Origin of the sequence: Filimonas zeae, assembly GCF_014641615.1 — a bacterium.
Taxonomy (GTDB): domain Bacteria; phylum Bacteroidota; class Bacteroidia; order Chitinophagales; family Chitinophagaceae; genus Filimonas; species Filimonas zeae.
In genome coordinates, this window is record NZ_BMIB01000008.1 from 57,672 (window position 1) to 115,342 (window position 57,671).

The following is a 57,671-nucleotide window of genomic DNA, read 5'->3' on the forward strand; positions in this document are numbered from 1 at the left end:
AACGAAACTTCCCAGCAACGTAAAGCAGACGCCCTGAAGCGTTTGAGCGTAGTGGAAAGTTTCCGTGACGCATCTACCCGCATCACCAACCGCCCTGAGTGGATGGTAATGCAGTATGTGCCTGTTATTCCTCCTGAACTGCGTCCGTTAGTTCCTTTGGATGGTGGCCGTTTTGCTTCTTCTGATCTGAACGACTTATACCGTCGTGTTATTATCCGTAACAACCGTCTGAAGCGTTTGTTAGAGATTAAAGCGCCTGAAGTAATCTTACGTAACGAAAAACGTATGTTACAGGAAGCGGTGGATTCTCTGTTCGATAACAGCCGTAAGAGCAACGCCGTTAAAGCAGAAGGTGGTCGCGCCCTGAAATCTTTAAGTGATGTACTGAAAGGTAAACAAGGTCGTTTCCGTCAGAACTTGTTAGGTAAGCGTGTGGATTACTCTGGTCGTTCTGTAATTGTGGTAGGCCCCGAGCTGAAAATGCACGAATGTGGTTTACCAAAAGATATGGCAGCCGAGCTGTTTAAGCCATTCGTTATCCGTAAACTGATTGAAAGAGGTATCGTGAAAACAGTGAAATCGGCCAAGAAGCTGGTTGACCGCAAGGAAGCTGTTATCTGGGATATCCTGGAAAATATATTAAAAGGCCACCCGGTAATGTTAAACCGTGCTCCTACGCTGCACCGTTTATCAATCCAGGCCTTCCAGCCCCGTCTGGTAGAAGGTAAAGCTATTCAACTGCACCCGTTAGTAACGGCGGCATTCAACGCCGACTTTGACGGTGACCAGATGGCGGTACACGTGCCTTTGAGCAGCGCCGCAATTCTGGAAGCACAGTTGCTGATGCTGTCTTCTCACAACATTCTGAACCCGCAAAACGGTACGCCTATCACCCTGCCTTCTCAGGACATGGTACTGGGCTTGTACTATATTACCAAGGGTAAGAAAACCACTGAAACCGAGATTGTAAAAGGCCAGGGTATGGCTTTCTACAGTATGGATGAAGTGATTATTGCTTATAACGAAAACCGTGTTGACCTGCACGCGAACATTAAGGTGAAAACCAATGTGCGTGAAGGTGGCCAGCTGGTGAAGAAACTGATTGATACTACTGTAGGCCGCGTACTGTTTAACCAGCACGTACCTGTGGAAGTAGGTTTCGTAAACGCCCTGCTGACCAAGAAAAGCTTACGGGAAATTATTGGTGACATTATCAAAATCACCAACGTTCCTAAAACGGCTAAGTTCCTGGACGATATCAAAACTTTAGGTTTCCGCATGGCCTTCCGTGGTGGCTTGTCATTTAACGTAAATGACCTGATTATCCCAACCATGAGAAACGAACTGCTGGAGCAGGCTAAAGTAGAGGTAGAAGAGGTTTGGGAAAACTACAACATGGGTCTGATTACCAATAACGAGCGTTATAACCAGGTAATTGATATCTGGAGCCGTGTGGATACCCGTATTACGGAAACACTGATCCGCGAAATGCAGAATGACAAACAGGGCTTTAACTCTGTATACATGATGCTGGATTCCGGAGCGCGTGGTAGTAAGCAACAGGTTAAACAGCTGGCGGGTATCAGAGGTCTGATGGCGAAACCAAGGAAGTCTGGTTCTTCCGGTTCCGAGATCATCGAAAACCCGATCCTTTCCAATTTTAAAGGTGGCTTGAACGTACTGGATTACTTCATCTCTACGCACGGTGCCCGTAAGGGTCTGGCGGATACGGCCCTGAAAACGGCGGATGCGGGTTACCTGACCCGTCGTCTGGTAGACGTATCTCAGGATGTGGTAATTTCTGAAGAAGATTGTGGTACTTTAAGAGGTATTGCTACTTCTGCACTGAAAGACAACGAAGATATTATTGAGCCACTGTTAGATCGTATCGTAGGCAGAAGCTCTCTGCACGATGTATTCCATCCGCAAACGGAAGAAGTACTGGTAAATGCAGGTGAAGAAATTACTACCGATATAGCAAAAGCTATTGAAGAAGCAGGTATTGAAACGGTTGAAATACGTTCTGTACTTACCTGCGAAAGCAAGCGTGGTGTGTGTGTGAAGTGTTACGGTAAAAACCTGGCAACCGGTTACGTGGCACAGAATGGTGATGCGGTAGGTATCATCGCTGCACAGTCCATCGGTGAGCCTGGTACACAGCTTACCCTGCGTACCTTCCACGTGGGTGGTATCGCCGGTTCTTCTTCTATTGAATCTTCACTGAACGCGAAGTTTGATGGTACCATCCAGTTCGATGGTCTGCGTACCGTAACTACCGAGAACAATGAAGGTGACAAAGTTCAGATCGTAATTGGCCGTACCGGTGAGGTGCGTATCATGGATGTGAAGAACGATCGTCTGTTAATCACCAACAACGTACCATACGGTGCAACCCTGAACGTAAAAGACGGTCAGCAGGTGAAGAAAGGCGAGCCAATCTGTACCTGGGATCCGTTCAACAACGTTATCGTTGCTGAAATTGCGGGTGAGATTAAGTTTGAGAACGTTATTGACGGTGTTACTTACCGTGAAGAAGCGGACGAACAAACCGGTCACCGCGATAAAGTGGTTATTGAAACCAAAGACAAAACCCGTATCCCATCTATCTCTGTAGAGGGTAAGGAAATTAAAAACTATAACTTACCTGTAGGCTCCCGTCTGGTAATGGAAGAGGGCGACAAAGTAAAAGCCGGTCAGGTAATAGTTAAGATACCAAGAACACTGCGTAAGTCTGGTGATATCACCGGGGGCTTACCTCGTGTAACTGAACTGTTTGAAGCAAGAAACCCAGGTAACCCTGCGGTGGTTTGTGAAATTGACGGTGTGGTAGGCTTTGGTAACGTTAAACGTGGTAACCGCGAAATTATCGTGGAAGCAAGAGACGGTATTGTGAAGAAATATCTGGTACCGTTGACCCGTCAGATCCTGGTTCAGGATGGTGACTTTGTGAAAGCAGGTACACCATTATCTGATGGTCAGATTGCTCCGGCCGATATCCTGGCTATCAAAGGTCCGTTTGCTGTACAGGAGTACGTGGTGAACGAGATTCAGGAAGTATATCGCTTACAGGGTGTAAAAATCAACGACAAACACATTGAAGTAATCGTTCGTCAGATGATGAAAAAAGTGGAGATTGTTGACGCTGGTGATACCCGCTTCCTGGAAGAAGATCTGGAAGACAGATTTGACTTTAACGACGAGAACGACCGCATTTTTGATAAGAAGGTAGTAACCGAACCAGGCGAAAGCACTAAGCTGAAAGCTGGTCAGATCGTTACCCTGCGTGAGCTGAGAGAAGAAAACTCAATCTTACGCCGTAACGATAAAAAACTGGTTGAAGTGCGTGATGCACAGCCTGCAACCGCTACACCGGTGTTATTGGGTATTACCAAGGCATCGCTGGGTGTTCAGAGCTGGATTTCAGCGGCATCGTTCCAGGAAACTACCAAGGTACTGAGTTCTGCGGCTATCCAGGGTAAAACGGATGATATGCTCGGCTTGAAAGAGAATATCGTAACAGGTCACCTGATTCCTGCCGGTACCGGTCAGAAAGCGTTTGAGAACATGATCGTGGGCAGTAAAGAAGAGTATGAACTGCTTTCTACTGCGCGCGAAGCCATGAACTTTGACGAAGAAGAATAGTTGAATTACAAGGTCTTTTATACAAAAGGCTGATAACTGTAACTGGTTATCAGCCTTTTCTTTATTGTATATTTTCTGTTAAAATAAAAGCAATTTCGTTTTGTGGCTGGGTAATCCTGGTTATCTTCATCACCCCAAAATAATTTGAATGAAGAATTTTTCAATTGCATTGAATATTGTATTGGTAGTAGCAGTGGCTGTGCTGTTTTATCTGGTATTATCTGACAAGCAGCCTAAAGCGCCGGTATATGGGCCGCAGGTAGCGGATTCAGCATCTCCTGCTTCTTTTAAGATAGCTTACTTTGAAAGTGACAGTCTGGAAAAGCAATACGAATATTATAAAGAGGCAAGAACTAAAATACGTGCTAAAGAAGAGGAGAACGGCCGTGTAATGACGGGTATGAGAAGCCGTTATACCAGCCGCCTGAAAGAGTTACAACAGCGCGCCAACACAATGAGCCAGAACGAGCAGCAGGCTGCCCAGCAGGAACTGGCGCAGATGGAGCAGGAGTTTGAAGCTACCGGCCAGCGTTTGCAACAGGACATGCAGGCAGAGAGCATGCGCCATTTACAGGAAGTAAAGAATAAAATTCAGGCCTTTCTGAAAGATTATGCGAGAGAGAAAGGATACATATTTGTATTTGGCAGTAACGAATACGATTATCTGTATTATAAAGATTCTACCCGCGATATTACTTCGGATGTGGTAAAGCTGCTGAACGAGCGGTATAAGGCAGAGAAGCCCGCTAAGAAATAGCGCTTACTACTATATTATAATTCATTATCTTGAAATCCCGTATTAACCACGGGATTTTTTTATGCACCAGAACGAGTTTAAACCAACGCTAAGTCTGCTTGATGGAACCATGATTGTAGCCGGTAGTATGATAGGCTCCGGAATTTTTATAGTAAGCGCCGATATGCTGCGCAACGTAGGCTCGTCCGGCTGGCTGATGATTGTATGGCTGATTACCGGTTTTATGACGGTAGCGGCGGCAGTGAGCTATGGCGAGCTGAGTTCTATGTTTCCCAAAGCAGGCGGGCAGTATGTATACCTGAAAGAATCGTACAATCCGCTGGTGGGCTTTTTATACGGCTGGAGTTTTTTTGCTGTAATACAAACCGGCACCATTGCCGCAGTAGGGGTAGCATTTTCTAAGTTTACCGCTTATCTGATACCGGGTGTGAGTGAAGACCGGGTGCTGCTGGAGATGGGCAGCTTTCATATATCGCCCGCGCAGGTGCTATCTATTGTAACCATTATAATACTTACGTGGATTAATACCCGTGGCGTTAAAAACGGGAAGATTATACAAACCACTTTCACCATTACCAAGCTGGTAAGCATATTCGGCTTGATTGCCTGTGGCTTGATAGCTACCAAAGGAGATGTATGGCAGGGTAACTGGGGCGCGGCCGATACCTGGAGCCTGCATAAATTGAATGTAGATGGATCGGTAGCCAGCTATACCACAGTGGCTGCATTGGGGGCTATTGCTGCTGCTATGGTGGGCAGTATTTTCAGCAGTGTGGCATGGGAGGGCGTTACATTTATAGCCGGAGAAATTAAGAACCCCAAACGCAATGTGGGGCTGAGTTTGTTTCTGGGCACCTTCATAGTATCTATTGTATACTTTCTGGCCAATATTATGTACACCGCTGTGTTGCCGTTACAGGAAATAGCTACGGCTGAAAAAGACCGTGTGGCAGTAGCTGCCTCGCACGCCATATTTGGTGATATAGGTACGTATGTAATAGCGGTGATGATTATGATTTCCACTTTTGGATGTAATAACGGATTAATACTGGCGGGTGCCCGTGTGTATTATACTATGGCTAAAGATGGTTTGTTCTTTCGCAAAACGGGCGAGCTGAACAATTATGCGGTACCGGAGTTTGGGTTGTGGATACAGTGTGTGGTGGCGTGTTTGCTTTGCCTGAGTGGTAAATACGGCGACCTGCTGGATATGGTATCGTTTGTGGTAGTAATATTTTACGTATTAACTATTCTGGGCATTTTTATTCTGAGAAAGAAACGGCCTGATGCGGAACGACCTTACAAAGCCTTTGGATATCCTGTTTTGCCTGCCTTGTTTATAGTAATGGGCCTGGCATTTTGCCTGCTGCTGATTGTGTACAAACCTAATTTTACCTGGCCGGGCCTGATTATTGTGCTGTCTGGTATTCCTATTTATTACCTTGCAGTTGCAAAACGTAAAACCGAATAAGTTTATGGACTTTAATGAGTTATTTCAGCAGCTGGAGAAAGTACGGGTAGCCGTGGTGGGAGACGTGATGCTGGATACTTATTGGTGGGGAAAGGTAGACAGGATATCGCCGGAAGCACCGGTGCCTGTAGTGGCGCTGAATAAAAAAGAGCACCGGATAGGTGGTGCGGGAAACGTAGCGCTTAACTGCGTGGCTATGGGCTGTGAAACCACTATTTTTTCTGTAATAGGAGATGATGTAGATGGTGAACTGCTGATGGGGCTGCTGCAGGAGCGTTATATAGATACCAAATACATTATCAAAAGCGGCGACCGCATTACCACTAATAAAATACGTGTAATGAGCCGGAGCCAGCAGATGATACGGATGGATGCCGAGGTTACCGATGATATTTTAACCGAGGACGAGCAGGCGTTGCTGTATAACTTTACCAGCTATGTTAAACGTTACCAGCCATCGGTAGTAATTTTTGAAGATTACAACAAAGGAGTGCTTACAGAAGGTTTGATTACCGCTATGATTGCTACCTGTAAAGAGCACGGTGTGGTTACCACAGTTGACCCCAAGCGTAAAAACTTTTTTGCCTATAAAGGGGTGGATATGTTTAAGCCCAACCTGAAAGAGGTAAAAGAGGCGCTGAACCTGTTACCCGAAACGGTGAATGAAACCTCGCTCCGGAATATTCATGCGGAGCTGCACCAGGTACTGCAGCATAAAATATCGCTGATTACCTTATCGGAAAAAGGGGTGTTTTTTCAGAAAGGCAGTTCATCCCGCATTATACCTACACACATAAGAAATATTGCCGATGTAAGTGGTGCCGGAGACACCGTAATTGCGGTAGCTTCAGTGGTGTATGCCACTACCAAAGATGTGCGGCTGGCGGCAGAAATGTCTAATATAGCCGGTGGGCTGGTATGTGAAGAAGTGGGTACGGCAGCGATAGGCCGCATTCGTTTATTACAGGAATGTAAGAAACTGCTGGTGGAGAGCCGTTAGAAAATTTCTAAGCACCCGCCACTTCTGCGGGGGCTTAATTGATATTATTTAACCAATCATCTTCTTTTTTGCTGAATATTCAAGTGGTGACACTGAATATTCAAAACTGTTCTTACCGGAATGCGTTAATTTCGGCGCGTTTAAAACCCCAACTTGAATTGAACGTATGAACAGGTATACTATAGTTATACATGGCGGAGCCGGAACTATTTTGAAAGAAGACATGACCCCTGAACTGGAAGAAGCCTACGAGAATGGTTTGGAAGAAGCGCTTACCGCCGGATATGGTGTACTGGAGCGTGGCGGCAGTGCGGTTAATGCCATTAAAGCGGCATTGGTACTGCTGGAAGACAATGTACTTTTCAATGCCGGCCGCGGATCGGTTTTTACCAAAAAAGGTGTGCAGGAAATGGATGCTGCTATTATGGATGGCAGCACACTGGCAGCAGGTGCAGTAGCTTCTATACGTAACGTACGTAACCCCATAGAACTGGCTACCGAAGTAATGCGTAACAGTAACCACGTTTTTCTGAGTGGCAAAGGCGCTAACGATTTTGCTATTAAGCAGGGCATAAAGCTGGAGCCGGATGAGTATTTCTTCTCTCAGTTCCGTTACGATCAGTGGAAAGCGATCCGCGATTCGGACAGCTACTCACTGGACCATACCCACCAACGACTGGAAGAGCTGATGAAAGATAAAAAGTTTGGTACCGTTGGTGCGGTGGCACTGGATGCGCAGGGCAATATTGCTGCTGCAACATCAACCGGAGGTATGACCAATAAAAAATACGGACGTATAGGTGACAGCCCTGTTATTGGTGCCGGCACTTATGCGAATAATAAAACCTGTGGCATTAGCTGTACCGGCCACGGGGAAATGTTTATAAGAAGTGTGGCTGCGTACGATGTAAGCTGCCTGATGGAATACAAGGGCCTTAGTTTACAGGAAGCCATGGAAGTAGTGGTAAACGACAAGCTGGTAAAAATGGGCGGTGAAGGTGGAATGATTGGGGTGGATAGTGCCGGTAATGCAGCTATGGTGCTGAATAGCGCCGGTATGTATCGCGGTTTAAAGAGCAGCGACGGCCAGCATGTAACGGCTATTTATAAATAATTTTCTGCCAGTTAAACTTATTGGCATGGAATTGGTCAATATAAATACATGAGCAGGCAATGCGTTAAAACATTGTTTTGTTACAAAATAAAAGCGTTTCCAACCGGGGGGTACGGAAACGCTTTTTTGTTTTATCCCTTTTCTTATCCCTGGTACCAGGGGTATTTTTACTCTTCGGTATAAGTGGCTTCCTGTTTTATCTCTTTCCAGATAAGTTCCAGATTTTCCCGTGGCGGATAGTTGGCAGCAGCCGGTAGTTGCCGGATGATTTTCTGAGCGGCTTTTAAACGCTCTTCTGTAAGCGGGTGTGTACTGAGGAAGCTGATAGGCTGTATCTTTTCTTCTGCTTTTAAATCTTCCATCAGCTTTACCATTCCAATTGGGTTTACATGGTTTTGGCATAACAGCTCAATACCTTGTTCATCTGCCTCTTCTTCCAGCGAGCGGGAGTAAGATAGCTGGTTTAAATACGCAGCTCCGTTAAGCAACTCAGATGCTCTGCCAAATATCATGGATATAGCAAAGGATACAGACATATCCTTTAATATAGAACGCAGGCTGTGCCTGTTGTTTACGTGTGTGGCCTCGTGGCTCAGCAGCGCCGCCAGTTCTTCGGGGCTGTGCAGGTGCTTAAGAATACCGGTGGTAACTATAATGGTACCGCCGGGTAACGCAAAAGCATTTACCTGCTTATCTTCTGTTACTACTATATGTAATTTGTATTTTCTGCTCAGCCGCAACTGATCTGCAAATTGTTGTACATACTGCGTTTGGGTAGTATCTATTTCCTCTGCTGCCATTAAGCTGGTGTATATACCATTACCCAGTTTTTTTTCTACCTCTACAGATATTACCCGCATACCAATGGCAGGTATAACCCAGGAGAACAGTACAAACACAAACAAGGCTGCACCTGCAATAATGCTTAGTATAAAAGGCAGTCTGCTGCGCGATGTTTTGGTGGTGGTATGGTACCGGCCAATTTCTTTTTCAATCAGTTTGGCTACGGTTTCCTCTGCTGGTATGGTAAGGAATATACTGGAATCCGGGGTAAGGTATACCCATACTTTTCCGCCGCTGTTTTGTACAGTACAGGTTTGGGTAGGAACAGACGATATTAATGTATCGTTGCTGTAGATATGGATTTGTTTATTGAATAAAAGAACCCGCACCTGTTCGGGGCGGGCACTTGTACCATCAAATAGTTCTGCCATTGATGTAGTTTATTTCAGTAAGCTTTTAATTTCATTCAGCTTCATCAGTGCTTCCACCGGCGTAAGGCGGTTGATATCTATATTATCCAGCCGCTTTCTTATTTCATCAAACGTTTCGCTGTGCGTATCAAATATAGACAACTGCATTTTTTGCTGTGTGCTCAGCTTTTCAATATTATCCTGCAGTTTGGCTACTTTAGGGCTGCTGCCATCCACGGGTTCATCATCCACATGCTTTTCTTCCAGCTGCTGCATAATATCTGTAGCCCGCGCAATAAGCGATGGGGGCATGCCCGCCATTTTTGCCACGTGAATACCAAAGCTGTGTGTGCTGCCACCGGGTGCCAGCTTACGCAGGAAGATGATTTTATTGGCAACCTCCTTATTGGTAACGTGGAAGTTTTTAATACGCGGCAGTTTGTTTTCCAGATCGTTCAGCTCGTGATAGTGTGTGGCAAACAACGTTTTAGGGGCACTGGGTGAGTTGTGCAGGTGTTCTACTATACTCCACGCAATGGAAATACCATCGTAGGTAGAAGTGCCGCGGCCAATCTCATCCAGTAATATTAAACTACGGTCAGAGATGTTGTTAATAATACTGGCCGTTTCATTCATCTCTACCATGAAGGTACTTTCGCCACCACTGAGGTTATCGCTGGCGCCTACACGGGTAAATATTTTATCAGTTACCGGAATATGCGCAGCATCTGCTGCTACAAAGCTACCCATATGAGCCATCAGCGTGTTTAAAGCTGTCTGCCGCAGAATAGCACTTTTACCACTCATGTTGGGGCCGGTAAGAATAATTACCTGCTGACCTGCCGGGTCCAGTGTAATATCATTAGAGATATACGATTCGCCTGCCGGCAGGTTGCGTTCAATAACGGGGTGGCGACAGGCTTTGAGCGATAAGTCGTACCCATCGTGCAATACCGGCTTTTTATAGTTGTAATGCAACGCATTTTCAGCAAAGCAGGTAAGGCAATCTAATATGGCCAGAATGCCACCGTTGAGTTGTATAGGTGCAATGAATTGCTGCAGATCGTTTAGCAGTTCATCGTACAGTCTTGTTTCAATGGCAGATATTTTATCTTCCGCACCGGTAATCTTCTCTTCGTATTCTTTCAGTTCCGGCGTAATATATCGCTCTGCATTGGCCAGGGTTTGTTTTCTGATCCATTCCGGCGGCACTTTGGATTTGTGCGAATTGGTTACTTCCAGATAATAGCCGAATACGTTGTTGAAGCTGATTTTGAGAGAGGAGATACCTGTTTTATCTGCTTCGCGCTGCTGAATGTTTACCAGATATTCTTTACCACCGCTGGCTATGCTACGCAGTTCATCCAGCTCAGCATTAATGCCCTCTTTAATAATGCTGCCTTTGTTTACTGCTACCGGTGGGTTTTCGGTAATAGTATTGGTAATTCTGTCTGCTATAGGCAGGCAGGCATTGAGTAAGCCGGATAAATGTGCCAGATAGGCATTACCGCTGTGGGCAGTCAGCTGCTTTATCTGATCGGTATAATACAGGCCTTTGGCCAGGTGCTGCATTTCGCGGGGATTAATCCGTTTAACGGGCACCTTGCTTACCAACCGCTCCACATCGCCACACTGTTTAATCAGATGCTGCATTTGTTTGCGGGCATCGGTTTCTTTTATAAAAAGTTCTACCAGATCCAGCCTTTCGTTAATACGTGCGGCATCCCGCAGGGGCAGTAACAACCAGCGCTTCATTAAGCGGGCACCCATAGGGCTTACCGTGTTATCCAGCACTTTCAGCAGGCTGTTGGTTTGCTCGCCGGAGTTGCTTAACAGTTCCAGGTTACGTATGGTAAACCGGTCCATCCACAAATAATCATCACGCTCCAGCCTTTGTATGGTGGTAATGTGTTGCAGGTTGGGATGTTCCGTGTCTTTCAGATAATGTAAAACCGCACCGGCGGCTACTATGCCCACCGGCATTTTTTCTACGCCAAAGCCTTTAAGACTGTGCGTTTGAAAATGTTTCAGCAGACTTTCGGTAGCAAAAGCTTCATCAAAAATCCAGCTTTCGAGTGTATACGTGTAAAACCGGCTGCCGTACGATTCTTTGAATTGCTTTTGATAACTGCGCTGGAATATTACCTCCGCAGGTTTCAGACTCTGTAATAACCGGTCAATATATTCCTGATTGCCCTCTGCCACAAAAAACTCACCGGTGGAGATGTCCAGAAAGGCAATGCCTGATTGATCTTCATTAAAATGTACGCCTGCCAGGAAGTTGTTGCTGTTATGTTCCAGCAATTTATCGTTCATAGCCACGCCGGGGGTTACCATTTCGGTTACGCCCCGTTTAACAATGCCCTTGGCCTGTTTGGGATCTTCCAGCTGGTCGCATACTGCTACGCGGTGGCCGGCTTTTACCAGTTTATGCAGGTAGGTATCCAGCGAGTGGTGCGGAAAACCTGCCAACTCTGATGCGCCGGAGGCAGCGCCGTTGTTTCTTTTAGTAAGTGTAATACCCAGTACCTGGGCTGTTACAATGGCGTCTTCTCCAAATGTTTCATAGAAATCGCCCACCCTGAAAAGTAGAATAGCATCGGGGTATTTTTGTTTGATAGCCCGGTGTTGTTGCATTAAAGGTGTGTCTTGTGCCGCTTTAGCCATAGTGGGCAAATATAAAGAAGGCTGCAAATGTGCCCGACAGGGCAGGGGGGAATGTGGACAAAATGAGTGTAAGGGGGGAAAAGCATACCTTTGCGCCATGCGGAAACTTAGCATGGATGAACTGGGACGTAAGACTGTGGAGGAATTTAAGCAGGCTTCGAAAAATCCGGTGGTAGCTGTGCTGGACAACATACGCAGCATGCACAATGTAGGCAGTGTGTTTAGAACAGCAGATGCTTTTTTGGTAGAAGGGGTGGTGTTATGCGGTTATACCCCGCAACCTCCGCACCGCGATATTCATAAAACCGCGCTGGGTGCCACAGAAACAGTAGATTGGATTTATACTGCCACCACGCTGGAAGCCGTACAACAGCTGAAAGCACAGGGCTACCGCATACTGGGTATTGAGCAAACGGTAGGCAGCCTATCGCTGGAAACATATACACCTGTACCGGGGGAGAAAATTGCGGTGGTGTTTGGCAATGAAGTGGAAGGGGTTGACCAGGAAGTGCTGAAGCAGTGCGATGGCTGCCTGGAAATACCACAACTGGGCATGAAACACTCGCTGAATATATCTGTAGCAGCAGGTATTGTACTCTGGAAACTAAGCGAACAAAGAATAATTGATTTAAAAAGAGGATAGAACAGTATATATGGGAACTGTAAAGAATTACCTGAGCCTGGTGAAGTTTTCGCACACCATTTTTGCGTTGCCTTTTGCTATGATTGGTTTTTTTCTGGGGTTGAGAACCTGGCTGGATATTAACGCAGCGGTGGATGCAGGCCGGTTTGTAACATTTACCCGTGAGTTTCTGGATAAATATCAGATACCCTTATCGTACCGGGCAGTAGGTATGCGTTTTTTGCTGGTGCTGGTGTGTATGGTTACCGCCCGTAGTGCGGCAATGGCTTTTAACCGCTATCTGGACAGAAGCTTTGACGGCAAAAACCCACGTACGGCTATCCGCGAAATTCCCAAAGGCATTATTTCGGCCAACAGTGCGCTGCGCTTTGTAATTCTGAACTGTGTGTTGTTTGTGGCTGCGGCTTTTTTTATTAACCGCATTTGCTTTTACCTGTCGCCCGTTGCTTTATTTGTAATCTTGTTTTATAGTTATACCAAACGTTTTACCCCGCTTTGTCACTTAGTGCTGGGGCTGGGTTTATCACTGGCACCCATTGGCGCCTTTCTTGCCATGATGGGCAATTTTGATTTACTACCCATTCTGTTTTCTCTGGCAGTCATTTTCTGGGTAAGCGGCTTTGATGTTATCTACGCCTTGCAGGATGTAGAGTTTGATCAGAGTCAACATCTGTTTTCTATTCCTTCCGTACTGGGTAAAGCAAGGGCTTTGCGTGTATCTGAACTGCTGCACATACTCAGCGCCGGTTGTGTTATAGCGGCAGGTATTTACGGTCATTTTCATTTTATATACTGGATTGGTATTGCCGTATTTGTGGGGATGCTGATTTACCAGCATTCTATAGTTAAACCGAACGACCTGAGTAAGGTGAACATTGCCTTTATGACGGCTAACGGTATAGCCAGTGTGGTGTTTGGTGTACTGGTAATTGCCGATATTTTGATTTTTTAAAGCAACAGATGGCCCGTATTATTTGTATAGATTATGGCGGTAAACGCACGGGGCTGGCAGTAACAGACCCGATGCAGATTATTGCCACCAGCCTTACCACGGTAGACACCAAAGAACTGTTTCCTTTTCTGAAAAACTATTTTCAGCAGGAGCAGGTGGAACTGATACTGGTGGGAGAGCCTAAAAACTGGGATGAGAGCGATACGCATGCCACCCCATTGGTGAATGCCTTTGTAAAACGGCTGGCTAAAGAGTTTCCTGCCATGCCGGTGAAGATGGTGGATGAGCGATATACCTCTAAAATGGCATCGCAGGCCATGGTAGAGATGGGGATGAAGAAGAAAGACCGGCAGAAAAAAGGAAATGTAGACCAGATTGCTGCTGCCATTATGCTGCAGGAGTATATGAGAAGTTTGGGATAGTATTTACAATAACAGAAACCTGAAATTTGTTTAAGTTAGTATATGATTTTACCAATTGTTGCTTACGGAGCGCCCGTTTTAAGAAAAGTAGCTCAGGATATAACCGCTGACTACCCGGATTTGCAGAAGCTGATTGCCGATATGTGGGAAACCATGTATGCGAGCAATGGCGTAGGGTTGGCCGCTCCGCAGATTAACCGTGACATTCGTTTGTTTGTAGTAGATAGTGCGCAGATTTTTGAAAACCAGGAAGACGATGAAAAAGGCCAATATGCTGATGAGCCTGGTATTAAAAAGGTGTTTATTAATGCACATATTACTGCACTGGAAGGTAAGGAATGGCCTTATAACGAAGGATGCCTGAGTATTCCTAAAATACGGGAAGATGTAATGCGCCCTGAAAAAGTAACGCTTACCTACCTGGATGAACAGCTGAAGCCGCATACAGAAACTTTTACCGGTATTACTGCCCGTGTTATTCAGCATGAATACGACCATATTGAGGGCAAGCTGTTTATAGACTACCTGAAACCGCTGAGGAAAAAGCTGCTGCAAGGCAAGCTGAACGACATTAGCAAGGGCAAAGTGCGGGTGGACTATAAAATGACCTTTTCTAAATAATGCGGGTTAGCTGCATTATAATAATATTACTGATTGTATCCTGGTGCGCCAAAGCCCAGGATACAACTGTTTATATAGATAAGCATGCCTTTACGCTGCAGGAAGTAGTGGTACGTAATAACATGGACTACAAAGGCTTGCTGGAACGTATAAAAAACGATACTACTTTTTACAAAGCCTTCCGCAACCTGCGGATTATAGAGTTTGCTGCATTGAATGATATTGTAATGCTGGATAAAAATGACAAGGTGAAAGCCAGTTATTTCAGTAAAACAAAACAACACCGTGCAGACGGTTGCCGCACCACGGAAGTACAGGAACTGCAAACCACCGGCGACTTTCTGGATAATGATAGCAACTTCAATTACCTCACCGGCCAGATGTATGGCAGTCTTTTCTTAACCAAAGGCCGGATATGCGGGGAGAATAACATTGTAAAAGGCGGCTCCATTACTACCGAAGGCAAATCGGGCATGGAGAAACATAAGGAGCAGCTGAAAATGCTGTTCTTCAACCCCGGTAAAAAAATACCTGGTATTCCTTTCATTGGCAATAAGCTGGATTTATACGATAACCGGGCGCATAAACTGTACGATTACCGGCTGGATTATTCAGAATACAAAGGCCGCTATGCCTATGTGTTTTCTATTAAGCCCAAAGAAAACCTGGGAATGTTTAGAGAAGATGATATTGTGGTAGATAACATGACCACCTGGTTTGATGCTACCACTATGGAGGTGATGGCCAGAAACTACTCGCTCAGTTACAAAGCCGGTGTGTATGACTTTGATGTAAACATGGAGGTGGAAATGTCTAAAATAGGCGATTTGCTGGTGCCCTCTGTTTTACGCTACAAAGGCAACTTTGGAGTGATATTAAAAAAGCGGGAACGAGCCCGCTTTACTGCAACCTTATTTGATTTTAAAAGTTAATCTACTCTTCTTCGCGGCTTATCTGGCCTGCTTTTGCCTTTACGTAGGTTCTCCATTTTTCCATCACCTGCTGTATATCATCAGGCACCGGAGCTTCAAAAAACATTTCCTCTCTGGTTACCGGGTGTATAAAGCCCAGGGTTTTGGCGTGCAGGGCACAGCGTGGGCAAATATCAAAACAGTTATCTACAAACTGCTTGTACTTGGTGTACACCGTTCCTTTTAAAATTCTGTCGCCACCATATTCCCAGTCGTTAAACAGGGTATGGCCAATATGTTTCATGTGAACACGTATCTGGTGCGTACGGCCTGTTTCCAGTACACATTCCACCAGTGTGGTATAATGAAAGCGCTCTAATACTTTATAGTGGGTAATGGCATGTTTACCGGTTTCGCCATCGGGGTAAGCAGCAAACATTTTACGGAAACGTTCGTGGCGGCCAATATGCGCCTCTATCGTTCCTTCGTCTTCCACCACATCGCCCCAAACCAGCGCCACATACCTGCGTGATACAGTGTGATTGAAAAACTGCTTCGCCAGGTGGGCAGCAGCTTCGGAGGTTTTGGCTATTACCAGTAAGCCAGTGGTGTTTTTATCAATGCGGTGTACCAGACCATAGCGGGGCAGGTCATCCTCCAGCAGATCGGGCTTTTGTTGTAATAAATGATAAGCAATACCATTTAATAAGGTGCCGGTGTAGTTGCCCACGCCGGGGTGTACCACCATGTTCGGCGGCTTGTTCACCACAATCAGGGCATCATCTTCATAAACAATGTTCAGCGGAATATTCTCGGGCTTAACCTCGGTAGTATCGGGGTTAACCAGGCTCATCAGCACAATTTCATCCCCTGGCCTAACCTTGTAGTTATTCTTTTCCTGCTTGCCGTTTACGGTTAAAAAACCTGCTTCAATGGCATTCTGTATTTTGTTGCGGCTGGCGCCTTCCAGGCGAATGTGTACCCATTTGTCAATACGCATGGGTTCCTGCCCTTTATCAACGTTATACACTTTTCGCTCATACACCTCATCGGGAGTATCTTCCTGGGGTATGTCTAACTCTTCTGCCATGCCGCAAAAATAGGGGAAGTACGTACTTTTGCAGTATGAAAGCCGTTTTTTTTGAAGACCTGGGCATGCGCTCTTATAAGGAAGTATGGGATTATCAGGAAGGATTATTAAAGGAAGGTGTTAGCCGGAAATCTGCCGAACGGAACGAGCCTGTAGAAAACAAACTGCTGTTTACGGAGCATCCGCTGGTATACACACTGGGCAAAAGCGGCAAACCGGAGCATGTTTTACTGCCTAAAGAGGGGCTGGAAGAGAAAGGAATTGAGTTTTTCCACGCTAACAGGGGAGGAGATATAACTTTTCACGGTCCCGGTCAGCTGGTAGGCTACCCTATTTTAGATCTGGAGCAGTTTAAAACGGATCTGGGCTGGTACCTGCGTAGCCTGGAGGAAGTATTTATACTCACCATGGCGGAATATGGCCTGAAAGGAGAGAGAAGTGCGGGAGAAACCGGTGTATGGATAGATGCAGAAATAAAAGGCCGCGAGCGTAAAATATGTGCCATGGGCATCCGGTGCAGCCGTTGGGTAACCATGCACGGCTTTGCTTTTAACGTAAATACCAACCTGGACTACTTTAGTTATATAGTGCCTTGCGGTATTCAGGATAAGCAGGTGACCTCGCTGGAAAAAGAGCTGGGCCACCCGGTATCAATGGAAGAATTTAAAGCAGCGGTAAAGCGCAACTTTGAAAAAGTGTTTGAGGTTAAAATTCTTTAGGGATATAAAATTTATTGTGCTCTTTCAGCTTTCCATCTTCAAAAAGGTCGAAACTAAACCAGCCCGCATGTATAAAGTCTGATTTATCCAGGGTTAACTGTGGTTCTTTCACCTTATTAATGGTGTGGAGTACTTTACCGTCGGTATCAAAAATAACTACTTTATAATGCTTCTGCGGCGCATCGGGCAGGTGCATAATTACATAGCCTTCCCGGTTGGTAAACAGGTATATGCTGGGGCGCCAGGCCGGAGGTTGGGGAATGAAAGGCTTAATAATAATTTCATCTTCCCCTATGGCAAAAAGGCTGTCTTTGGTTTTGTAAATGATAGAGTCGCGGAAGCGTTTGTATTGATAAAACGGGATGCGGGTAAGCACCGTATCGTTCTTTTTAATCGTTACCAGGTTATTGGCGGAGGAATCCAGCAGGTTGGTATTGGCAAATCCTTCCCCTATTCTTTTAGCAGGCGAAAAAAAATAAGCGCCCCCTTGCAGCACGTAAAAAATCCGATAGTACATTTTAGGAGCCGGTGCTTTGGCATCTACAATACCGTTCTGTGGCAACTCTGGTGAAGGAGTGGAGAAAATGGTTCTGAAATTACGGCCACTATCGAACGAGCGTTGTACGTTCAGCTGTATACAAGCTTCAAACGGATTTACCCAACTGATACTAACTCTGTTCTGTCCTAAATCTCTAAGGGTAAAATTGGGTAAAGTGTCCTGTGCGTGCGCTGCTGCTGCTAAGGTCATCATCCAGATCAGTAAGGCATAAGTTTTTTTCAACATCCGTTTCCTGCTATTTGCACGCAAAGATAGGCTTGCGCGAGTTATGAAAATGGTAAGGTACCCGCCGGTAGCGACAGATTGCCCTGTAAGCCGCCGCTGTGGATAAAGAGAACGTTGCTACCCTGCGGGATAGTATGTGTTTTTATCAAATGTTCTGTTGCAAAAAAGGCTTTACCGGTATATACAATATCCAGCGGAAGCTGGTATTGCTGCCAGCATTGCTGTATATAACTGATTAACGTTGCCGGATGTTTGCCGTATCCGCCAAAATGGTAATCGTGCAAAATGGTAAACCGGTTATCGGGCGTATCCAGCAAAGCCTGTACCTGTTGTTGTAAGGCGGTATTATTTTTCATAGCACTGATACCTATAATCTGTTGGTGGGGAGGAGCGGCTTTGCATAAGCCTGCCAGCATAGTGCCAGTACCTACTGCTGCTATGATATGTGTATAATTTTCTATATCAGGCACCAGATCCGGAATAGTGGCTGCACCCTGGGCACCTGGCAGTCCATATCCACCTTCATTTACCCAGTAATAATCCGGATTGCTTTCCTGTATAGCTACTTTGTTTTTATAAGCCTCCCGGCTTACAAAGTGCAGCTCCATACCATACGCCTTTGCCTGTAACAGCGTATGAGAAAGCGTTTGGGCTGCTTCGCCTCTGATAAAACCTGCACAGGGAATTTGTCGTAAATAGCATGCAAAAGCAGTAGCAACAATATGATTAGAGTAGGCTCCGCCGAAAGTGGCTATTTTTCTGGCACTATATTGGGTGGCCTGCTGCAGATAATATTGTAATTTAAACCATTTGTTACCACTTATAACCGGATGCAACTTATCCAGCCGCAATACATGAAGCCCGCAACTACTGCTTTTGAGCCAGCTGGCCGTAATCGTTTGCGTATTTACCTGGCTAAAGTGCAGGTTATCTGCTGTAATGCTGTTAAATTTAATATTGGACACGTAGATCGTTTCAATTAGTTTCGCAAAGTTTAAAAAATATCTTATGCAACCCACACTCGTTATACTGGCAGCTGGAATGGCCAGTCGTTACGGCAGCATGAAACAAACTGAATCCTTTGGACCCGGTGGTGAAACCATTATGGATTATTCCATTTATGATGCTATTCGTGCAGGCTTTAAGAAAGTCGTATTTATTATAAGAGAAGATTTTGCCGAAAACTTCAAGGCCATATTTGAGCCGAAGTTAAAAGGTAAAATTGAAACAGCGTATGTGTTTCAGAGTCTGACTGCTTTTGTGGGCGACCGTAAGGTGCCTGCTGAAAGAGCAAAACCCTGGGGTACCGGCCAGGCTGTGTTATGTTTAAAAGGCACCGTAAATGAGCCTTTTGCTGTAATTAATGCTGATGACTTTTACGGAGCAGATGCTTTTGTAAAGGCATATGACTTTTTACAGAACAAGTGTAATGCTAAAGAATATGCGGTAGTGGCTTACCACCTGGTAAACACCCTGAGCGAAAACGGAAGCGTAAGCCGTGGTGTATTAAGTACCGGCAGCAACAATGAAATGCAGGGTGTAACCGAGCATACCAAAGTATTCAGAGAAGGCGATAAAATTGTATTTGAAGAAGGTGACCGTAAAGGCGAACTGAGTTCTAATACACAGGTGAGCATGAACTTCTTCTGCTTCGACGCTAATTTTATTGATTTGTGTGAAAGCCTGTTTGGCCAGTTCCTGGATGCAAACCTGGACAGCCCCAAAGCAGAGTTTCTGATGCCTTACGTAGCTGATCGCTTTATTAAAGATGGTCATGGTGTAATTGACGTAATTACCACCGACGCTAAATGGTTTGGTGTTACTTACAAAGAAGATGCTCCGGTTGTAAAAGCCAGCATTGACGCCCAGGTAAAATCCGGAGCTTATCCTCCAAGCCTGTGGTCTTAATATAACACACAGTAATCGAACTAATAAAAGAGCCCCGCTGATAATCAACGGGGCTCTTTCAATATTATAAGGTGCCGGTTTTAGTTGTACACGTTAACCAGGAACACGCAATCTTCTATTTCTGCAATCTGCTGCCTGCGCTCAACCCCTTTCAGGTTAGAGCCGGCGGGCAGTTTTATACGTTTGGTAGCCGTATCTGCTTTTTTCATTTCATCCACCAGTTGGTAAATACCTTTTGATTTAATAGCGAATACCACACCTTCGGCCTGCGTTTGGCGGGTGCTTAACACGCCAATGATTTCGCCGTTTTTGTTAAATACCGGTCCGCCGGAGTTACCTGGGTTAGCAGGCAGCGATATCTGATAGCTGCTGGAATCGCCCTCAAAGCCGGTTCTGGAACTGAGGTAGCCCATATTGTACACAATATCGTTGCGTGGGTAGCCCAGCGTAAATATTTCTTCGCCTAACTCAGAGCTGTTTTTACGTATACCGTAGGGTAACTGAGCGGCCGTGGTAAAATCGGAGTCGTTGATTTTTAAAATAGCCAGGTCCTGTGCAGCATTGGCATAAATAACGCTGGCGCTGTATTCTTTGCCTTTATTTACCACCAGAATGCCTTTGGCATCTTTAATAACGTGGGCATTGGTAAGCAGGTAGCCCTTGCTGTCCAGCAGAAAGGCAGAACCACCTCCTTTTAACGTGGTACCTTTTGGTATTTTGTTTTCAACCTCGTTTAGTTTAACGCCCTGGTATTGCTGGTTGCGTTTAATCTGTTCAATTTCACGACCCAGTTGCTGAATGCGGGTATTGTTGGCGTTGGGGGAGAGGGCAGCTACCATCCAGCTGATTACCAATGCAGTAATACCTGCAATGGAGGCGGCTATACCAGTAACTCTCCGGTATTTTTGCCATAGCTGAACAATTTTTGCCTTGCCGTTGCTGCGGCCGTTTTCTGAAATATCGCCTTTATCTACCAGGCGGCTATGCGCATCGTGCAGGGCCTGTTTTAGGTTACGGTGGTCGGAATAAGCATCCATCTGGTGCAGAAACAGTTTATGTTCCACCACCATCTGATCTACCTCAGGGGTATTTTTACGTAATTGTTCAAATGCAGTTTTCTCCGCTTCGCTCATGGTACCGTTCAGATACCTTTCAGTTGCCTCTATTAACTGAATATCTTCCATTAATTAGTCTCCTATATTATATTGAGCAAAAAATAACTTCTTCAAACGCATCAGGCACTTGTATTTCTGATTTTTGGCGTTGTCGGCGTTGGTATACCCAAACGAAGCGGCTATTTCATTCATATCCTGTTTTTTAAGGTAATACGCCTCCAGAATACTTTTACAGGGTTCTCCCAGGCTGTTTAAAGCCCTTTCCATAATAGAAAACTCTGCATTCCGCCGTTCATGAATATCCATATCCTCTTCTACCGGTACCAGATCGTCCACTGCCTCAGATTGCAAAACATATCTGCCAGCCTGTTGTAACCGTTTCAACCACAGTCTTCTGCAAACAGAGTAGATATAGGTTTTGATCTGACACGTGAGCACAAACGATTCGCTCTTTGCTTTTTCGTAAAGGGTAATCATAGCCTCCTGAAAAACATCCCTTGCATCATCGTACGTACCATTATTATTCAATATAAAAGCCTGTATCATACCAAAGTTGTCCTTATATATGGTATCAATGGCTTTTGTATCATTGTTAGCCAGTCCTTTCAGTAAAGCTTGTTCGTTGCTCTCCGCTTTCACGTTGTACTATAGTTTTTAATACCCGAAGGGGGTAAAAGTAACCCAAAATAAAACCTGAAATTTTTTTCAGAAAAAATGGAAAAAGGCAGGTTACCTTTTTTAAATACGGGTATAAACATGAAATTATTAAAACATCCTACGATGAAAAAAGTATTATTCGTTTTAGCTCTGGGAGCTTTCGCAGCTTGTGGTAACGGTTCTAACACTGAAGCAACTGCTGATTCTACTAAAACTGATTCTCTGGTAACTCCAGCTCCAGTTGTTGCTCCTACTGCTGATTCAACTGTTAAAGCTGATTCTGCTGCTGTAGTTGCTCCAGTTGCTGATTCTGCTGCTAAGCACTAATTAATTATATAACTACCCGCTTTTATAAAAGCCGGCTTGCAGGCTAATGGGTAGTTAGAAAGTTTTTCATATGGCAAGCAATCGTTAGAGGCCGTCCTTAGTCTTAGGGAGGGCTTTCTTTTTTTATAAATCTAAAAAAAGTGCATCTTCGCGGGGTTACCTTTTTCAAAAAAGGGTATAAACATCAAATTCCTTCAAACACAAAAAAAATTGACGATGAAAAAACTGTTATTCGTTCTGGCTCTGGGCGCTTTCGCAGCCTGTGGTAGTGGTGATACTAAAGAAGCTACTGCTGATTCAACTGCAAATGCTATTGATTCTTCTGCAAACGTTGCTAAAGATTCAGTTAAAGCAACTGCTGACAGCACTGTTAAAACTATCGACTCTTCAGCTAACGCTGCTAAAGATTCAGTAAAGCACTAATTTTAGCGTCTTTGCTACAGAGCCACCCGCATGCGAGGTGGCTTTTTTGTTTCCCTGCATGTTCCTTTTGGTGAAATAAAATCGTTAATAAACGAACAATTGTTTATTGACTACAAAAGAAATTTGGATGGAATTACTTTATGCTTACTTTTGAGGAGTAATGATAACAAAAGGCACATACAACTTTTTCTTTTTCTTTTTTTACTACTTTACCCAAAGTAGACCGGGTTGTATTGTCTAAATGAAAATTAAAAACAATCAGCATACACTCCCGGTCTAAAAGCCGGGAGTTTTTTGTTTTATGGCACAAAGAATCTCCATCCAGGGTTACGAAGGCAGCTTTCATCAGGTAGCTGCAGAACAGTTTTTTGGTAAAGACGTACAGGTTATACCTTGTGCCACCTTTAGAGAGGTAGTAAAAATTGCTGCTAATAAAAAAGACAGCGAAGGCGGTATTATGGCTATAGAAAATTCTATTGCCGGCAGCATTCTACCTAACTATAACCTGCTGCAGAAAAGTAATTTGCGGGTAACCGGAGAGGTATACCTGCAAATACGCCAGAACCTGCTGGTAAACCCTGGTGTTAAACTGGAAGATATACGTGAAGTGCATTCACACCCCATGGCCATATTACAATGCATAGCTTTTCTGGAAAAATATAACTGGAAGCTGGTGGAAACAGAAGACACCGCTTTAAGTGCCAAACATATTTCACAGCACAAAAACAAACATGCAGCAGGCATTGCCAGCCGGCGCGCTGCAGAGCTGTTTAACCTGGAAATGCTGGCCCCCAACATTCATACACTTAAGAACAACTATACCCGTTTTCTGGTGCTACAGCGCAAAGAAGAAGCGCAGCCGGTGGCAGATGCCAACAAAGCATCTGTAAATTTTGAAACGGATCATTCCCGGGGAAGCCTGGCGCGCGTGTTAACGGCTATTGCTGCGGGTGGCATTAACCTGAGCAAACTACAGAGCTTTCCTATACCGGGTAGTGACTGGAAGTACAGCTTTCATGCAGATATGGAGTTTGATACGCTGGAGCAATTTGAAAGCGTAATTGATGCTATTAAACCACTGGCAGAAGAGGTAAATGTGTATGGCGTTTACCGCAAAGGTGAAACCGTGTAAAACTTATATAATACCAATCATTATACAATTCTTTTTATGATAGCAACTGCAAAAAGGCTCGATGGAATAGGTGAGTATTATTTCTCTACCAAATTGAGAGAGATTGATGAGTTGAATAAACAGGGAAAGAATATTATTAATCTGGGTATTGGCAGTCCTGATTTACCGCCACATCCTGATGTAATAAAGGTATTGCAGGAAGAAAGTGCTAAAAACAATGTACACGGTTATCAGAACTACAAAGGTTCGCCGGTATTGCGTAAGGCTTTTGCGGACTGGTATCAGCAGTGGTATGGGGTAACATTGAATGCGGATACGGAAATTCTGCCGCTGATAGGCAGCAAGGAAGGGATTATGCATATATGCATGACCTACTTTGAAGAAGGGGTAGCGGTATTGGTACCCAACCCCGGATACCCCACGTATTCCAGTGCGGTAAAGCTTTCCGGAGCAACGCCTGTATATTATGATTTGCAGGACAGCAATAACTGGATGCCTGATTTTGAAAAGCTGGAGCAGTTGATTCAGCAGTATGCACAGGCACCTTATAAAGGTGTACGTGGCATATTTGTAAATTATCCGCATATGCCAACGGGCCAGCAGGCTACGCCAGCGCTGTGGAAGCAACTGATTGACTTTGCCGCGAAGCACGATATTCTGATTATTCACGATAACCCATATAGCTTTATACTGAACGATTCTCCTGCCAGTATACTAAGGATAGAAGGAGCAAAGGACCGGGTAATAGAATTAAATTCACTCAGCAAATCGCACAACATGGCGGGCTGGCGTTTAGGCGTGTTATGCAGTTCTAAGCAACGTATTGAAGAGGTATTGCGTTTTAAAACCAATATGGATAGCGGTATGTTTTTACCTATGCAGCTGGCAGCAGCCAAAGCGCTTTCACTGGGTAAAGATTGGTTTGATGAGGTGAATAAAACATATGCCGAAAGAAGAGAGAAGGTGTATGAACTGCTGGATTTGTTGAAGTGCAGCTACTCCAAAGAGCAGGTAGGTATGTTTATATGGGCGGCTATACCGGCAGGTGAAAAAGATGGATATGCGGTGAGTGATAAGGTGCTGTATACTAACAACGTGTTTATAACACCGGGTGGCATTTTTGGCAGTAATGGCGATAAATATATACGCATCAGCCTTTGCGGTTCGGTAGATCGGTTTGACGAAGCTATCCGCAGAATGAAGCAATAAGAGGAGCAAAAGCACCTGTTTTACGGGTATCAGGTTCCTGTAGCATAAAATTTAACGATTAATTTATTGGATGGCTTTTATATTTTTTTAAGGTTGAATTGTTCATTTCTGATATGTGAAATATGGTAGTTACAGTAATAGGCATAGGGTTAATTGGGGGGTCTATGGCGCTTGCGCTGCAGGAAAAAGGGATGGCTACCCGTGTAATAGGGGTTGATGCCAGCACGGAACATGCAGAAAAAGCATTGGAACTGGGATTGGTAAATGAAGTGACGACATTGGAAAAAGCAGTGCCGCAATCAGACCTGATTATACTCGCAGTTCCTGTAGGCGCCTGCCTGAAGTTACTGCCGCAGGTGCTGCTGCTGATTACCGGAAAGCAGGTGATTATGGACGTGGGATCTACCAAACAGGGCATAGCAGAAGTGATTGCAGATTCTCCTTTACGGGGTCGTGTAGTGCCTACCCACCCTATGTGGGGTACGGAGTTCAGCGGCCCGGAAGCCGCAGTACACGGGGCTTTTGCCAATAAAGCTACGGTTATATGCGACAAAGAGCAGTGCGATGCAGATGCGCTTACACTGGTTGAAAAAGTATACAACGCGCTGGGAATGCATATTGTGTACATGAACGCGGCCGACCACGATGTGCATGTGGCATACATAAGCCATATTTCGCATATCACCTCCTTTGCGCTGGCCAACACGGTACTGGAAAAGGAGCGGGAAGAGGATGCCATTTTTGAACTGGCGAGCGGTGGTTTTGAGAGTACAGTGCGCCTGGCAAAGAGTAATCCTGATATGTGGGTGCCTATTTTTCGGCAGAACCGGGAAAATGTGTTAGATGTGTTAAATGAGCATATTGCCCAACTGCGAAAATTTAAGGCTTGTTTAGAAAAAGAGAACTACGAATACCTGCAGGAATTAATAGAAAACGCCAATAAGATAAGGAAAGTGCTGAATAGAGGCTGAATAGGTTACCTTTGCGGCAAATATTGAATTTCATGATAACATTCGCAGATTTGGGATTGGACGAGAGACTGGTAAAGGCTACCAGTGATTTGGGTTTCGTCAATCCCACGGCAATACAGGAAAAGGCTATTCCTGTATTATTAGGGGGCACAAAGGATTTTATTGGTCTGGCACAGACTGGTACGGGCAAAACTGCAGCATTTGGTTTACCGCTGTTAAACGTGGTTGATTCACAGGCAAGACATCCGCAGGCGTTGGTGGTTTGTCCAACCCGCGAGTTGTGTTTGCAAATCGTAAAAGAAATAGAGCTCTTTAAAAAACATATGACTGGCATTTCTGTAACGGCTGTATATGGAGGTACTTCCATTGGCCTGCAGATTCGCGACTTAAAAAGAGGCGTTCAGATTGTAGTGGCTACACCGGGCAGGTTAATTGACCTGATTGAGCGTAAGGCTATCAACCTGGAACAAATCAAATACGTAGTACTGGATGAGGCGGATGAAATGTTGAACATGGGTTTCCAGGACGACATTGAATTTATTCTGAAGAATACACCTCAACGCGAAAGCACCTGGTTGTTCAGTGCTACCATGCCACCTGAAATAAGAAAGGTGAGCAAGCGTTATATGAACGAGCCGGTAGAGGTAATGGTAGGCAAGGTGAACACTGCCAATAAAAGCATCGATCACCAGTATTTTGTGGTAGCCGCGCAACACCGTTATGAGGCGCTTAAAAGACTGATCGACTTTAACCCTGGCATTTATGGTATCATCTTTACCAGAACCAAGGCCGACGCGCAGGAAATAACAGAGCGTTTAACACGGGAAGGTTACGACATTGATGCGTTACACGGTGATTTAACACAGGGACAGCGTGATAAGGTGATGGGCCAGTTTCGTGATAAAACCCTGCAGTTGCTGATTGCAACAGACGTTGCTGCAAGAGGTATTGACGTACAGGGCATTACACACGTTATTAACTTTGAACTGCCTGATGACGTGGAAGTGTACACACACAGAAGCGGCCGTACCGGCAGAGCGGGTAACACAGGGGTTTGTATGAGCATTGTACACAGCAGAGAGTTATTCAAGCTGCGTCAGATTGAGAAAATTGTACAGGCGCCTTTCCATAAACTGGAAATACCATCTGGTAAAGATGTATGCCGCAAACAGTTCTTTTCTTTTATGGACAGATTACTGCAGGCTGATATTACCCATGGCGATTACGAAACGTATGTACCCATGCTGGAAGAGAAGTTTGCTGATGTAACTAAAGAAGAAGTACTGAAACGTGTAGCTGCTATGGAATTTGACAGATTCCTGAAGTACTACGAAAATTCTGCAGACCTGAATGTACGTTCTGACGACCGCAAGGTACGTGGCAGAGATGCACAGGGTGGTGCCGGTCAGGATCGCAGACGCGACAGCCGTGATGGACGCGAAGGCGGCAGACGCGAGTATAACAATGCCGGTGGTGGCGATTATGCACGCCTGTTTGTTAACCTGGGTACGAAAGACGGATTTTACAAGGCGAGCTTTTTACAGTTTATACTGGATATGAGCGACCTGAAAAAAGACGTACTGGGCAGAATTGATATGAAGGAAATGAACAGCTGGGTAGAGATAGACAAGCGTTCGGCCGGTGCAATGATTAAAGCCATTGACGGTAAAAATTATAAAGGAAGAAGAATCAGAATGAACGACGCTAATAGTCGTTAATGGAGCGATTAAGTTGAATGGTTGACTTGTGGTCAGGGTCTGCCGGGTTCAATTATTATTGCGATATTAAACCTGTTAGCGCTGATATTTTTTAACCATTCAACTTAACAATAATATGGAAGCTACAAATGCAGCCACGCTGAAAGAAGTGGTACAGCAAAAATGGGGTAAACGTCCGTTGATTATTGCAGGACCTTGTAGTGCCGAAACGGAAGAACAGGTACTGCAAACTGCTACAGAACTGCACAAAACCGGCAAAGTAGATATTATGCGTGCCGGTATATGGAAGCCCCGCACCCGCCCGGGTAGCTTTGAGGGTATTGGAACCAAAGGTTTGCCATGGTTACAACAAGCCAGAAAAATTACAGGTATTCCCGTTGCGGTGGAAGTGGCTACTGCCAAGCAGGTAGAAGATGCACTGCATTTTGATGTAGATGTACTGTGGATTGGTGCACGTACAACCGTTAACCCTTTCAGTGTTCAGGAAGTGGCAGATGCTTTACGTGGCGTGAATGTACCTGTATTAATTAAAAACCCCATTAACCCCGATCTGGAATTGTGGTTAGGTGCGGTTGAACGTATTGCTAAAGCCGGTATTAATCAGATTGGCCTTATCCACCGCGGTTTCAGCAGCTATGGTAACACTGAGTACCGTAATGCACCTATGTGGCATCTGGCTATTGAAATGAAGCGCCGTAACCCGGAGTTGATGATCATCAACGATCCTTCACACATCTGCGGCCGCAGAGATATTCTGCAGGATGTAATGCAGAAAGCCATTGACCTTGACTACGATGGTTTAATCATCGAATCTCATATAGATCCTGACAACGCGTGGAGCGATGCCAAACAACAGGTTACCCCTGCAAAACTGGCAGAAATGCTGGATAACATTACCTGGAGAAAAGAAGATGTAGCTTCAGAAGAATATCATGCCGCACTGGAAAAACTGCGCCAGCAAATTAACCACCTGGATGATGAACTGATGCAGATTCTGGGCCAGCGTATGAAAGTGGCTGAGAAAATTGGGCAGTACAAAAAAGACAACAACATTACCATTTTACAAACCAACCGCTGGAACGAGATTCTGGAAAGAGCATTTGCCAAAGGTGAAAAACAAGGGTTGAGCAAAGAGTTCATCACCAAATACTTTGATGCGGTGCACATGGAAAGTATCAACCACCAGAACCGGATTATGAATTCCTAGATGACTGGCAACAAATCTTATATATACATACATGCCCTTTGGGCGGTACAAGATAACCAGCCATTACTTTCGTTGCCTGTGCGTAAAGTTTTGTTTGCGCACACGCAGCAGGAAGCTACTGCTAAAGGAATTCAGCTTGTAATTGTGAACGGCGCAGCCGATCACGTACACTGCCTGTTTAAAATGATGCCTGTACAAAACCTGTCAGGCATTATTAAGCAGCTGAAAGAAATAATGGCATTCTGGTTAAACGAAAATAAGTTGCTGCTACAGCCATTTGAATGGAGTGAGTTTTATGCAGCTTACTCTGTTAGCCCTACCACTCTTGATAAAGTAACAGATTACATTGTGAAGCAGGAGCAGTTTCATGCCGGTAAAACACTGGCGCAGGAACTGGAGGCGTTTGATAAACTGAATGCGCATTTATGACCACTAAGAAAATTACTTTCTCTTCCCAAACTGTCAGCTATTACTTCGATTCATCGCTTGACCAGTTGGGCCAGCTTACCGCGCCTGACAATACGTTTATTATTACCGATGAAAATATATACGCCAAACATGCGCGCAGGTTTAAAAACTGGCGCACGATTGTGCTGAAGGCCGGCGAAGAGTTTAAAGTGCAGGCCACAGTAGATGCTATTGTGGAGGAACTGATTGAAGCAGGTGCCGACCGCAAAACATTTCTGGTAGGCGTGGGCGGCGGTGTTGTTACCGATATTACCGGTTATGTAGCCAGCATTTATATGCGCGGTATACAGGTAGGGTTTGTACCCACCACCATACTGGCTATGGTAGATGCTTCTATTGGCGGAAAGAACGGAATTGACGTAGGTATTTATAAAAACATGGTAGGCCTGATAAGGCAACCCTCGTTTTTACTGTACGATTATTCGCTGCTGAAATCATTACCTAAAGAAGAGTGGATTAACGGTTTTGCTGAAATTATCAAACATGCCTGTATTAAAGATGCCGCCATGTTTGGATTATTGGAGCAACATAAACTGTCTGCTTTTCAGAAGGATAAAGACCTGCTGAACCAACTGATACAACGCAATGCTTTACTAAAAAGCAAAGTGGTGCAGCAGGATGAGTTTGAGCAGGGCGATAGAAAGCTGCTGAACTTCGGACACACCCTGGGGCATGCTATTGAAAACAGCTATGAGTTATCGCATGGCCAGGCAGTAGCATTGGGTATGGTAGTGGCAGCCGCTTTATCTGCCGAATACCGGAAGTTTAAAGATGTTGCCCGCGTGGTTGATCTGATTGAAAAATACGGGTTGCCCACCTTTGCTGCTTTTGATGCTGCCAAAGCCATGCAGGTAATGCAAAGCGATAAAAAGCGCGTGAAAGATGTAATCCATTATGTATTGCTGGATAAACCCGGCAAAGGAGTGGTGGTACCGCTGAGTGTGCAGCAGATAGAACCCATAGTTACCCGATTATCACAACCTTCCAATTTATAATACATGAACTTAGTTACTATACAACCCTCAACCGTAACAGGTGCTATTACCGCACCTGCCTCTAAAAGCTCTATGCAGCGTGCCTGTGCAGCGGCACTGGTTAGAAAAGGAGAGAGTGTAATTGATAACCCCGGACATTCTAATGACGATAAAGCAGCACTGAAGGTAATAAAGGCATTGGGTGCTACTATTGTTTCTGTTGATGAGGAACAACTGGTTATTCAGAGTAATGGCGTAAATGCCGTAAGCAGTGTGGTAAACTGTGGTGAGAGTGGCCTGGGCATACGCATGTTTGCGCCGCTGGTGGCGCTGAACCCCACAGCCATCCGTATTGATGGTGAGGGGAGCCTGGTTACCCGGCCTATGGATTTTTTTGATGATACGCTGCCTTCACTGGATGTGGATATTCAATCGAACGATGGCAGACTGCCGCTGGTTATAAAAGGGCCGTTACAACCCCGTAACATAGAAATTGACGGCTCGTTAAGCTCTCAGTTTTTAACTGGTTTACTGATGGCATATGCCGCAGCTAAAGCCAGCAATGTTACTATTGTGGTTAAAGACCTGAAAAGCCGCCCTTATATCGACCTTACTTTAAAAGTGATGGAAGACTTTGGCTTAACTGTTCCTGAAAACAGGAATTATGAGTCGTTTTACTTTCCGGCACAGGAACAAACAGAAGAAATAGACGAAGAGCCTGTTTATTATACCGTAGAAAGCGATTGGAGCGGTGGTGCGTTTTTGCTGGTGGCAGGTGCCATAGCCGCAGAGCGTAAAATTGTGGTAAAGGGTCTTGATCCGTTTTCTACCCAGGCAGATAAAGCCATTCTACAGGCGCTGATGGATTGTGGTTGTTTACTTTCTGTGCAACAAGATAGTATTGAAGTTGGCCCTCCTGTAAATGGAGATCTGGTGCCTTTTCATTTTGATGCTACCGACTGCCCCGATTTGTTTCCGCCGCTGGTAGCGCTGGCAGCTTATTGCAATGGCACCACAGCTATTGAAGGCGTTAACCGTTTAACCCATAAAGAAAGTAACCGCGCATTAACGCTGCAGGACGAGTTTGGCAAAATGGGCGTGGAAATAGTATTACAGGGCGATCTTATGCTGGTAAAAGGTGGGGAAGGAGTAGAAGGTGCTACCGTACATTCCCGGCACGACCATCGTATTGCTATGGCTTGCGCTGTAGCTGCCTTAAAAGCAGAAGGTGAAACAGCAATTGAAGAAGCGGATGCCATTGGCAAGTCGTACCCTGATTTTTACGATCATCTGAAAAAGCTGGGCGTAAGCGTACAATAATTTGATTGCTCACTTTAAACACCCCGGTGGGGAAAGACTATGAACTCATTTGGACGTCTTTTTAAGGTAAACATATTCGGAGAGTCGCATGGCGAGTCAGTAGGCATTAATATAGATGGCATACCCGCAGGTTTGCCATTACGTGTAGAAGATTTTCTGCCAGATATAGAGAGAAGGAAAGGTGGTACGCAGAAAGGCACCACGCCACGCCAGGAAACTGATTTGCCTATTTTTAAAAGCGGTGTATTTAACGATACCACCACAGGAGCACCGCTGACGATACTGTTTGAAAACAACAATACACGTTCCGGCGATTACCAGAAGCAAAGGGCAGTACCCCGGCCTGGACATGCCGATTTTGTAGCTGGTAAGAAATTCGGAGGGTTTGAAGATTTTCGTGGTGGCGGCCATTTCAGCGGCAGGCTTACGGTATGCCTGGTAGCAGCCGGAGTAATTGCCAAAAAACTACTGGAACATTTAAACATTACCACAGAAGCGGTAATTAAAGAAATTGGTGGCGAAGCAGATCTGGAAAAAGGATTACAACGTGCCATTGATGCCAAAGACAGCATTGGTGGTATTGTAGAGTGCAGTGTAAAGGGTTTACCTATTGGTTTAGGCGAGCCGTTTTTTGACAGTGCAGAATCTTTACTGGCGCATGCCGCATTTGCCATACCGGCAGTACGCGGTATTGAGTTTGGTACCGGCTTTGCCTCTGCCCGTATGTTTGGAGTAGCGCATAACGATGCTATTGAAGATGCCAGCGGTAAAACCGTAACCAACCACGCAGGTGGCATAGTGGGCGGTATAACTAACGGCAACGAAGTAGTATTCCGCATTGCTATTAAACCTACTTCTTCCACGCCTAAAGAGCAACATACCTGGAACAGCGAAACAGACCAGATAGAAAGCTTTTCTGTAAAAGGGCGTCACGATTTGTGTATAGCCCTGCGTGTACCCGTGGTGCTGGAGGCTGTAACAGCTATGGTATTTGCCGATTTGCTGTTGCTGGAACAACATATTGGCCGGGTGATTAAATAATTCTCTGCTATTTAAACAGATAAAACGGAAGGTCCAGTATGGCGAAAGCTGTGCTGGACTTTTTATATTGATAATGCCACCACTCGGTGCTTAGCGCTGTAAAGCCATTTTGCTCCATAGTGTTTTTTAGCAACAGCCGGTTAGCCAGCACGGCACTGTCTGATTGCTGGTAGTTATGATGCGCTTTTTCTGTAAAATTGTCAAATGGGGTGGGCATGGCAACAGGTTTGCCGGTTTTCAAATCGGCCAGTGTTATATCCACGGCTATGCCCCGGTTATGCCCACTACCTTTGGCGGGGTTGGCAGCATATCTTTCATCCGGTACTATTTCCCACATTTTTTTGGTAACGGCATAAGGCCGGTAAGCATCATAAAACAGAATGGATAACCCGTACGGGGCCAGTTGCTGCTGTACCTTTCGCAATGCCCTGGCAACGGGTAACCGTACCAGTAACAGCGGTTGGGTGTACAATACTGTTTTGGTAAAGTTTTTATTGGTAGCATATTGTATATCTGACAGCAGCGGCGTAACATATTGCTGAACAGGCACCATGCGGTTATTACTATCGGCCTGTACCGTTTTTTCGTAGGCTACCCAGGTGGTTACCACCGTTAGCCCATCCTTGTTTTGTGGTATAATATTTGGCGTTTGCCCCTCAGCGCGATAGAAAATGAGCGCCATGCAGATTATAGGAATAGAAAAGGAATGCTTACATTTCATATCTGTAATGATAACCAGAAGTAATAAAATGGTACATCCGGTACCTGAACCCCTTTAAAAACGGATTTACTAAGCTAACAAAAAAAGGCGTTGTAAACCGTAATATTAAAAACCGAACGGATGAAAAAGTATCTGGCTTTCGCAGTTTGTTTATTTTTTACAGCCCATATACAGGCACAGACTGATAGTGCTGTGGCCAAAGTAGGCTCTGCAAAAAAAACTTCCCGTACAGATGTAGGAGATGAAAAGGTGGCTTATGGTATTGCCAGCTTTTACAGCAAAAGCCTGGAAGGTACTAAAACCGCTACCGGCGAAACTTTCCGCCATGCAAAGTTTACAGCAGCCAGTAATCATTTCAGGCTGGGTACCTGGGTAAGGGTAATTAATCTGCGCAATGGTAAATCTGCCATAGTACGTATTAACGACCGTATGCACAAAAAAATGGCCCTCAGGGGCCGCGTGGTTGACCTTAGCTATGCAGCTGCCGAAAAACTTTCTTTTATTAAAAGCGGCATTGTTCGCGTAAAGGTAGTGGCGGTTCCTGAGGGCACTACAGAATAAAATACTTCTTACTTAGTAACCTTTTTAGGCAAAACTGCCTTTGGCGTGGCCGGAGGCGGCGTTGTTGCCGGGCCTGCCGGTTTATTGGCAGGTGCTGGCTTAGGCTTATTATCTACCGGTGGTTTGGTTCCGGTAGGAGATGGATTGTTATTGTCGTTTACGGGCGGTTTGCTTTCGCCACCAATATTCTCCGGGGTGGGAGGGGGAAGCCCATCATCACCATAGTCAGTAGCAGAGCCATTGGTACCACCCTCTACTTCATTAGGAAGGGAAGTAGAAGATTCCCAGCTGGAGAATGACTCGTTGGTCATCGCTTCCGGCTTTACAAAGGTGGCCTTGGTATCTATTGACAATGATTTATCGTTCAAAACTTTGTTGTAGAAGTAAGCCCAAACCGGCAGCGCCACAGAAGAACCCTGGCCCATAGCCGTACTGGAGAAACGGATGAAACGATCGTCACAACCCGTCCAAACGCCACCCAGTAATTGGGGCGTATAACCCATAAACCAGGCATCGCTGTTATCGTTGGTGGTACCCGTTTTACCGGCAATTTCTCCGGTTACATCATAGCTCCACATACGGCGGCCGGTACCAAATTTCATTACACCCTGCATCATTTCTACCACGTTATAAGCAGTAACATCGCTGATTACTTCTTTACGCTCAGGTATAAATGTTTGCAGCACGTTTCCGTTCCGGTCTTCAATACGCGTAATGTACATCGGCTTTACGTTAAAGCCTCTGCCGGGGAACATGCTGTAAGCCTGCATCATTTCATACAACGAAATTTCAGCACTACCCAGCGCAATGGAAGGGAAGGGCTGCACATCTGTTTGTACGTTACACTCTTTCAAAAACTCTACAAACCGCTTGGCACCATCATTACCCTGAGGGCCTAATTGCTTCATAATATAAGCAGTAGCACAGTTTTTAGAAAGGGCCAGCGCCTTCCACATAGGCATGCTTGCGCCGGAACAGCTGGCAGTAGTTGCCGGTACCTGGCCATAGCTGCCAAAGCTTTGCTGCACATCTTCTACCGTAGTGCCTGGGGTAAAGCCGTTTTGTTCTATAGCCAGGCTATACAACAGAGGCTTCATAGTACTACCAACCTGGCGCTTGGTATTAATATTTACGTGGTCGTACTTAAAGGTTTTAAAATCAATACCACCTACCCAGGCTTTAATATCACCCCTTAACGGGTCCATGGCCATAAAACCAGCCTGAAGCATTTGTTTGTGGTACTTAATGGAATCAAAAGGTGTCATTACCGTGTCTATGCTGCGGTTGTTATTCCAGGCAAACACACGCATAGGTGTTTTAACAAAGAACGATTTGCGGATTTCAGCAGCAGAGGTACCGTCTTTTTCCGCAGCCTTCCAGCGGTCGGTTTGTTTCATTGCCGCCTCTAATATATTATCATGCCCTTTCCATACAGCACCGCTTTTAATATCGCTTTGGGCAGCAAGCACTTTTTGCATACTGCTATAGTGTTTTGCCAGCGCTTCCTCGGCGTACTGCTGCATAATGGGGTTAATGGTAGTATATATTTTCAGCCCGTCTTTATACAGGTTATAATTACCGCCGCCTGGTTTCTTATGCTCTTTACACCATTTCTTCATATCCTCACCCAGTATCATTCTGAAATAAGGGGCAATACCGGCGGTTTCATCCATTTTTTTATAGTTCAGCCGTATGGGTTTTTTCTTTAGGGCATCAGCCTCTGCTACAGATAAAAAGCTATTGCGCACCATCTGGTTTAACACCGTATTCCTTCTGTCCATAGCCAGTTTGGGAAAGCGGCGTGGGTTGTAAATACCACCCTTTAGCATACCTACCAGCATAGCAGCCTCTTCCACACTCAGGCGGTCGGGTTCTTTCTGAAAAAAGGTTTTGGCAGCATTGCGGATACCATAAATATTATCACCATAAGGTACTGTGTTTAAGTACAGGGTAATAATTTCATCCTTGGTAAAGTTGCGCTCCAGTTTTATGGCAATAATGCTTTCCTTAATCTTTTGTATTACACGCTTTACTTTGTTTTGGGTACCCCAGTTTTCGGTAAACAGGTTTTTAGCTGTTTGCATGGTAATGGTACTGGCACCACCACCACTACCCAGCGAAAAAACAGCCCTTCCCAGTGCGCGTGGATCTACACCGTTATGCTCATAAAAACGTTCGTCTTCAGTAGCCACCAGTGCATTTATAACATGCTTGCTGATATCTTTAAAACCTACGTTTACCCGGTCTTCCAGGTAATATTTGCCCATCAGGGTGCCATCTTCGGCATATACCTGACTGGCCAGAGAGGCGGTGGGGTTTTCCAGTTCGGCTATAGAAGGCATGCTGCCCAGTAAACCGAAGTTAGCTAACAGGAACAATAATACTACGGAGCCGATGCCGGTTAAGAACACGTACCACAGTATTTTTACAGATTTTTTCATCACAATGTTTGTGTTTGTACTGGATTTTTCTCGAATATCAACGCACGAATTTATACTATAAGCTGCATTAAAACTTATCCGGTAAGGCTAGTTTTAACAATTCCTGGTACACCGGAAGGTCTTTTCTTTCTTCCAGCAGAATTAAGTTTTGCGGGCTGATAATACTGTACTCGTATTTATCAGGTGCCAGCCATGGTAATATACGGCTTCGCGTATTTGGCTTTGTTTTGTTAATATAGTCCAGCGCCAGGAAGGTTTTAATAAACGGCCCCAGTAATATAGCGGTGGTGCTGTCGTTCAGTTTATTTACGTTCATACCAATAGGCTCGCTATAATAGTTGGTGCGGTTATACCTGTCAAAGGCATTCCGCGCTTCGTTTATGTACACCGGGTCCACCTTTTTCAACAAAATCATTACAAATTGCGAATCCTGCTGGTTATAAGTATACTCCTTATGCGTAACAATGGTTACCGCTGTATCCAGTTTAATGGAAATAGGGCGCATACCATCCATCAGCTTTGCCAGCGAATCGCGTACCATATTCTTTCCGGTGCGGGCGGTACCTAACTGAGAGTCATCTGCCAGTATAGGGCCGTTTTCATCCTCTGCCCGTGTTATCTGTAGTTTGGTAAGGTAGCTTTCTATTTCTTTTCTGCGGCGCAGCACATCAATCATAGTAGTAGCTTTTTCAGCCAGGGGCGATGTGCTGTCTTTTTGCAGATTGGTAAGGCGCTGAATGGCCACACTGTCTTCCTGCTGCTTAATGTAATACACGGCTTCTATGTACAATAACTGCGGAGCCCAGTAAGTAGTACCATAAGTACTGTCAGCCGTGTTTTTCTGTTGTTTGGCTTCTTCAAACTTTCCTTCCAGAAACAGATCGTAAATATGCTCGTAGGTTTTGGTAACCGTGTTGGCCTGCTCCTGTTCAGGGGTAATATGCCGGTCCAGCATCTGCGCATATTTCCCGTTGGGGAAGGCCTGGCGTAAAGCCAGCTGTGTAGAGTCTTCCCCCCGGTGGTTACCAGAGCGGCGGTAGCAGTAATACAGGTTTAACAACACTTCTTCTTTGGAAGGCGTGTTGGGGTAACGCCGTAACAACTCAGTATACGCTGCAATGGCAGAAGGATAATCCTGCAACTGGTTCTGAAATGCTTTGCCGTTATCAAACAGTGCTTTCATAATAGCAGCATCTGAGGCTGCTTTCTTTTCCGGTGTAATGGGCAGGTTGGCCAGTAGTGCATCGGAAGAGAGGGTATCTAACGCCGCAGATTTATTTTGCTGTACCGCTTCTAAACTGTCAATACCTGCCTGCGCCATGTTTTTAGCTACCTGGTCTATAGCAGCATTGCGCCTCCAGTTATCGGCATTGGGCCTTTTGCCCCAGGTAGTATTAAACTGACTCACACCGCTGGCTTTAAGCGATGGGTTGTTAAAGTACCATTCGCCGCTGTTGGTGTTGCCCGCTGTAAACAAATCAGGCGCAGTCATATTCATCTGAACGGCGGGGTTAATATTGTCTGCGCTGTTATCGTCTTTCAGGCCTTTTAATTTGCGCAACCTTTTCAGTTCTTTTTTTACAACGGCGGTACGTTCGGCAGGTGGCAGTGCTGCCAGCTGTTGCAAACTGTCTTCATTATGAATGGTAGTTACGTTGGCTGCTATGGCAGAAAGGTAAGGTTTACGTTGCAGCAGGCGCTCTTTTTCGGCAGTGTGCGCCAGTTGGGCTTCTTCCACACTGTCATAGTAATTATGTGCTGCCACGTAATCTTTGCTGTCGTAGTTAATATCACCCAGCAGCATAAAACTGCCGCTGCGTTGCTGCGGGTTGGTGCTGCCGGTTACACTTTTCAGCAGCAGCTTCTGTGCCTGTGCGGTATCGTGTAATTCCAGCGTAACCTGTGCAGCGGCATAATAAATAACATCGCGGTATAAAATGTATTTATCCTTACGGGCCAGTTGCAGCAATTGCTTTTGTTTCTGCAACAGAAAAGCCTTGTCTGTTTTGCTCATTACCCGTATACCGTTAAGGGTTGCATAGGCTTCCTGTACCGGGTTAATGGTGTGCGAAGCGCTTTGCATAAAGTACTCCGTAGCCTTTTCGTTGTTGCCCGATAGCTGGTACAGCTGTGCTATTAAAAATTCTTTTCTGGAACGGTCTTGTTTGGTAGGCTGGTACCTGAGCGTATATATAAGATGTACAGCGGCACTATCATAAGCGCGTTGGGTATAGCACCAGTAAGCTATTTCTTCATGCAGTTCATTCTGCAAACGTTTAGGAAACTGCGGATCGCTTTTTAGTATCTCCAGTAAGCTGGCTGCTTCATTCACCCGGTTATTATCGGTATAGGTATGCGCCAGCCACAACAATGCCTCGTTACGCACAGGCAGGTGGGTGGTAAGTTTTTTATAAATATTCCTTTTTTCATTGGTGGAAATGCTGAACAGGCTGTCGTTATTGCTCACGTTGCTGCCTATAGGTATATCGTAGCCATCATCTTTAGGGGCAAAGGCATAATTAATATACCGGAACACATCTGTGGCCGAATCAAAATCTTTACGGTAGTAATAGGTTTTACCCAGCAGCAGGTACATATCATCTACCCAGTCGTTCCGCAAATCGTGCAACAGTACGCCGGCGGTGCATTTATAAATAATCGTGTCTATTTCACTTTTTTCCTGGGCAGTAGCATCCAATGTAAAATCGTAAAAGGGCAGCAGTTCTGTGTAATCGTCGCGAAAGCTGCTTTTGGCGCGGGTAATAACACCGTTGAGTTTATTGTTGGCGTTAAAAAAGTAATTATAGTGTGTTACCATATTCTGATAAATATGGCGCGGGGTGTTAAATTTTCTGTCTTCCGTTTTTTCCGAACCCAGCTTCCTGTTTTCATACTTTTCCGGCTTGTTCAGATAGATGGTAGAGCCCGGCTGCGCAAAGGCAACGTTTAAGGTGCTCAGCAGCAACCAGCTAAAACAGCAGTAATGGAAAAAGGCTCGCTTCATACACGCAAAATCGGTGAAATTATTTTAAAATACAACGGTTAAGTCGTTATCTTTATTTCGCTTATTCGAACGCATGGCTAAGATAGAAACGCAAACCACCCTGCGGCGGTTAAGAAACCGGTACCGGTTGGTGGTAATGAATGATGATACGTATGAGGAGGTGGTTACTTTTAAGCTATCGCGCCTGAGTGTATACATTGGATTGAGTGTGGTGTTTGTTTTACTGGTGAGTTTTACTGTGGCTTTGCTGGTATTAACCCCGTTAAAATTTTACATACCCGGATATGGTAGCAGGCAAAGCCGTACAGAATTGCAGGTACTGAAAATAAGAACTGATTCACTGGAGCAATCTATTCGTTTAAAAGACCAATACCTGGATAATATAAGAAAGGTGATGACCGGAAATACTTCCATACCCCGAGATACAAATGCAATTAGCGTACCTAAGGCTGAAATTTCAAACGACTAAACATTGAGCTTATGTTTACCCCTAAAAACAAAGCTGAAGAGCCTGTGATATCTTCAGGAAAAACCAGTATGATCGGGCCAGGAATGACCATTCAAGGCGAAGTGCACAGTCAGAGCGACATTCGTATTGACGGGAAAATGATTGGGAACGTACACTGTACCGCCAAAGTAGTAATTGGTGTGGACGGTGAGGTGGAAGGCAATGTGTTTGCATTGCAGGTAGATATTACCGGAAAAGTAACCGGCAATCTGCATGTAAAAGAACAGGTTACCTTACGCAACAACGCTATCATTAACGGCGACATTTTAACGGCTAAGTTATCTATGGAACCTACCGTTAGCTTTAATGGTAAATGTTCAATGCCGGGTGCTGCCACCTCTCAGGTGGTGGAACTGTTAACCGATAAAAATGCAGCAACACCAGAAAGACAACCAAAAATCGCAGCAGTCGCCGCAGAATAACCGTCTGCTGTGGCAGTATGCAGGTTTTGCTTTTCAGTTACTGGCGGCACTGGCCCTGGGTGTATACGCAGGCATTAAGCTGGATGCGCGGCTGAAAACAGGTATGCCCTTACTGGTTTGGCTATTACCATTAGTGATTATTATTGCCCTTATTATTAAAGTAGTAAAGGATACCGGAAGCCGGAAGTAAAAAGTGGAAAATGGCAGCAGAAATGCGTTATTTTTGGCTTTTTACTTTTTGACTTCTGAATAATCATGGATCGGTTAACGCTTCGCAATACATTTTTTCCGCTGATAGTTGTTTTTGTGCTGGTAAACATTCTGTGTCTGAGCTTTCAGCCGCAGTTACAGCAACGTAATATTGATCCGCTGGTAATACAGGGGGGTAATGGTTTGTTGTTTGTGCTGGCAGTAATCAGTGCAGTTATGCACTTCAGGGCATTGAAAACAGCCAACCCGCATGCTTTTGTTAGAAGCATAATGGGCACCACTGTGCTGAAACTGTTTTCTATAGCAGGTGCCGCCTTTATCTATATATACATGGCCGGTAAAGCGAGAAATAAGTATGCCTTGCTGATCTGTATGGCACTGTATATTGTGTATTCGATAATAGAGGTGGCCGGAGCTTTCAGGCTGAACAAGGAAAAACATGGCAGCCGCTGAGCATCCAATGCAGGCCCTGGCAGCCTATTTGCCCGAAGGGAGTTTTGAAAAGGTAGTACAGTATATTCACACCTATAAGGTGCATTTAACTGTTACCAAAGCCCGTAAAACTGTATTGGGCGATTACCGCCATGCCACACACGGCAAAAATCACCGTATCAGTATCAATGGTAATCTTAACAAGTACGAGTTTTTAATTACCCTGCTGCACGAACTGGCGCATCTGTTAACCTTTGAGCAATTTGGCAACAGGGTTGAGGCGCATGGTAAGGAATGGAAAACCCTGTACAGCAATCTGCTGGTAACTTTTGTACAACACCGTTTGTTTCCCGCCGATATAGAAGAGGCTTTAAGAAGCTCTATTATGAACCCCGCTGCCACTGCAAGTGGTGAAACGGAGTTGCTACTGGTATTACGCCGTTACAACACACGCAACCGCGCAGGCTATCATTTACTGGAAAGCCTGCCCGAAGGTGTTTTGTTTGAAACTGACAACGGCCGGGTGTTTAAAAAAGGTGATAAGCGTCGGAAAAGATATATATGTCTGGAAGTAAAAACCGGGCATCTCTACACATTCAGCCCTCTGAGCGAAGTAAAAGTTTTGTCCACGCCGGAATAAGCTTACCCCTTGCTGTAAAAAAAATATGTAATTCCCGCAAACAGTAAGTTATCGCGCCGCAATAACTCTTTATCTGGCTTATACGGCCATAAAAAAGCCACCCCATGGGGCGGCCTTTACTAAAGTATAGTAACCTGTCAGTTACGCTACAGCCTGTTTAACCAGGTCAGCAGCTTCGCTTAACAGAATAGCAGATTGTACTTTCAGTCCGCTTTCGTCTATCAGTTTCTTCGCTTCAGCAGCGTTGGTACCCTGTAAACGTACAATGATAGGAATTTGAATGTTACCCAGTTTGTTGTAAGCTTCAATAACACCAGCAGCAACACGGTCGCAACGTACAATACCGCCGAAGATGTTAATCAGAATAGCTTTCACGTTAGGGTCTTTCATAATAATGCGGAAACCAGCTTCTACGGTTTGTGCATTTGCAGTACCACCTACGTCCAGGAAGTTGGCAGGCTCGCCACCGCTTAATTTAATCATGTCCATAGTAGCCATGGCCAAACCGGCACCGTTTACCATACAACCTACGTTACCATCCAGTTTTACGTAGTTGAGGTTAAACTGACCCGCTTCTACTTCAGTAGGATCTTCTTCTGAAATATCACGCTGGGCAGCCAGGTCAGGATGACGCATTAAAGCATTCTCATCCAGGCTCATTTTACAATCCACCGCAATGATTTTTTCATCGCTGGTTTTGAACAGAGGGTTAATTTCCAGCATACCGCAGTCTAAACCTACGTATGCATTATATAAGTTAGTAACAAACTTTACGCAGCTTTTTAAAGCTTCACCGCTCAGGCCCAGGTTAAAGGCAATTTTACGTGCCTGAAAACCCTGTAAACCACCGGAAGGGTGTACCCACTCTTTGAAGATTTTTTCAGGAGTGTTGTGTGCCACTTCTTCAATGTCCATACCGCCTTCTGTGCTGTACATGATCACGTTCTGACCCTTTGCACGATCCAGCAGAATAGACAGGTAAAACTCTTTTACAGGGTTGGGGCCAGGATAATATACATCCTGAGCTACTAATACCTTGTTTACTTTTTTACCGGCTGGTCCTGTTTGAATAGTAACCAGCGTACCACCTAATATGTTTTTGGCGATAGTGGAAACGTCTTCCAGGCTTTTACCAACAGCAACACCGCGCTGCTCGCTACCTTCAATTTTACCCTTACCGCGACCACCTGCGTGTATCTGAGCTTTAACTACAGCAAAGTTATTGTTTGTCTGCGTTTTAATCTGGCGATACGCTTCTTCAGCGGCCATAACGGTATCTACTGCAATGCCTTCCTGTACGGGAACATTGTATTTCTTTAATAATTCCTTTGCCTGGTATTCATGCAAGTTCATACAGTAAAAAATTTGCAGGCGAAGATAGGGCAGATGCAGGTAAATGAAAAATGCCTTTTTAGTACTTTGAATTAAATACGATATTTGATTATAACGTTCCTGCCCGATGGAAAAAGAGAAAACTGCGATAGCACACGAAATGGCTGTTCAGGCGCTGAAGGCGATTGGTATGGGCGTATGGCGCTACTATCCCCAACAGGAAAAACTGGAGTGGGATGAAGTATGCCGCGGTATATACCACTGGCCCCAGGCAGCCATTACCTTTAGCCAGCTGATGGATGCCATTCATCCGGATGATCTGTTGTCTGCACAATCCGTTCTTTACCAGAAAGCAAACCTGCATCCCAACGAGCCGGCGGTAATGGAATATCGTTTTAAAAGTCCTGCACATAAAGGTTATATATGGATACGCGTTACCGGCCGCTGCTTTTTTAATGCAGAAGGCCAGCCTGAATTGCTTACCGGTACTGCCGTAGATGTTACCGCAGAAAAAGAAACTGCCGCAGCAGAAGGCAAACGCAAAGAGGCGGAGCTGTTAAGCGTAGGCGAACGCTTTCGACAGGCTTTTGAAAATGCGGCTGTAGGCGTGGTGATTATAGACCCCCAGGCCAATATTCAGATGGTGAACGGCGCTTTTTGTAAAATGCTGGGCTATACACCGGAAGAGTTGTATCAGGTAAATGTGCAGGATATAAGTCATCCGGAAGAAATGGATGCCAACGGCGAGTTTATTCAGCTGGCATTAAAAGGGGAGATACCTTCTTTTGTATTGGATAAAAGATATATTACCAAACAGGGCAAAGCGGTGTGGGGCAGACTCAGCGCCTCACTGGTGCGGCACGATGATGGCTCGCCCGACGTATTCATCAGCATTATTGAAGATATTACCGATAAAGTAGCTGCCCGTACAGAGGAACTGAAACGCAGCAATATGGAGTTGCAGAAAGCCAACCTGAGCCTGCGCCAGTCTAACCACGAGCTGGAGCAATACGCCTACGTGGCATCACACGATTTGCAGGAACCGCTGCGGAAAATTCATGTGTTTACAGAGATGCTGCGGGAACTGCCGGGATTGCCGGACAAAGCCGATGTGTTGCTGTCGCGTATTACCCGTTCTTCTGAAAGAATGTCTTTACTTATCCGCGACCTGCTGGAATACTCCCGTCTGCTACAATCTGAAAACGAATTTGTAGCCGTAGATCTTAACCAGGTGGTAGACAATGTAGTAAGCGATTTTGAATTGTCCATTGCGGAAAAAGGCGCGCATGTGCAGGTGGAAAACCTGCCTGTGCTTAGGGCTATTCCACTGCAAATGAATCAGTTGTTTTACAACCTGTTCAGTAATGCCCTTAAGTTTACCAGGCCGGGTACAGCGCCCTCTGTTACCATCAGCTGCCGCCAGGTACAACGTCAGCAGCTTACCGCCCGCGAACTGCCGTCAGATGCGGAGTTATGGTACGAAATACGTTTTACCGATAACGGAATAGGCTTCGATCCTAAATATAGCAGCCAGATATTTGAGATATTCCGCCGTTTACACGGGGTGGGTGAGTTTCAGGGGGCGGGAATAGGTCTTTCTCTTTGCCGTAAAATTGTACAAACCCATAAAGGAATTATTTACCCCGAATCGGAAGAGGGTAAAGGCACTGCTTTCTACATTATTTTGCCTGTTGGGCAGGGGTGAAGTTTCTTTATATTTGCGGCCTAACACAAGTACACAATGGCAACACAATTAATGCAGCAGTTACGTGAAACAGTAAGTTTTATACAAAAACGTTATTCAGAGGTACCTCAGGTAGCCATTGTGTTAGGTAGCGGACTGGGCAATTTTACCCAGGAAATTAAAGTAGAACACGAAATTGCTTATAACGAAATACCCCATTTCCCGGTAAGTACCGTAGAAGGCCATAGCGGCAAGTTGCTGTTTGGCGAGCTGGGTGGCAAAAAAGTGCTGGTAATGGCCGGCCGTTTTCATTTTTACGAAGGCTATACGGCGCAGCAGGTTACTTACCCTGTGCGCGTAATGAAGTTACTGGGTGTAGAAACTTTATTATTATCTAACGCAGCCGGATCGGTAAACACTTCTTTTAAGGTGGGCGATCTGATGCTGATTAACGATCATATCAGCTTTTTTACCGTTAACCCGCTGCTGGGTAAAAACGAAGACGAACTGGGTACCCGCTTTCCGGATATGACTGAGCCTTACAGCAAAGACTTGCTGGCTAAAGCGCGCGCCATTGGCCAGAAACTGGGCTTTGACCTGAAGGAAGGGGTATACACCGCTGTAACCGGGCCTACGTTTGAAACCAAGGCAGAATACCGTTTAATACTGGCCGTAGGTGGCGATGCAGTGGGTATGAGTACTGTGCAGGAAAACATTGTAGCGGTACATGCAGGTATGAAAGTGTTTGCGGTAAGTGTAATTACTGATCTGGGCATTCGCGAAGATGAAAATGTAATTACGCATGAAGAGGTGCTGGCGGCAGCAAAAGAAGCAGAACCAAAATTAACAGCGCTGTTCAGAGAACTGGTGGCGGCTATTTAGTATTTACCATTTCATTTACAGCTTACGTTTTACATTGCATACATGTCACACCTTAACAACCTGGGCCGGTTTATTTGTTGCGTAGTAGTGTTGTTTACTATTACGCAAACTGTTAAAGGGCAAACCACCATTAACAGAAATCTGCAGGTAGGCAACGGCAGGGATACGTCTAATATCACGTACGACAGCCAGGGCAGGCCCATGCGGCGGAACAAGGGGGCAGACTCTTTACAGCACAGAGATCCGCTGGAAGATTCCATTACCATATCCTTTCGTTTTTTCGATTCTACCAGAACCAGAAAGCTGGATTCTTCTTTGAACGATTTCACTACCCGCTACCCGGTACCGGTTGATTATGTTGACATCGGGAATTTTGGTAACGCAGCACGTTCGCTGATATTTAAACCCAACCTGCAGGCGGGCTTCGATGCAGGATTTCATTCGTACGATATATACCGGTATAAGCTGAACGAAACCCGTTTTTTCCAAACCACCCGGCCTTATACCGAGCTGGGTTATATGATAGGCCCCAATTCGGAGCAGATGATAAACATTCTGCATACCCAAAACAGAAAGCCTAACTTCAACGTTACTTTTGAATACCGGTTTATCAATGCCCCCGGCTCATTCAAAAGCCAGAACGTAAGCCACAACAGCATTCGCTTCAACACATATTATCTCAGTCCCAATAAAAGATACACCTCTTACTTTGTGTTTATCACCAACAATATCCGCTCCGGCGAAAATGGTGGGGTGGTAGATGATAAAGCAGTAGATAGTATTTCCAAACAAAGTTTAAGCAGTGCGTTTAACGTAGAAACCCGCCTGGCCAATAACGTTACCGCCTCTTCCAGAAACTTTTTCAGTGCTGACATTGGTACCAGTACAAACTACTCCGATAAAATGATTCTGTATCGGCATAGTTACGATCTGGGGCAGAAAGATTCCATTGTAACAGATTCCAATGTAGTACGATTGTTTTATCCGCGTATCCGTTTTCAGCATACACTCAATTATATAACGTCTAATTATGCGTTTAAAGATAATCAGCCTATACCGGCCAATTATCTCAATTACTTTGGCCTGCTGGTTACCAGCAACCCGCTACAGTATAAAGACTCGTGGAAAAATTTTACCAATGAGTTGTCCATTATCTCCTTTCCGGAGAAAAATAACATGAACCAGTTTTTAAAACTGGGTGCAGGGTTTCAACAGATAAAAGGTGAGTTTTTATATTATGGTGGCGATACCGCTTTTGGTACCAGCTTTACCAACATATATGGCGATGCAGAATATCGTAACAGAACACGCAACCAGCGTTGGGATGTATTTGCAGCAGGCCGCCTGTACCTGGCAGGTGCCTATGCAGGCGATTACGCTGTAACAGGAAGTATAAAAGGAGTACTGGGGGCTAAGGTGGGCTCCATACAACTGGGCTTTCAGAACGTAAACCGTACGCCTTCCTTTATTTACGATAACCGGTCATCCTTTCCGTCGCTTAAAGCAGGCTCCGGCAGCACTTTCGGTAAAGAAAATACTACCCGTTTATTTGCCAATATTGACATACCAGCTGCACACCTTAAGCTTTCCGGCAATTATTATTTGTTAACCAACTATACCTATTTCGATAATTATATAGCTGCACAGCAGGCAGGCACCATCTTTAATATACTGCATGTATCTGCTGAAAAGTCGTTTAAGCTGAGTAAGTACTGGAACTGGTATACGCAGATACATCTACAGCAGAAAGCCGGGGAAAATGTGCCTGTTAATATACCGCTGGCTTTTACAGCCAACAGGCTGGTGTTTGAGGGTAACTTTTTCAAAAACCTTTTTCTGGCAACAGGTATGGAGCTGCGCTATTACCTGCCCTACAAGGCAGACAGCTATTCGCCTTTTACCGGGCAGTTCTTTTACCAGCAAAGCTATACCACCAGCAACAGACCCGATATTAATCTGTTTCTGCATTTTCGTATAAAAAGTTTTAAAGGATTTCTACGGTTAGAAAACATAAACACGTTTAACCCTGCAGATGGGTTTGGCTTTACCAAATACAATTTTTCGGCCGCACATTATCCACAACGAGCCCTGTTTTTCCGTTATGGTATCTGGTGGAACTTTGTGAATTAGAGGCAGTTGCATCTTTGGCATATAATTGGCTTTGGCATAGCAAAACAACTTATATGAAAACAAATAAGCAACGTGTATTATCCTTTATGCTTTCATTGTTTGCCATTACCGCTATTACTATTGCAGGTAATGCACAAGGCTTTCACCTGGGTGCTAAAGCAGGTGCTAACATTGGTAAACTGGATGGGGTAAGGTTTAAAGACGGCTATAACCTCGGCTTTCATCTGGGTGGCTTTGCAGAAATAGACATCAGCAAAACTTTTGGTATTCAGCCCGAGCTGCTGTTTAACCAAACCAACACCAAGGTTACCAACGAAACCAACGACATTTTTAAGCCGGGAGATAACATTCACCTTAACTACCTCAGCATTCCTATTCTGTTAAGAATTAATGCGGGCCAGTTATTAACCTTCCATGCCGGACCTCAGTACAGCATATTGCTGAACAACCAGAAAACTTTACTGGCCAATGCAGGAGATGCATTTAAAACCGGTGACTTTGCGCTGGCACTGGGTGCACAGGTAAACCTGAGCGCACTGCGTATATATGGCCGTTATAACATTGGTTTAAGTGATGTGGGTGATGTATCTAACCAGGACAAGTGGAAAAGCCAGCAGGTACAGCTGGGCGTAGGTTTCCGTATTCTGTAATACAAATACCTGTAAGTATATAAGGCCGGAAGCATGCTTCCGGCCCTTTTTTTATCTTTTCTGCAATGTTCCCGGCCGTGTTTCATCGGTTTCCTGTCATTTTGATACTAAACTGCTATTTTTTCCGCTTTGGCATTTTAATTGACCCAGTTACCTTCCGACTGCAAGGCATACCCTCGTAGCGCTTTAATGACATTTTGACCACAAGAAGAACCGGAAGTATATGAATAACAATCAATTCTTTCTAAAGGGAGATGATGATACCGAATTTCTGCCCATTATACCCATAAATGAATCAGAAAGCGAACAAGATAAAAATCTGGAAATACCCGATACCCTGGCTTTACTGCCCCTGCGTAATACTGTTTTATTTCCTGGAATTGTATTGCCGATAACTGTTGGCAGAGATAAAAGTATAAAGGCGGTAAACGATGCTTATAAAGGCGGTAAACTGGTAGGCGTGCTGGCCCAGAAAGATGGGAGCGTGGAAGAGCCGGGTCTGAACGATTTATGCACCGTGGGTACCGTAGCCCGCGTGGTAAAAATGATTAAAATGCCCGATGGTGGCACCACCATTATTATACAGGGCAAAAAGCGTTTTGAAGTGGTTTCTTTTGTTGAAGAAGAACCTTACTTTAAAGCCAAAGTAGCCCTGCTGCCAGATGATGTTGCACCGGAAGAGGAAAGCTTTAGCGCTTATACCGGTACTATTAAAGACCTGGCGGCGCAGATTATACAGTTATCGCCCAACATGCCTGCCGAAGCGGCTATTATTCTCCGGAATATTGAAAGCCCTTCCTTCCTCATCAACTTTGCCAGCAGCAACCTGAACATAGAGTTAAAGGAAAAGCAGATACTGCTGGAAATTGATGATGTAAAAATGCGTGCAGAAAAGCTGATGGAAATGTTGCAGCGCGAACTACAGTTTGCAGAGCTGAAAAACAAGGTAACCACTAAAACACGCACAGAAATAGATAAACAGCAGCGCGAGTATTTTTTACAGCAACAGCTGAAAAGTATTAAAGACGAGCTGGGTGGTGATAGTAACGAGCGGGAAGTGCATGAAATGAAAAAGAAGGGCGAGAACAAAAAATGGCCCGAAGCTGCCCGCAATATGTTTAAAACGGGTATTGAAAAGCTGGAACGTATGCACCCCAGCACACCAGACTATTCTGTGGTGTATAACCACCTGGATCTGATGCTGGACCTGCCCTGGGAGGACTATACGGAAGATAACTACGACCTGAAGAATGCGCAAAAAACGCTGGATGCCGACCATTATGGCATGAAGAAGATAAAAGAAAGGATTCTGGAATACCTGGCAGTACTGAAACTGAAAGGAGATATGAAAAGCCCGATCCTCTGTTTTGTAGGCCCTCCCGGTATTGGTAAAACCTCGCTGGGTAAAAGTATTGCACATGCCGTAGGCCGTAAATATGTACGGGTAAGCCTGGGTGGTTTGCATGATGAAAGTGAAATACGCGGACACCGCAAAACCTATATAGGTGCTATGCCGGGCCGTATACTTCAGAACATCCGCAAAACAAAATCATCTAACCCGGTAATGATACTGGATGAGATTGATAAGCTGGGCAATGATTTCCGGGGAGACCCATCCAGCGCGCTGCTGGAAGTGCTGGATCCGGAGCAGAACAGCGCCTTTTACGATAACTACCTGGAGTTGGAGTACGATTTAAGCAAAGTGCTGTTTATTGCTACTGCCAACAACCTGCAAAACATACAACCTGCCCTGCGCGACAGGCTGGAAATTATTGATCTGAGTGGTTACGCCGTAGAGGAAAAAGTGGAAATAGCCAAACGCCACCTGGTGCCTAAACAAAAGGAAGCACACGGCCTTAAAAAAGTAAGCCTTACGGTTTCTGATAAAGTGCTGGAAAAAGTAATTGAAAACCATACCCGCGAAAGTGGTGTGCGCGAACTGGACAGGCAACTGGCAAGCATTATGCGTTACCTGGCACGTGAATATGCTTTAAAGGATAAAATAAAAAATACCCTTTCTACTGCAGACGTAGAAAAGATACTGGGTACACCGCGTTACAGTAACGAGATTTATAAAACCGCCAACATGCCTGGTGTGGCAGTTGGCCTGGCCTATACCTACGTAGGAGGGGATATTCTGTTTATTGAAACCCTGCTAAGCGAAGGCAAAGGCGAACTGAAACTGACAGGTAACCTGGGCAATGTAATGAAGGAGAGCGCTGCCACTGCACTTAGTTACTTACAGGGGAACGCCAAAAAATACGGTATTAACAGTGAGGCATTCTCTTCTAAAAGCATACACGTACACGTACCAGAAGGTGCGGTACCTAAAGATGGCCCCAGTGCCGGCATTACTATGCTTACTGCACTGGCATCTGCCTTTACGGGCCGTAAAGTAAAACCTTACCTGGGAATGACGGGGGAAATTACCCTGCGCGGTCAGGTGTTACCAGTGGGCGGAATTAAAGAAAAAGTGCTTGCCGCCAAAAGAGCGGGCCTGCGTGAACTGGTAATGTGCTGGCAGAACGAAAAAGACGTGAAAGAGATTGATAGTACGTTTATAAAAGGAATTGATTTCCATTACGTTAAAAACATGCAGCAGGTGCTGGATATAGCACTGGTATAATATTGCATGAAAAAAATACCGGTAGGTGCAACCAAATCTATTTTAAGTTGTAATACTGGTATAAGATTTTTTTCATGTTGGTTGTTTTAAGGGTTAAAAGACTCCCCTGTTTTCACAGGGGAGTCTATTTTTTTAAGCCTGATTATAGTTAAACGTAAGTTTCTTACAAAGAATCCAGAAAGGCATTAATCTCCTCTTTCGTGCTGCGGTGAGGTTTTATTTTTATCGCCTGCCAGCCTGATGCTGCCGTGGTATAAGAAACTGAATCCAGATAATAATACATTTTGGTTTTGGCAATTACCACCAGGGTAACCTCTGTATTAGCCGGTATTTTTCCGGATATAAAAGCGCGGCTGATAATTTCAGGGTTAAGCCGTATAACACTACGCTGGTTTTTAAGCACCGCATATACACTGGCCGTTTTATTGGTACATATAGGTGGTAATATCACCGCCAGCTTGGTTTGGGCGCTACCAGCGTTTTCGGCTTCCCGTCCGCAACCCATCCATCCGGTTTTAGGGGTAAGCAGGTTATAACCAAAGGTAATACCTGCGTTGCCGGTTTGTGTAAACGGCTGCAATAAAGCCTGGTTCGACAGCCCAAGCCAGGTAAAGTTGCCCGTATTGTAAATAGTTGTATCTCCGTAAAGTGGTCTGTTTTCATTATGCAGGCCCGCAGGGGAAACAAAATGAATATTTATCATCTTTCCCGGAGTTAGTGTAAGCGCCTTGTTGTTTTGCGATACCGTTATTTTAAAGGCCGCCGTATTATCCAGCAACCCCTCTGTATTGCTATAAGTAGGGCGTGCAAAGCGGATGAAATCGCCTTTGGTTCTGGCATATAATAACGATACGTTTACTTTGCCGTTTACAGCGCCTCCATTGCCGGTGGTGCAAAAGCCCGCAGGGCAAAACACATCTGCCAGCCTGTTAAAATGCAAGGTATCGCCCCCGGTTACCGGGGTGGTAAGTGTTTCTGTATAAGCAGCCGTAAAAGCGGTATCCAGCGGGTGGATAAACGTACGGCCAATAACCGTCCACGTAGTATCTTCATAAGATACAAACTGCGTAGTACCCGGCTCTTTTTTACAGGAACAAAAAAATAATATGTATACCAGTACTAAACCGGACAGAAGTTTCATACACGCTTCCATTTAATAATAAGATACCATTACGTTTAATAACGTTGCCCGCCATTTAATCTATAACGTATGCCCAGCGACAAGCCGGTAGTTGTAAACTTCTGGTTAAATGCCTGCCCGTTCTGCGTCATGTCAGAAAAGTTATACCGCAACCACGGCTCAGCAAATAAATCCATATTTTCATTAATGGTTTTAATAATACTCACACCCGCATAAGCACCCAGTCCAATGTTTTTGCGGAACACTTCACTGGTACCCTTAACACCATTCACTATGCTGGAAGTATCTGGCAGTTCGCCGGAATACCAGGAACGCAGGTTGATAACAGGGCCTGCATTTACTGCAAACCGCCATTGACTATTACCCCATTCGTAGCTTAATAACACCGGAATATCTATACTTCTGTACCGGTTCTTTACGCGCTTTTCTATATACCCAATCTGCTCGTAGGTGGTGGTATCCCGCACAACTATTGTATCGCCCGGCGAGTTGGAAATGGTGTGAGTGGTTACTACCGTAACAGTTTTCCGCTCGTTCTCTAACCGGTAATGAAAGTTTTCATTAATCTGCGAGTATTGCAGGCCTGCTTTCAGCAATAAGTTTTCTGTAAGTGCCTTGCTCAGCCGTACACCTGCTGTAAACGAGGTGCGCAGGGAAAGCATGGTATCACGCTTGGCTGTATAACCATCGGAGCCATAATTGGCAGAGGACTGGCGGAACACTTTATCCGGCGATGCATATGCTTCAATAAAAAGATCGCTGGGCACGGTGTTGCGCACCGGCGGGCAGCGGATAATAGGAAAGAAGCTATTGTCCCGGCTTTGAATATACTGCCTTAACAGCATAGCGTAATTGGCTTTCTGCGCAGCAGGTATGGCTGCGGTTTCTGATGGTAGTGTTACAAACGCAGCCTGGTTAGTTACGGTAGTACCTGACTGTAATACATTATTAGAAACAGGATTTTGGGCGTTTGTTATGCCATTGCCCTGAGCGGCAGCTGTAGCATTATCTGAAATACTACCGGGAGATTGCAGGGGACGTATTTTTTTACCACTACCTGAGCGGAGTGGGGGAGTGGTGGCTGTTGCTGCATTATTGCTACCCGTAGCTGCTTCCACATTATCCTGTGTATTGGCATCAGGGGTAGGGGCAGCTTTCGTTTTTTTATTGCGGCTAACACCGGTGGTGGTTGCAACAGAGGAACCGGCATTTTGCGAATTGGGATATGCTTGTGCAGTAGTAGCGCCGGGCTGTACAGAAACAGTTCCTGGCGTTTTATCTGCCACTGTAGCATCTACGGCAGTGACTGGCTTATCAGTCAGACGCGTATTTTTTCCGGAGGTACTTACGTAAAACCACGTAGCACCGGCCAGGGCTAAAACAAGTATAGCCGCGGCGCTATACCAGCGGCGGAAGAGAAGAACAATCTTTTTGTCCTCTTTTTCAGGTCTTAGTTCTTCTTCAATTCTCGTCCATAACCCTTCAGGAATCTTACTGCTATGATCGCGTAGCTTGTCCTGAATAAAGTCGTCGAACAGTTTGTCTGTCATTGTTATACAGCAATTTTCTGCAGTTCTGTTATCTGGTTCTGAAGCATCTTCCGCGCCTTTACTAACTGGCTGCGGCTGGTGCTGGGTTGTACATTCAGTAACTGGGCAATTTCCTCATGGCTGTATCCTTCTATCACACTCAGGTTAAACACCACACGATACCCTTCGGGTAGCGCATTAATCAGCTTCAACAGTTCCTCTTCCCCCAGGTTTGAATACACATATGGGTCCATTCGTGGCGAACTTTCCTGGTGGTCAGAAATCTCTTTAAAACTGATCTTTTTCTTCTGTAACTGCTTCAGTGCACTGTTTACCACAATACGCCGCAGCCAGCCTTCAAAAGAACCCTCAAATTTAAACTGGTGTATGTAAGAGAAAATGCGGATAAAGCCTTCCTGTAATATATCCTCTGCTTCACTGGCGTCTGCAGCATAACGCAAGCATACAGACATCATTTTACCAGCGTACAACTCAAAAAGTTTACGCTGGCATGTAGCATCTTTTCTTATGCAGCCTCTAATCAGTTCATGTTCTGTCACCAGGCAGTACCGTTTTACGCACCTTACAATAATAGATACCTAAAAATAGCATAGCGCTGCCCGCTTGGCCGGTAAAATGCTGCATACGCTATAAATGTCGCTACAATCGCCTGAAATATCTGCCGTTTACAATAAAAACTGGCTTTGTATATAGTCGGTAACGTCTACCAGATTGTTTTTTTCATGAAAAACAGCCAGCTGCCTGTCGGCGCCTGTTCCGTTGGCGAGAATATCGTTTACCAGCTTTATCGCATGTCTGCTGCCCAGGTGGTCCAGCACATCATCCGTAAACTCCAGCAGCTCATCAATCAGCACCCGGGTATTCACTTCCTGTTCTTTACCAAAATCTATAAGAGTGCCATCTATGCCATAACGGCTGGCCCGCCACTTATTTTCGTTAATCAGCGAACGGTGGTACATATTAAAGTTCAGGTTCTGGCTGCGCAGTTTGTACAGCTTGGCACAGATAGCCTGAAAAAGGGCAGTAATAGCAATGGTTTCCTGCACCGTCATAGGTACATCACAAATGCGGAATTCAACGGTATTGAAAAACGGATGCACCCGTAAATCCCACCACACCTTCTTGGCATTGTCAATGCAATTGGTTTTAATCAGCAGGTTTACATAACTCTCATAAGCTTCTGTGCTTTCAAAAAAGTCGGGAATGCCCGTGCGCGGAAACTTATCAAATATGCGGGAGCGGTACGATTTATAGCCGGTTAAACGTCCCTCCCAGAAAGGGGAGTTTACGCTGAGGGCATATACGTGTGGCAAAAAATAACGGGCCGAATTGGCAATGTGAATGGCCATTTTGCGGTCTTCCATGCCTACGTGCACGTGCAGGCCGAAAATAAGGTTGCTGCGGGCGGCTTCCTGCAATTCATCTACAATCTGGCTGTAACGGATATGATCGGTAATCAGCTGGCTTTGCCAGTGGCTGAAAGGGTGAGTGCCGCTGGCACCGAGCGTAAAACCGAGATCTCCCGCAATTTGCGATACAGTTTTACGCAGGTTAGCTACATCATGCCAGGCCTCATCAATGTCAGAACAGATGTCTGTTCCCACCTCCACTACTGCCTGGTGCATTTCTGCCTTTATCTTGTCCTTGATCAGTTTATGCCCTTCGGAAACAATCAGCTGTTCATGGCTCTTCAGCTCGCGGGTATGCGGGTCTAAAACCATGTACTCTTCTTCTACGCCCAGGGTAAAATGCTTATAATTGAGAGTGCCCATTCGGGTTTAAATTACAACTTCTTTATAACATAAAAAGCCATCCTTTTGAGGGATGGCTTTTTATCAGTATGCGTTTGAAATTATTCACCTACAACTTCAAATTCAATTTCGTGTGTATTGCTACCACCGAAATCAAGAATTGCTTTGTAAGTACCTAATTCTTTCACTTCTTCAACAATAGAAATGCGCTTGCGGTCAATCTCGTAACCTTTCTGGTCACGGATAGCACGTGCAATCTGCAGGGTAGTAACGCTACCGAAGATTTTACCGCTGGTACCTGTTTTAGCGCCTACTTTAATAGCAGACTCTTTCAGTACAGCAATAACTTTGTTAATCTCAGCCAGCATTGCTGCTTCTTTCTTAGCTTTTACCTTCAGTTTCTCATCTAACTGTTTCAGGTTAGAAGGAGTAGCTTCGATAGCTAATTTTTTAGGGATCAGGTAGTTACGGGCATAACCGTTTTTAACGGTAACCAGTTCAGTGCTACCACCCAGGTTGTCTACGTCTTGAATTAAAATTACTTGCATGGTTCTTTGTGTTAGTATCCCAAGGGCCCAATCATTTCTTTCAAATTGATTCAGACTGTCTCTTCGCTGCTGCGGAGATTAGGGAATGGTTACTAGAAAGGAAAAGCCGAAAGTCAAAAACCAAAATTCAAAAGTAAAAAAGCAAAACAGAGTGCTCTGTAGTAAATTTCCCTTTTTGAATTTTAATTTTTGACTTTTGAATTTATTTCAACAGATCAGTTACATATGGTAACAGAGCCATTTGGCGTGCTTTTTTTATAGCTTCACCCACTTTGCGCTGGTACTTCAGAGAGTTACCGGTTAAACGGCGTGGTAAAATTTTACCTTGCTCGTTTACAAACTTCTTCAGAAACTCAACGTCTTTGTAGTCGATGTACTTAATACCGTATTTTTTGAAGCGACAGAATTTCTTCTTAGGCTTCTCCTGCTTAATGGCGGTTAAGTATTTGATTTCATTTGCTTTTGCCATGATAATTAACCCTCCACTTTTTCGGTTCCGGTTGGTACACCACTTCTTTTCCTTGTATTGTACTCGACGGCGTATTTATCGAGTGCAGTTACCATGAAACGCATGATCTGCTCATCGCGTAACATCTGGATTTTAAACTTCTCATTGAAGTCGGATGGCGCAGAATACTCCAGTACCCAGTAAATACCAGTGGTCTTCTTCTGGATAGGATACGCCAGTGATTTTAAACCCCAGGGATTGCTGTGCGCTACGTTTCCGCCGTTTTCTTTAATGAAATCAGCGTACTTTTTCTGAGTAGCTTTAAACTCGTCCTCAGAAAGCACAGGGGTAAAAATCACCATCAATTCGTAATTGTTCATTACCCTGAATTTTGATTAAAATAATTAATTGGGCTGCAAAGGTAAATAAATTACCCAATAAATCAAACTGTATTCCTGGTGGCTTAGGTGGCTGATTATCAGTGGTATAACCCAAAATAAACCTTTTTAACGTCACGCTGGCATCTGGCTGGCCAGCTGGTATTGTTATTGCTTAATTACTATAAGCAAACCTGAAAAACTATGAAAAAGAATAACAGCTTTACCACTGAAAGTGATGTAAAAAACGTAGAAAACAAGCAAAGCGAACAACAGAAAGTAAGAGAAGGGCAGCCAGATAGCTCCATCCTGTCCGATAAAGACCCTGTTGTAAAAAACGACAAGGCATTTAAAGAACAGGACGAATTTATCGATCGCAACAATAACCGTAAATCAGAAGGCTGATGGTTATGAGGGATTAATTACGAACTGCGACATGGGAGGAAAGTATAGCATCTTTTTCCAGTCAATGGCAAAAATTCTTTCCAGTACACTTTTTAATTCCGGCAGAGAGGAGGGTTTCACTGCATACAGGTTGGAACCCTCCCGGTAGCAGAATTCAATATTATGTAAATCCTGCAATGAGGAGTATACAATAATAGGTAACGAATCGTATTTGCTATTGGCTCTTATTTCCTTCAGGCATTGCTGGCCCGATTTACAGGGCATTAGTATATCAAGGAAAAGGATATCGGGATGTTTTTCTTCCAGCAGCTTCATTAACACCTCACCATTCTCGGCTCTGGTTAACAGTACAGCGAAAGACATTTCCTGAATAGCCAATGAAAAAACAAAATAATCATCATCATCGTCATCTGCGAGCAAAACGTGGGTGGGATCTTCATGTAAAGCATTCATAAGTGATTATTTAATTGGCTTTTCAAAGCTTACGCTTGTCAAATGTAACTCTTGCACCATTCTGTAACAAGTACGCAAAATATTAAAAAAAATCATACCGCTATGTGTACATTTACTGATCCTGCATACATGCCTGCAATGAAACATAGAGATACATACGTTCTTCTCTTTGGCAACAATTGTGCGCAAACAACGCAACTGGTACAATTGCTGCGCGAATACTGGGCTTCTGCAACCATACATCTGGTAAGCGATGCAGAAGCGCTGATGGCAGGTATTGCCCGGCAAACGCCGGATAT

At 44.9% G+C, this 57,671-nt stretch carries 55 protein-coding genes (2 of these 55 cut by a window edge); 36 read left to right on the forward strand and 19 right to left on the reverse strand.

Annotated elements, in window-relative coordinates; translation table 11 throughout:
- The 5 genes from rpoC to IEY13_RS29005 all read left to right on the forward strand — a co-directional run.
- Positions 1–3,642 carry the 3' portion of a DNA-directed RNA polymerase subunit beta' gene (rpoC, locus tag IEY13_RS28985; RefSeq protein ID WP_188959167.1) on the forward strand. It extends 648 nt beyond the left edge of the window, so the window shows 3,642 of its 4,290 coding nt (coding positions 649–4,290); its start codon lies beyond the left edge, outside the window; the stop codon is at positions 3,640–3,642.
- Between the two features lie 148 nt (positions 3,643–3,790).
- The gene (locus IEY13_RS28990) at positions 3,791–4,399 is read left to right on the forward strand and encodes an OmpH/Skp family outer membrane protein (protein ID WP_188959169.1); all 609 of its coding nucleotides are present in this window, start codon (positions 3,791–3,793) and stop codon (positions 4,397–4,399) included.
- A 61-nt stretch (positions 4,400–4,460) separates the two neighbouring features.
- On the forward strand, positions 4,461–5,870 hold the full coding sequence (locus IEY13_RS28995) for an APC family permease (protein ID WP_188959170.1): 1,410 nt from the start codon (positions 4,461–4,463) through the stop codon (positions 5,868–5,870).
- A 4-nt stretch (positions 5,871–5,874) separates the two neighbouring features.
- Complete coding sequence (locus IEY13_RS29000) at positions 5,875–6,870, forward strand: bifunctional heptose 7-phosphate kinase/heptose 1-phosphate adenyltransferase (RefSeq protein ID WP_188959172.1); 996 nt, start codon at positions 5,875–5,877, stop codon at positions 6,868–6,870.
- A 166-nt stretch (positions 6,871–7,036) separates the two neighbouring features.
- Positions 7,037–7,984 carry an isoaspartyl peptidase/L-asparaginase family protein gene (locus IEY13_RS29005; protein WP_188959174.1) on the forward strand — a complete coding sequence of 316 codons (948 nt, stop codon included), beginning with the start codon at positions 7,037–7,039 and terminating at the stop codon, positions 7,982–7,984.
- Positions 7,985–8,151: 167 nt separating this feature from the next.
- On the opposite strand, the gene IEY13_RS29010 is transcribed toward IEY13_RS29005, so the two are convergent.
- Together IEY13_RS29010 and mutS are read right to left on the reverse strand one after the other, a co-directional pair.
- Positions 8,152–9,198: a M48 family metallopeptidase gene (locus IEY13_RS29010; protein ID WP_188959176.1), complete on the reverse strand. Its 1,047-nt coding sequence runs from the start codon at positions 9,196–9,198 to the stop codon at positions 8,152–8,154.
- A 9-nt stretch (positions 9,199–9,207) separates the two neighbouring features.
- Positions 9,208–11,844: a DNA mismatch repair protein MutS gene (mutS, locus tag IEY13_RS29015; RefSeq protein WP_188959178.1), complete on the reverse strand. Its 2,637-nt coding sequence runs from the start codon at positions 11,842–11,844 to the stop codon at positions 9,208–9,210.
- Between the two features lie 97 nt (positions 11,845–11,941).
- Between mutS and IEY13_RS29020 the strand changes: the two genes are divergently transcribed.
- The 5 genes from IEY13_RS29020 to IEY13_RS29040 are packed head-to-tail and all read left to right on the forward strand — an operon-like array spanning position 11,942 to position 15,414.
- Entirely contained in the window at positions 11,942–12,487 is a 546-nt protein-coding gene (locus IEY13_RS29020) for an RNA methyltransferase (RefSeq protein WP_229688064.1), read from the forward strand.
- A 10-nt stretch (positions 12,488–12,497) separates the two neighbouring features.
- The gene (locus tag IEY13_RS29025; RefSeq protein ID WP_188959180.1) at positions 12,498–13,439 is read left to right on the forward strand and encodes a UbiA-like polyprenyltransferase; all 942 of its coding nucleotides are present in this window, start codon (positions 12,498–12,500) and stop codon (positions 13,437–13,439) included.
- 8 nt (positions 13,440–13,447) lie between these two features.
- The gene (gene ruvX, locus IEY13_RS29030; protein ID WP_188959182.1) at positions 13,448–13,861 is read left to right on the forward strand and encodes a Holliday junction resolvase RuvX; all 414 of its coding nucleotides are present in this window, start codon (positions 13,448–13,450) and stop codon (positions 13,859–13,861) included.
- A 42-nt stretch (positions 13,862–13,903) separates the two neighbouring features.
- Positions 13,904–14,482 carry a peptide deformylase gene (gene def / locus IEY13_RS29035; RefSeq protein ID WP_188959184.1) on the forward strand — a complete coding sequence of 193 codons (579 nt, stop codon included), beginning with the start codon at positions 13,904–13,906 and terminating at the stop codon, positions 14,480–14,482.
- Positions 14,482–15,414, forward strand: coding sequence for a hypothetical protein (locus IEY13_RS29040; RefSeq protein ID WP_188959186.1), 933 nt, complete (start codon positions 14,482–14,484; stop codon positions 15,412–15,414). Before def ends, IEY13_RS29040 begins: the two co-directional genes overlap by 1 nt.
- A 1-nt stretch (position 15,415) precedes the next feature.
- Here the strand turns inward: IEY13_RS29040 and IEY13_RS29045 are convergent, their stop codons facing one another.
- Positions 15,416–16,483: an RluA family pseudouridine synthase gene (locus tag IEY13_RS29045; RefSeq protein ID WP_188959188.1), complete on the reverse strand. Its 1,068-nt coding sequence runs from the start codon at positions 16,481–16,483 to the stop codon at positions 15,416–15,418.
- A gap of 35 nt (positions 16,484–16,518) precedes the next feature.
- Between IEY13_RS29045 and lipB the strand changes: the two genes are divergently transcribed.
- Positions 16,519–17,202, forward strand: coding sequence for a lipoyl(octanoyl) transferase LipB (gene lipB, locus IEY13_RS29050; RefSeq protein WP_188959190.1), 684 nt, complete (start codon positions 16,519–16,521; stop codon positions 17,200–17,202).
- Here the strand turns inward: lipB and IEY13_RS29055 are convergent.
- Positions 17,189–17,986, reverse strand: coding sequence for a hypothetical protein (locus IEY13_RS29055; protein WP_188959192.1), 798 nt, complete (start codon positions 17,984–17,986; stop codon positions 17,189–17,191). The two genes, lipB and IEY13_RS29055, sit on opposite strands and share 14 nt — an antisense overlap.
- 41 nt (positions 17,987–18,027) lie before the next feature.
- Entirely contained in the window at positions 18,028–18,951 is a 924-nt protein-coding gene (locus tag IEY13_RS29060) for a 1-aminocyclopropane-1-carboxylate deaminase/D-cysteine desulfhydrase (protein WP_188959194.1), read from the reverse strand.
- Between the two features lie 43 nt (positions 18,952–18,994).
- Between IEY13_RS29060 and IEY13_RS29065 the strand changes: the two genes are divergently transcribed.
- Positions 18,995–19,894: a nucleotidyltransferase family protein gene (locus IEY13_RS29065; protein WP_188959196.1), complete on the forward strand. Its 900-nt coding sequence runs from the start codon at positions 18,995–18,997 to the stop codon at positions 19,892–19,894.
- Positions 19,895–19,974: 80 nt separating this feature from the next.
- Here the strand turns inward: IEY13_RS29065 and IEY13_RS29070 are convergent, their stop codons facing one another.
- Together IEY13_RS29070 and IEY13_RS29075 are read right to left on the reverse strand one after the other, a co-directional pair.
- Positions 19,975–21,078, reverse strand: coding sequence for a S1C family serine protease (locus tag IEY13_RS29070; protein WP_188959198.1), 1,104 nt, complete (start codon positions 21,076–21,078; stop codon positions 19,975–19,977).
- A gap of 3 nt (positions 21,079–21,081) precedes the next feature.
- Positions 21,082–21,648 (reverse strand): RNA polymerase sigma factor, encoded by a 567-nt coding sequence (locus IEY13_RS29075; RefSeq protein WP_188959200.1) that lies wholly within the window; start codon positions 21,646–21,648, stop codon positions 21,082–21,084.
- Positions 21,649–21,765: 117 nt separating this feature from the next.
- On the opposite strand from IEY13_RS29075, the gene IEY13_RS29080 reads away from it, so the two are divergent.
- The 11 genes from IEY13_RS29080 (at position 21,766) to IEY13_RS29130 (ending at position 32,456) form a co-directional block, all read left to right on the forward strand.
- Complete coding sequence (locus IEY13_RS29080) at positions 21,766–21,993, forward strand: hypothetical protein (RefSeq protein WP_229688065.1); 228 nt, start codon at positions 21,766–21,768, stop codon at positions 21,991–21,993.
- Between the two features lie 216 nt (positions 21,994–22,209).
- Positions 22,210–22,416, forward strand: coding sequence for a hypothetical protein (locus IEY13_RS29085; protein WP_188959202.1), 207 nt, complete (start codon positions 22,210–22,212; stop codon positions 22,414–22,416).
- Positions 22,417–22,717: 301 nt separating this feature from the next.
- Positions 22,718–23,548: a prephenate dehydratase gene (locus tag IEY13_RS29090; RefSeq protein ID WP_188959204.1), complete on the forward strand. Its 831-nt coding sequence runs from the start codon at positions 22,718–22,720 to the stop codon at positions 23,546–23,548.
- Between the two features lie 36 nt (positions 23,549–23,584).
- A complete protein-coding gene (locus IEY13_RS29095; protein ID WP_188959208.1) occupies positions 23,585–24,757 on the forward strand; it encodes a pyridoxal phosphate-dependent aminotransferase in 1,173 nt (390 codons plus the stop codon).
- A gap of 122 nt (positions 24,758–24,879) precedes the next feature.
- Positions 24,880–25,728 (forward strand): prephenate dehydrogenase, encoded by an 849-nt coding sequence (locus tag IEY13_RS29100; RefSeq protein ID WP_188959210.1) that lies wholly within the window; start codon positions 24,880–24,882, stop codon positions 25,726–25,728.
- Positions 25,729–25,760: 32 nt separating this feature from the next.
- Positions 25,761–27,446 carry a DEAD/DEAH box helicase gene (locus tag IEY13_RS29105; RefSeq protein ID WP_188959212.1) on the forward strand — a complete coding sequence of 562 codons (1,686 nt, stop codon included), beginning with the start codon at positions 25,761–25,763 and terminating at the stop codon, positions 27,444–27,446.
- Between the two features lie 115 nt (positions 27,447–27,561).
- Positions 27,562–28,653: a chorismate mutase gene (locus IEY13_RS29110; RefSeq protein ID WP_188959214.1), complete on the forward strand. Its 1,092-nt coding sequence runs from the start codon at positions 27,562–27,564 to the stop codon at positions 28,651–28,653.
- Positions 28,654–29,082, forward strand: a complete 429-nt coding sequence (locus IEY13_RS29115; RefSeq protein ID WP_188959216.1) for a transposase — start codon at positions 28,654–28,656, stop codon at positions 29,080–29,082.
- A complete protein-coding gene (gene aroB, locus IEY13_RS29120) occupies positions 29,079–30,116 on the forward strand; it encodes a 3-dehydroquinate synthase (protein WP_188959218.1) in 1,038 nt (345 codons plus the stop codon). Before IEY13_RS29115 ends, aroB begins: the two co-directional genes overlap by 4 nt.
- Before the next feature lie 3 nt (positions 30,117–30,119).
- Positions 30,120–31,415 carry a 3-phosphoshikimate 1-carboxyvinyltransferase gene (gene aroA, locus IEY13_RS29125; RefSeq protein WP_188959220.1) on the forward strand — a complete coding sequence of 432 codons (1,296 nt, stop codon included), beginning with the start codon at positions 30,120–30,122 and terminating at the stop codon, positions 31,413–31,415.
- 39 nt (positions 31,416–31,454) lie between these two features.
- Positions 31,455–32,456, forward strand: a complete 1,002-nt coding sequence (locus tag IEY13_RS29130) for a chorismate synthase (protein ID WP_188959222.1) — start codon at positions 31,455–31,457, stop codon at positions 32,454–32,456.
- A gap of 7 nt (positions 32,457–32,463) precedes the next feature.
- Here the strand turns inward: IEY13_RS29130 and IEY13_RS29135 are convergent, their stop codons facing one another.
- Positions 32,464–33,177 carry a M15 family metallopeptidase gene (locus tag IEY13_RS29135; protein WP_188959224.1) on the reverse strand — a complete coding sequence of 238 codons (714 nt, stop codon included), beginning with the start codon at positions 33,175–33,177 and terminating at the stop codon, positions 32,464–32,466.
- 120 nt (positions 33,178–33,297) lie between these two features.
- Between IEY13_RS29135 and IEY13_RS29140 the strand changes: the two genes are divergently transcribed.
- Positions 33,298–33,738, forward strand: coding sequence for a septal ring lytic transglycosylase RlpA family protein (locus tag IEY13_RS29140; RefSeq protein ID WP_188959226.1), 441 nt, complete (start codon positions 33,298–33,300; stop codon positions 33,736–33,738).
- 8 nt (positions 33,739–33,746) lie between these two features.
- On the opposite strand, the gene IEY13_RS29145 is transcribed toward IEY13_RS29140, so the two are convergent.
- Together IEY13_RS29145 and porW are read right to left on the reverse strand one after the other, a co-directional pair.
- Positions 33,747–36,179 carry a penicillin-binding protein 1A gene (locus IEY13_RS29145; protein ID WP_188959228.1) on the reverse strand — a complete coding sequence of 811 codons (2,433 nt, stop codon included), beginning with the start codon at positions 36,177–36,179 and terminating at the stop codon, positions 33,747–33,749.
- Positions 36,180–36,246: 67 nt separating this feature from the next.
- Positions 36,247–39,183: a type IX secretion system periplasmic lipoprotein PorW/SprE gene (gene porW, locus IEY13_RS29150; protein ID WP_188959230.1), complete on the reverse strand. Its 2,937-nt coding sequence runs from the start codon at positions 39,181–39,183 to the stop codon at positions 36,247–36,249.
- A gap of 73 nt (positions 39,184–39,256) precedes the next feature.
- On the opposite strand from porW, the gene IEY13_RS29155 reads away from it, so the two are divergent.
- The 5 genes from IEY13_RS29155 to IEY13_RS29175 all read left to right on the forward strand — a co-directional run bounded on the left by IEY13_RS29155 (position 39,257) and on the right by IEY13_RS29175 (position 41,395).
- Positions 39,257–39,652 (forward strand): hypothetical protein, encoded by a 396-nt coding sequence (locus IEY13_RS29155; RefSeq protein ID WP_116742292.1) that lies wholly within the window; start codon positions 39,257–39,259, stop codon positions 39,650–39,652.
- An 11-nt stretch (positions 39,653–39,663) separates the two neighbouring features.
- A complete protein-coding gene (locus IEY13_RS29160) occupies positions 39,664–40,113 on the forward strand; it encodes a bactofilin family protein (protein ID WP_188959232.1) in 450 nt (149 codons plus the stop codon).
- Positions 40,061–40,303, forward strand: coding sequence for a hypothetical protein (locus IEY13_RS29165; RefSeq protein ID WP_188959234.1), 243 nt, complete (start codon positions 40,061–40,063; stop codon positions 40,301–40,303). Before IEY13_RS29160 ends, IEY13_RS29165 begins: the two co-directional genes overlap by 53 nt.
- A gap of 65 nt (positions 40,304–40,368) precedes the next feature.
- Positions 40,369–40,776: a hypothetical protein gene (locus tag IEY13_RS29170; protein WP_188959235.1), complete on the forward strand. Its 408-nt coding sequence runs from the start codon at positions 40,369–40,371 to the stop codon at positions 40,774–40,776.
- Positions 40,763–41,395, forward strand: a complete 633-nt coding sequence (locus tag IEY13_RS29175) for a SprT-like domain-containing protein (RefSeq protein WP_188959237.1) — start codon at positions 40,763–40,765, stop codon at positions 41,393–41,395. Before IEY13_RS29170 ends, IEY13_RS29175 begins: the two co-directional genes overlap by 14 nt.
- 141 nt (positions 41,396–41,536) lie before the next feature.
- On the opposite strand, the gene sucC is transcribed toward IEY13_RS29175, so the two are convergent.
- A complete protein-coding gene (gene sucC, locus IEY13_RS29180; RefSeq protein ID WP_188959239.1) occupies positions 41,537–42,748 on the reverse strand; it encodes an ADP-forming succinate--CoA ligase subunit beta in 1,212 nt (403 codons plus the stop codon).
- A gap of 106 nt (positions 42,749–42,854) precedes the next feature.
- Here sucC and IEY13_RS29185 point away from each other — a divergent pair, with 106 nt between their 5' ends.
- The 5 genes from IEY13_RS29185 to lon all read left to right on the forward strand — a co-directional run bounded on the left by IEY13_RS29185 (position 42,855) and on the right by lon (position 50,699).
- Entirely contained in the window at positions 42,855–44,432 is a 1,578-nt protein-coding gene (locus IEY13_RS29185; protein ID WP_188959241.1) for a sensor histidine kinase, read from the forward strand.
- A gap of 36 nt (positions 44,433–44,468) precedes the next feature.
- A complete protein-coding gene (locus tag IEY13_RS29190) occupies positions 44,469–45,293 on the forward strand; it encodes a purine-nucleoside phosphorylase (RefSeq protein WP_188959243.1) in 825 nt (274 codons plus the stop codon).
- Positions 45,294–45,335: 42 nt separating this feature from the next.
- A complete protein-coding gene (locus IEY13_RS29195) occupies positions 45,336–47,423 on the forward strand; it encodes a putative porin (protein ID WP_188959245.1) in 2,088 nt (695 codons plus the stop codon).
- A 53-nt stretch (positions 47,424–47,476) separates the two neighbouring features.
- Complete coding sequence (locus tag IEY13_RS29200; RefSeq protein ID WP_188959247.1) at positions 47,477–48,073, forward strand: porin family protein; 597 nt, start codon at positions 47,477–47,479, stop codon at positions 48,071–48,073.
- Positions 48,074–48,296: 223 nt separating this feature from the next.
- The gene (lon, locus tag IEY13_RS29205; protein ID WP_188959249.1) at positions 48,297–50,699 is read left to right on the forward strand and encodes an endopeptidase La; all 2,403 of its coding nucleotides are present in this window, start codon (positions 48,297–48,299) and stop codon (positions 50,697–50,699) included.
- A 163-nt stretch (positions 50,700–50,862) separates the two neighbouring features.
- Here the strand turns inward: lon and IEY13_RS29210 are convergent, their stop codons facing one another.
- From IEY13_RS29210 to rpsF, 7 genes are all read right to left on the reverse strand, one after another.
- The gene (locus IEY13_RS29210) at positions 50,863–51,840 is read right to left on the reverse strand and encodes a hypothetical protein (protein WP_188959251.1); all 978 of its coding nucleotides are present in this window, start codon (positions 51,838–51,840) and stop codon (positions 50,863–50,865) included.
- 35 nt (positions 51,841–51,875) lie between these two features.
- Positions 51,876–53,390: an outer membrane beta-barrel protein gene (locus IEY13_RS29215; protein ID WP_188959253.1), complete on the reverse strand. Its 1,515-nt coding sequence runs from the start codon at positions 53,388–53,390 to the stop codon at positions 51,876–51,878.
- A 2-nt stretch (positions 53,391–53,392) separates the two neighbouring features.
- Entirely contained in the window at positions 53,393–53,929 is a 537-nt protein-coding gene (locus tag IEY13_RS29220; RefSeq protein WP_188959255.1) for an RNA polymerase sigma factor, read from the reverse strand.
- A gap of 126 nt (positions 53,930–54,055) precedes the next feature.
- Positions 54,056–55,162: a carboxylate-amine ligase gene (locus IEY13_RS29225; protein WP_188959257.1), complete on the reverse strand. Its 1,107-nt coding sequence runs from the start codon at positions 55,160–55,162 to the stop codon at positions 54,056–54,058.
- Between the two features lie 80 nt (positions 55,163–55,242).
- A complete protein-coding gene (gene rplI / locus IEY13_RS29230) occupies positions 55,243–55,689 on the reverse strand; it encodes a 50S ribosomal protein L9 (protein ID WP_188959259.1) in 447 nt (148 codons plus the stop codon).
- Positions 55,690–55,891: 202 nt separating this feature from the next.
- Complete coding sequence (gene rpsR, locus IEY13_RS29235) at positions 55,892–56,158, reverse strand: 30S ribosomal protein S18 (RefSeq protein ID WP_076382480.1); 267 nt, start codon at positions 56,156–56,158, stop codon at positions 55,892–55,894.
- A gap of 5 nt (positions 56,159–56,163) precedes the next feature.
- Entirely contained in the window at positions 56,164–56,517 is a 354-nt protein-coding gene (gene rpsF, locus IEY13_RS29240; protein ID WP_146839609.1) for a 30S ribosomal protein S6, read from the reverse strand.
- Between the two features lie 201 nt (positions 56,518–56,718).
- Here rpsF and IEY13_RS29245 point away from each other — a divergent pair, with 201 nt between their 5' ends.
- Positions 56,719–56,919 (forward strand): hypothetical protein, encoded by a 201-nt coding sequence (locus tag IEY13_RS29245; RefSeq protein WP_188959261.1) that lies wholly within the window; start codon positions 56,719–56,721, stop codon positions 56,917–56,919.
- Between the two features lie 3 nt (positions 56,920–56,922).
- Here the strand turns inward: IEY13_RS29245 and IEY13_RS29250 are convergent, their stop codons facing one another.
- The gene (locus IEY13_RS29250; protein WP_188959263.1) at positions 56,923–57,372 is read right to left on the reverse strand and encodes a response regulator; all 450 of its coding nucleotides are present in this window, start codon (positions 57,370–57,372) and stop codon (positions 56,923–56,925) included.
- A gap of 138 nt (positions 57,373–57,510) precedes the next feature.
- Between IEY13_RS29250 and IEY13_RS29255 the strand changes: the two genes are divergently transcribed.
- Positions 57,511–57,671, forward strand: partial view of a hypothetical protein gene (locus IEY13_RS29255; protein WP_188959266.1) — the start only. The gene runs 169 nt beyond the window's last position; only the first 161 of its 330 coding nucleotides appear in the window; the start codon lies at positions 57,511–57,513; the stop codon falls past the right edge of the window.

Excerpts from the sequence above, each read along its gene's own strand:
- IEY13_RS29145 (WP_188959228.1), bottom strand. The coding sequence starts at position 36,179 with ATGAAAAAATCTGTAAAAATACTGTGGTACGTGTTCTTAACCGGCATC.
- IEY13_RS29020 (WP_229688064.1), top strand. The coding sequence starts at position 11,942 with ATGCGGAAACTTAGCATGGATGAACTGGGACGTAAGACTGTGGAGGAA.
- IEY13_RS29080 (WP_229688065.1), top strand. The coding sequence starts at position 21,766 with ATGAAATTATTAAAACATCCTACGATGAAAAAAGTATTATTCGTTTTA.
- rpsF (WP_146839609.1), bottom strand. The coding sequence starts at position 56,517 with ATGAACAATTACGAATTGATGGTGATTTTTACCCCTGTGCTTTCTGAG.
- IEY13_RS29185 (WP_188959241.1), top strand. The coding sequence starts at position 42,855 with ATGGAAAAAGAGAAAACTGCGATAGCACACGAAATGGCTGTTCAGGCG.
- mutS (WP_188959178.1), bottom strand. The coding sequence starts at position 11,844 with ATGGCTAAAGCGGCACAAGACACACCTTTAATGCAACAACACCGGGCT.
- IEY13_RS29105 (WP_188959212.1), top strand. The coding sequence starts at position 25,761 with ATGATAACATTCGCAGATTTGGGATTGGACGAGAGACTGGTAAAGGCT.
- IEY13_RS29215 (WP_188959253.1), bottom strand. The coding sequence starts at position 53,390 with ATGACAGACAAACTGTTCGACGACTTTATTCAGGACAAGCTACGCGAT.
- IEY13_RS29100 (WP_188959210.1), top strand. The coding sequence starts at position 24,880 with ATGGTAGTTACAGTAATAGGCATAGGGTTAATTGGGGGGTCTATGGCG.
- IEY13_RS29115 (WP_188959216.1), top strand. The coding sequence starts at position 28,654 with ATGACTGGCAACAAATCTTATATATACATACATGCCCTTTGGGCGGTA.
- IEY13_RS29140 (WP_188959226.1), top strand. The coding sequence starts at position 33,298 with ATGAAAAAGTATCTGGCTTTCGCAGTTTGTTTATTTTTTACAGCCCAT.
- lon (WP_188959249.1), top strand. The coding sequence starts at position 48,297 with ATGAATAACAATCAATTCTTTCTAAAGGGAGATGATGATACCGAATTT.
- IEY13_RS28990 (WP_188959169.1), top strand. The coding sequence starts at position 3,791 with ATGAAGAATTTTTCAATTGCATTGAATATTGTATTGGTAGTAGCAGTG.
- IEY13_RS29010 (WP_188959176.1), bottom strand. The coding sequence starts at position 9,198 with ATGGCAGAACTATTTGATGGTACAAGTGCCCGCCCCGAACAGGTGCGG.
- aroB (WP_188959218.1), top strand. The coding sequence starts at position 29,079 with ATGACCACTAAGAAAATTACTTTCTCTTCCCAAACTGTCAGCTATTAC.
- IEY13_RS29005 (WP_188959174.1), top strand. The coding sequence starts at position 7,037 with ATGAACAGGTATACTATAGTTATACATGGCGGAGCCGGAACTATTTTG.
- IEY13_RS29135 (WP_188959224.1), bottom strand. The coding sequence starts at position 33,177 with ATGAAATGTAAGCATTCCTTTTCTATTCCTATAATCTGCATGGCGCTC.
- rplI (WP_188959259.1), bottom strand. The coding sequence starts at position 55,689 with ATGCAAGTAATTTTAATTCAAGACGTAGACAACCTGGGTGGTAGCACT.
- IEY13_RS29200 (WP_188959247.1), top strand. The coding sequence starts at position 47,477 with ATGAAAACAAATAAGCAACGTGTATTATCCTTTATGCTTTCATTGTTT.
- IEY13_RS29085 (WP_188959202.1), top strand. The coding sequence starts at position 22,210 with ATGAAAAAACTGTTATTCGTTCTGGCTCTGGGCGCTTTCGCAGCCTGT.
- aroA (WP_188959220.1), top strand. The coding sequence starts at position 30,120 with ATGAACTTAGTTACTATACAACCCTCAACCGTAACAGGTGCTATTACC.
- IEY13_RS29195 (WP_188959245.1), top strand. The coding sequence starts at position 45,336 with ATGTCACACCTTAACAACCTGGGCCGGTTTATTTGTTGCGTAGTAGTG.
- IEY13_RS29225 (WP_188959257.1), bottom strand. The coding sequence starts at position 55,162 with ATGGGCACTCTCAATTATAAGCATTTTACCCTGGGCGTAGAAGAAGAG.
- IEY13_RS29065 (WP_188959196.1), top strand. The coding sequence starts at position 18,995 with ATGCAACCCACACTCGTTATACTGGCAGCTGGAATGGCCAGTCGTTAC.
- IEY13_RS29095 (WP_188959208.1), top strand. The coding sequence starts at position 23,585 with ATGATAGCAACTGCAAAAAGGCTCGATGGAATAGGTGAGTATTATTTC.
- IEY13_RS29175 (WP_188959237.1), top strand. The coding sequence starts at position 40,763 with ATGGCAGCCGCTGAGCATCCAATGCAGGCCCTGGCAGCCTATTTGCCC.
- IEY13_RS29210 (WP_188959251.1), bottom strand. The coding sequence starts at position 51,840 with ATGAAACTTCTGTCCGGTTTAGTACTGGTATACATATTATTTTTTTGT.
- IEY13_RS29110 (WP_188959214.1), top strand. The coding sequence starts at position 27,562 with ATGGAAGCTACAAATGCAGCCACGCTGAAAGAAGTGGTACAGCAAAAA.
- rpsR (WP_076382480.1), bottom strand. The coding sequence starts at position 56,158 with ATGGCAAAAGCAAATGAAATCAAATACTTAACCGCCATTAAGCAGGAG.
- IEY13_RS29130 (WP_188959222.1), top strand. The coding sequence starts at position 31,455 with ATGAACTCATTTGGACGTCTTTTTAAGGTAAACATATTCGGAGAGTCG.
- IEY13_RS29250 (WP_188959263.1), bottom strand. The coding sequence starts at position 57,372 with ATGAATGCTTTACATGAAGATCCCACCCACGTTTTGCTCGCAGATGAC.
- IEY13_RS29070 (WP_188959198.1), bottom strand. The coding sequence starts at position 21,078 with ATGGAAGATATTCAGTTAATAGAGGCAACTGAAAGGTATCTGAACGGT.
- IEY13_RS29025 (WP_188959180.1), top strand. The coding sequence starts at position 12,498 with ATGGGAACTGTAAAGAATTACCTGAGCCTGGTGAAGTTTTCGCACACC.
- porW (WP_188959230.1), bottom strand. The coding sequence starts at position 39,183 with ATGAAGCGAGCCTTTTTCCATTACTGCTGTTTTAGCTGGTTGCTGCTG.
- IEY13_RS29170 (WP_188959235.1), top strand. The coding sequence starts at position 40,369 with ATGGATCGGTTAACGCTTCGCAATACATTTTTTCCGCTGATAGTTGTT.
- IEY13_RS29190 (WP_188959243.1), top strand. The coding sequence starts at position 44,469 with ATGGCAACACAATTAATGCAGCAGTTACGTGAAACAGTAAGTTTTATA.
- IEY13_RS29055 (WP_188959192.1), bottom strand. The coding sequence starts at position 17,986 with ATGTTGAAAAAAACTTATGCCTTACTGATCTGGATGATGACCTTAGCA.
- IEY13_RS29165 (WP_188959234.1), top strand. The coding sequence starts at position 40,061 with ATGCAGCAACACCAGAAAGACAACCAAAAATCGCAGCAGTCGCCGCAG.
- IEY13_RS29160 (WP_188959232.1), top strand. The coding sequence starts at position 39,664 with ATGTTTACCCCTAAAAACAAAGCTGAAGAGCCTGTGATATCTTCAGGA.
- def (WP_188959184.1), top strand. The coding sequence starts at position 13,904 with ATGATTTTACCAATTGTTGCTTACGGAGCGCCCGTTTTAAGAAAAGTA.
- IEY13_RS29040 (WP_188959186.1), top strand. The coding sequence starts at position 14,482 with ATGCGGGTTAGCTGCATTATAATAATATTACTGATTGTATCCTGGTGC.
- lipB (WP_188959190.1), top strand. The coding sequence starts at position 16,519 with ATGAAAGCCGTTTTTTTTGAAGACCTGGGCATGCGCTCTTATAAGGAA.
- IEY13_RS29045 (WP_188959188.1), bottom strand. The coding sequence starts at position 16,483 with ATGGCAGAAGAGTTAGACATACCCCAGGAAGATACTCCCGATGAGGTG.
- IEY13_RS29245 (WP_188959261.1), top strand. The coding sequence starts at position 56,719 with ATGAAAAAGAATAACAGCTTTACCACTGAAAGTGATGTAAAAAACGTA.
- IEY13_RS29090 (WP_188959204.1), top strand. The coding sequence starts at position 22,718 with ATGGCACAAAGAATCTCCATCCAGGGTTACGAAGGCAGCTTTCATCAG.
- IEY13_RS28995 (WP_188959170.1), top strand. The coding sequence starts at position 4,461 with ATGCACCAGAACGAGTTTAAACCAACGCTAAGTCTGCTTGATGGAACC.
- IEY13_RS29000 (WP_188959172.1), top strand. The coding sequence starts at position 5,875 with ATGGACTTTAATGAGTTATTTCAGCAGCTGGAGAAAGTACGGGTAGCC.
- sucC (WP_188959239.1), bottom strand. The coding sequence starts at position 42,748 with ATGAACTTGCATGAATACCAGGCAAAGGAATTATTAAAGAAATACAAT.
- ruvX (WP_188959182.1), top strand. The coding sequence starts at position 13,448 with ATGGCCCGTATTATTTGTATAGATTATGGCGGTAAACGCACGGGGCTG.
- IEY13_RS29155 (WP_116742292.1), top strand. The coding sequence starts at position 39,257 with ATGGCTAAGATAGAAACGCAAACCACCCTGCGGCGGTTAAGAAACCGG.